Raw genomic sequence first — 52,684 nt, forward strand, 5'->3', positions numbered from 1 at the left:
CTCCTCGATGTCGTTGGCCAGCGCGCAGTTCTCCGGCAGTTTCAGCACCCGGGCCATGATCTCGATGATCCGGCCGTTGGCCTGGTGCGGAATCATCGCGTTCAGGTCGTCGGTGGACAGCCCGGCGCGGTCGACGGCGTCGCGGCACACCTTCTCCAGCGAGTGCGCGGCCCAGCGGAACACCGCGGTGCCCTCCATCGCGAGGTAAGGGCGCACCGCGTCGGTGCCCTTCTCCTCGATCTCGCGGAAGAACTCGACCCAGTCCTTGTCCTGCCGGATCGCGTGACTCTGCGTGCCGTCCGAACCCCACACCGTGGGGCCGATGCCGGGCACGTCGGCGGGGCCGACGATGACGGCGCCCGCGCCGTCGGCGAACAGGAAGGCGGTGGAGCGGTCGGTGGGGTTGATCGTGTCGGTCAGCTTCTCCACGCCGATCACCAGCACGTGTGCGGCGGTACCGCCGCGTACGAGGTCGGAGGCCAGCGCGAGGGCGTGGCAGAAGCCGGCGCAACCCGCGGAGACGTCGAAGGCGGCCGAGCCGTTCATGCCGAGTTCGGTGGCGATCCGGGGGGCGGCGGCGGGGGTGAGCAGCAGATGCGTCGACGTCGCGACGATCACACAGTCGACCTGGTCGACGTCGATGCCCGAGGATTCGAGCGCGCCGCGGGCGGCCGCGACGCTCATGCTCTGCACGGTTTCGGAGTCGTTCGCGAAGCGCCGGGTCTTGATCCCGGACCTGGTCTGGATCCACTCGTCGCTCGAGTTGATCGGGCCCGCCACCTCGTCGTTGGTCACGACTCGAACTGGGCGGTATACGCCGAGCCCGAGGATCGCCGTGTGCTCTGCCCCGGTGGTCTGGGCGATTCGAGCAGCCATGTGCGTCTCCTATGTACCTGCGGCACCGCCGCCGGGTTGTCCTCGAAGCCTCGAATTGGAACCCTCATCAGCCACGCCCTACGGAACCGTAGACATGAGGCGACCTCATATTAGCCCGAGAATCGCCGTTTTGTCGTGCGTATTCTCACAAGCCCCGGGTATACCCTCGAAGCACGCCAAAAAGCTCCAGCGGCGTGAAACCCAACTATGTGCGGGCCGTCCTGCACGAGACGGCCGGCGCGGATTGCGAGGACACCATGCTCGGTCTCGGGATTATCGGGTGGATCATCATCGGCGGTCTTGCCGGGTGGATTGCCAGCAAGATCATGAAGACCGATGCCCAACAGGGCATCCTGCTGAACATCGTGGTGGGCATCGTGGGTGGCCTACTCGGTGGGTTCCTGCTGAAGGTGCTCGGCGTGGACGTCGAAGGCGGTGGCCTCTGGTTCAGCTTCTTCACCTGCCTCGGTGGCGCGGTGATTCTGCTGTTCCTCGTGGGTTTGGTCACCGGACGCAAAGTCCGTAGCTGACAGCCGTGCCACAGGCTCCTTTCCCGTAAGGTGTGAACGCTTGCGCCGGTCCTATCGTTGAAGGCGCAATCCGACTGCATCTAGCACGAAAGAGGAGCCTGTGGCCCGCCGTCCCACGCCGCCCGGCACGCCTGAACGCACCGGAGTCGGCCACGTCGCCGACCTGGTCCGCAATGCGATTCCCCCGTTGCATCCCGCCGGGCTTCCGTTTGTCGCCGCCCCGCTCGCCGTCGCCGTCGTCGGCGGTAAGCGCAAGTGGGTGCGCCGGACGGGACTGCTGGCCGCGGCCGCGTGTGCGACGTTCTTCCGGCACCCGAACCGGGTGCCGCCGAACCGTCCCGGCGTGGTGGTCGCACCCGCCGACGGCGAGATCGCGCTCGTCGATTCCGCCGCTCCCCCCGCGGAACTGGGACTGGGTGACCAGCCGCTGCCCCGGGTGAGCATCTTCCTGTCCGTGCTCGACGTGCATGTGCAGCGCACCCCGGTGTCCGGTGTGGTGCGCACGGTTCTGCACCAGCAGGGGCAGTTCCGCTCCGCCGACCTGCCCGAGGCCAGCGCGGTGAACGAGCGCAACAGCATGGTGCTCGACACCGCTGACGGCGAGCAGGTGGTCGTGGTGCAGATCGCGGGCCTGCTCGCGCGCCGGATCGTCTGCGACGCCCAGGTGGGCGATGTGCTGACGATCGGTGACACCTACGGCCTGATCCGCTTCGGTTCCCGGGTGGACACCTACTTCCCGGCGGGCACCGAGCTGCTCGTCGAGCCGGGGCAGCGCACCATCGGCGGCGAAACCGTCCTCGCGGTGCTCGGGTCCGCTTCCACCAGCGGTTCATGATGGAGGCGGCTGCTCCGACCCAGCGACGGCGGCGCCGCTCCATCCGGTTGCTGCCGAGCGTGGTGACCATTCTCGCGCTGTGCTCGGGCTTGTCCGCGGTGAAGTTCGGCCTGGACAACCAGCTCGACATCGCGCTCGCGATGATCGGCGCCGCCGCCGTGCTGGACACTCTCGACGGGCGGCTGGCCCGCATGCTCGACGCCACCACCAAGATCGGCGCCGAGCTGGACTCGCTGTCCGACGCCATCTCGTTCGGCGTCGCGCCCGCGCTCGTGCTCTACGTCACGCTGCTGCACACCGAGACCGCGGGCTGGATCATCGCGCTGTTGTTCGCGGTGAGCATCGTGCTGCGCCTGGCCCGGTTCAACACGCTGCTCGACGACGACACCCGGCCGGAGTGGGAGCGGGAGTACTTCGTCGGCGTGCCCGCCCCGGCGGCGGCGCTCATCGCGATGGTGCCGGTCGCGCTGTCGGTGCAGTTCGGTGACGGGTGGTGGCTCGGCTTCTACGCGGTCGCCGTGTGGACCGTGCTCGCCGCGGCACTGGCCGTGAGCACCGTGCCGACGCTGGCGATGAAGTCGGTGTCGGTGGCACCGCAGGCCGCGGCGGGACTACTGGTGCTGGTGGCGCTGGCCGCGGCGCTGCTGGTGACCTATCCGACCGTGCTGCTGCTGATCCTGGTCGCGCTGTACCTGTGCCACATTCCGTTCGCCTGGCACTCGCAGCGCTGGGTCGCCGCGCGCCCGGAGACCTGGCAGCACAAGCCCGCCGAGCGCCGCGCGCAGCGCCGGGCGCAGCGGCGTCCGGTGATCCGCCGCCCGGCGATCCGGGGTTCCACGGCGCGCCTGCGGCTGCGTAGGCCCGGTGCCAAAGAGCGCGGTATCGACGACCTCACCCGCTGACCGAACCCCTGGAAGTCCGGCCTCTTAAGGGCCGGGTTTCTCAACACTGGGATTTCTTAAGGACTTGGCAAGTCCGACCGAGAAGGCTCCCGGTATGGACACTCTTGCGACCGCCGGCGGCGTGGGCTTCGGAGGGTTCGGCATCGGCGGGTTCGGCGCGGCCCGCTTCGGCCTGAAGCGTCTGCTCGGCATCGAGCCCTCGTCCGGCGCGATGCGGGGACGCCTGTCCGCGCGGGGGAGCGGTACGGTCGTACCGAACGGCCGGACGCGGAGGAAGGTGGCGATGGAGCCGGACGGGTTGCGCGAATTCGTGGAGCACCGCCCGCGCCTGTTCGCGCTGGCCTACCGGATGCTCGGCTCGGCCGCGGAGGCCGAGGACGCCGTGCAGGAGACATATCTGCGCTGGGACGCCGCCGAGCGGTCCGAGATCCGTTCCGCGGAAGCGTGGTTGACCACGGTGCTGGTGAATCAGTGCCGCACCTGGCTGGTTTCGGCGCGGGCGCGCCGGGAGACCTACGTCGGCCCCTGGATTCCCGAGCCCGTGCCGACCGCGCGCGGCGAACTCGGCCCGCTGGAAACCGTGGAAGAGCGGGAACTGGTGTCGCTGGCGCTGCTCACCGCGATGGAGCGGTTGACGCCGGTCGAGCGGGCGGTGTTCGTGCTGCGCGAGGCCTTGGGTACGCGCACCGCGAGATCGCGGACATGCTCACCATCACCGAGGCCAACTCGCAGCAGATCTTTCGCCGCGCCGGGCAGCGGGTGCGCGAGGACCGGGCGCGTTTCGACGTGCCCTCCGCGTACGCGGGCGAGCTGATCAGCCGGTTCGTGCAGGCGGCCCGCAACGGGGACGTGGCGTCGCTGGAACAGCTGCTCACCGCCGACGTGACCGCGACCGCCGATGGCGGCGGCGAGGTCACCGCGGCGCGCAGGCAGATCGTCGGCGCGAACAACGTGGCGCGCTATCTCTGCGGTTTGCTGCGCTGGGCGGTGCCGGGCATGGAGGTGCACATCGAGGAGATCAACGGTGCGCCCGCCGTGGTCGCCCGGGTCGACGGCGCGCCGCTGATGGTGGCCGGCGTGGAATTGATCGGCGGTGCGATCGCCACGCTGCGACTGATCGTCAACCCGCACAAGCTGCGGTACCTGGCGGCGCCCGCGTCCTGAGCGGGGGCGTGACGCGCTTCACGGGCGTCTTTGTCATGGATCGTGGCGCTGTTCGGTCTGGTTGGTGTCGGCCGATCGAAAGGAAGTCACACCATGACCGGACAGCATCGGATCGTCGTCCTCGGCGCCGGATACGCGGGGCTGGCCGCAGCCCGGCGGCTCGCCCGCAAGGCACGCGGAGCCGAGATCACCGTCGTCGACCCGCGCGCGCACTTCGTCGAGCGGGTACGCCTGCACCAGCAGGCCGCAGGGCAACGCATTTCGGCCTGGGACATCAGAGAGCTGCTGGCGCGCAAGGATATCGGTTTCGTCCGTGCCCGCGCCACCTCGATCGACCCCGCGGATAAGCGGGTATTGCTCGATACCGGAACCGAACTGGGCTACGACACGCTGGTGTACGCACTGGGCAGCGTCGCCGATCTCGACGGTGTGCCCGGGGTGGCCGAGCACGCTTACTCGGTGGCGACACCGGAGGACGCGGATCGTTTCGTCGCGCCGGACGGGACCGTCGTCGTGGTCGGCTGCGGTTCCACCGGCATCGAATTGGCCGCGGAACTGGGCGAGTCCCGGCCGCAGGTGCGCGTGCTGCTGCTCGGCTCGGAGGCGCCTGGCGCGTGGCTCTCGCCGCGGGCGCAGGCACACATCCGCCGGGTGCTCGAGCAGCTCGGTGTCGAGATCCGTTCGGACGCGAAGGTGATCGAGGTGACCGAGCAGGGGGTGCGGCTCGCCGACGGCACCCTGGTCGAGGCCGCCGCGACTGTGTGGACGGCCGGTTTCCGCGTGCCCGACCTCGCGCAACGGTCCGGCATCGCCGTCGACGGCATGGGCCGGGTGCACACCGATGCCACGCTGCGGTCGATCTCGCATCCGCAGATCTACGCGGCCGGGGACTGCGCCGTGATGGCCGGGCCCGGAGACCGCGCGCTGCGCATGGCCTGCGCGACCGCGCTGCCCGCCGGTCGGCAGGTCGCCGACGCGATTGCCGCACGCCTGCGCGGTGCGCAACCGCACCCGCTGCGGTTTCGCTACGTCGGCCAGGCCATGAGCCTGGGCCGGCGCAACGGCATCATCCAATCGCTGCATGCCGACGATTCACCGGCCGGCTTCATACTGACCGGCCGGACCGCGGCGTGGGTGAAGGAGCGCGTGGTGCGCGCCGCGGCGCGCCAGACCCGTCCTTGAGCGAAATGGGCCGCGGCAGCGGGGTTTCCGGCAGCGGTGCGGTACTCCAGCACCGCTGTCCGGCGACCGAGACGAAATCGTCAACTTGGGGTTGACGACAGTGGATCGTCAACTTATCGTTGACGCATGACCTCATCAACGCCTCGCCTCGACGATCTGATCGACGGCATCAAGAAAGCCCGCCCCGACAATGTGCTCGACCAACTGTCCGACGCCGTAGTCGTCGGCGACCACCTCGGCGAGGTGGCCGATCACTTGATCGGCCACTTCGTGGACCAGGCTCGCCGCGCGGGCGCCTCGTGGACCGATATCGGCGGCAGCATGGGCGTCACCAAGCAGGCCGCGCAGAAACGGTTCGTGCCCAAGGGGCCCGCCGATGCCGCGCAGATGGACCCCAACGCCGGGTTCGCGCGCTTCACGCCCCGCGCCCGGGCGATCGTGGTGGCGGCGCAGGAGTCCGCCCGCGATGCGAGCAACGACCAGATCACCGTCGCACATCTGGTGCTCGGTCTGCTGTCGGAGCCGGAAGGCCTTGCGGTGAAAGAGATTCTCACCCAGGGTGTCGATCCCGCGGAACTGAAGGCGGCGGCGACCGCCGCGCTGCCCGCACGCGCGGACAAGTTGCCCGCGCTGATCCCGTTCGACGCCGAGGCCAAGAAGGCGCTCGAGCTGACCTTCCGTGAGGCACTTCGCCTCGGGCACAACTACATCGGCACCGAACACGTCCTGCTCGCACTGCTCGAACAGGAGAACGGCACCGGCATCCTGGCCGGGGCCGGGCTCGACAAGGCCAAGGTCGAGGCACACCTGGTGGAGGTGCTGTCGGTGATAGCGGCCGGAAAACAATGACCCGCAGACGGCCGAATGGCGCTGCGGTGGCAGCGGCCGTCTTGTTCGTAGTCGGCGCCGGACTGGTCGGCGGCTCTGCGGCGCGGCGTCGGGTTCGGTACGCGCAGTGGGGTTTTCGGGTGGTGTGGTCCGGGCGGTCCCGGCGGCGCCGGGCCATCCGTACCGCCCGGGCGCGGGGCGGGCCGCACGGCGCTGCTTCGTTCGGTCTGCCGCGGGCGGCCTGAGCTACGCCCGCCCGCGTAACCCGCCGCCCCAACGCGGCCAGCGCGCTTGGGGTTTCGGCTCGGAGATGAGCGAGCCGCGGCCGGTGTCGGTGACGAACAACGGTAGATGCGGGGCGAGTTGGTCGAGCACCGCGCGCGTGTTGCCGCCCTGCGCGGCGCGGTACTCCGTCATCGTCAACCCGACTATCTGCAGGAATCGCATACTGCCGTGCGGGGTTTCGATGGTGCCCAGCTCGGGATCGGCGGTGAAGCAGACCGCGTGGATGCCGGAGTCCGGCTGGTCGGCGGCGATCGGTCCGTTCGCTTTGATGGTGTGCCCGGGCTCGAACCACTTGCCGGACTGGAAGACATAGCGCGCCAGGTTCTGCAGGAAGTTCGCGGGCCAGGCGGGCGGCTCGGTGTCGGCGGCCGTGCGCACCAGCCGGAAGGTCAGCTCGAAACCCCAGCCGGATTCGGCCGGGTTGTCCCATTCCTTCTCGTACAGCTCGGTCATGCCGTAACTGATGTAATGCCAGTGCGGTACCGGCTCGGTCCGCGAATAGGCACTGATCCCGTCGAGCGGATCCGGCCCGCCGAGTGACCAGCGGTGATCGGTGGCCCAATGGAAAGGTTCGGTAGCGCCGTACAGCGGCTGCAATGCGTCGTCGATGGCCTTCCAGCCGGGTGCTTCACTCACACCGCCACCCTAAGTCCGCCGAGCCGACCGGTGCCGGGCGGATTGTGTTGCCGGGCAGCCGGTGCCGCGCCGCCCGGCTCACGGCACGTTGCGGGCGAGTTCGTCGAGCCAGGCCGCGGCCGACGCGTCGCTGGGCGCGCGCCAATCGCCGCGCGGTGAGAGCGAGCCGCCGGAACCGACCTTCGGCGCGTTGGGCAGGGTCGAGCGTTTGAACTGGCTGGTCTGCACGAATCGGCGCAGGAACTCGGCGAGCCAGTGCTTCACGGTGGGCAGGTCGTAGGCGTTGCGCTGCTCGACGGGAACCAGATCGGGCCAGCTGCCTCGACTCGGATCCGACCACGCGTGCCTGGCCAGGTAGGCGATGCGGCTCGGCCGATAACCGAAGCGCAGCAGGTAATAGAGGTGGAAGTCCTGCAACTCGTACGGCCCGACGGTGGCCTCGGAGCTCTGGCTCGGCGCCGTGCTGTCGCCGGCGTGCGGGGCGCCGGTGTCGGGCACCAACTCCGGTGAGATCTCGGTCCGCAGAATGGATCCGAGCACCTCGCCCGCGGCGGGCCCGAACTCGCCGGTGTCCACCGACCACGCGATCAGGTATTTGATCAGCGTTTTCGGCACCGAGGCGTTCACGCTGTAGTGCGCCATGTGGTCGCCGACGCCGAAAGTGCACCAGCCGAGGGCGAGTTCGCTCAGATCACCGGTGCCGAGCACCAGTGCGCCGTGCTGGTTCGCCAGCCGGAACAGGTGTGAGGTGCGCTCGCCCGCCTGCACGTTCTCATAGGTGACGTCGTACTGCGGCACCCCGTCCGCGGCCGGGTGCCCGAGGTCGCGCAGCATCTGCGTGGCCGAGGGCCGGATGTCGATTTCGCGCGCGGTGACCCCGAGCGCGTCCATCAGGCGGTGCGCGTCGGTGCGGGTCCGGGTGCTCGTCGCGAAGCCGGGCATGGTGTAGGCCAGTACATTCGCCCGGGGCAGGCCGAGCCGGTCCATGGTCTTCGCCGCGACGATGAGCGCCAGCGTGGAGTCCAGCCCGCCGGACACGCCGATCACCACGCGCTCTGTTCCGGTGGCGCGCAGCCGGGTGCTCAGTCCCGCCACCTGGATCTGGTGTACCTCGGCGCAGCGTTCGTTGCGCACCGCTGGATCGGCGGGAACATAAGGGAAGCGCTCGATTTCACGGCGCAGCGGCACGGCCGCGCGCGGGATCGGCAGGGTCACGTCGATGCGCCGCAGCCGCGCCAGCCGCTCCCGGTGATCGTGCACATTGTCGGCAAAACTGGTGGTGCGCAACCGATCAGCGGCCAGCCGTCGCAGATCGAGATCGGCGGTGACCAGCTGCGGCCGGTCGGCGAAGCGCGCACCCTCGGCGAGCAGGTCGCCGTTCTCGCATACCAGGGCTTGCCCGTCCCAGGCCAGATCCGTCGTCGATTCGCCCTGTCCCGCAGCCGAATACAGGTAGGCGGCCAGGTAGCGCGCGGAATGCGAAGTGCAGAGCGCACGTCGGTAATCGGCCTTACCGATGACGATATTGCTCGCGGACAGATTGACCAGCACGGTCGCGCCTGCCAATGCGGCATAACCGCTGGGCGGCAACGGAACCCAGCCGTCTTCGCAGATCTCGAGATGAAAAACGAAACCCGCGAGATTGTTCGCCGTGAACAACAGATCCGCGCCGAACGGCACCCGCTGACCGGCGATGGTGAGGTGCGTGTCGAGATTTTCCCGGGCCGCGGCGAATTGCCGCTTCTCGTAGAACTCCCGGTAATTCGGCAGATAGCTCTTCGGCACCGCGCCGAGTACCGCGCCCGCGCATATCGCGATCGCGCAATTGAACAGCCGCCCCTGGCTGCGCACCGGCGCGCCGACCACGAGCACGGTGTCCAGGTGCGCGGACGCGGCCACCACCTCGCCCAGGGCCGCCTGCACCGCGTCGTCCAGCGCGTCCTGGTGGAACAGGTCGTCCGCGGTGTAGCAGGACAGCCCCAGCTCAGGAAATACGGTCAGCACCGCGCCGTCGGCCGCGGCCTGCTCGGCCAGTCGCAGGGTCTGCGCCACGTTCTGCGCCGGATCGGCGACCCGCACCGTCGGCACGGCCACCGCCACCCGGGCGAAGTCGTGCCGGTAGAGCGAATCGAAGGGCAGGTCGTGCACGGCCGTCCCCCTTAGCGGAGAATATCGAAAATGATCATGATTCCCTTCTGCAATCTACGCTGCCCCGCGGCCCGCTAAGCTATAGCAATGGCGGATGAAACGGATTCCGACCTAATCGCGGGGGAACGACGCGCGGATCTGCTGCGTGCGCTTTCTTATGTGTCCACGGAGTCGCAGCCGGACGGCAGTTATGTCGTCAACGGCGACCTTCCCCCCGACGTGGCGCCTCCTTTTATCAGGGCGATCATGCGGGTCGAAGCGGAGTTGTTGTTGCACGACGCGGAGCTGGTCACGGTGGAGGGCGGCGAGCCGCGCACGCCGGAAGAACGCCGGACCGACGCATTCGTGGCGCTGGTGCTGCGCGTCGACGATCGCGCCTGAGTCGAGCGAACCGACCTTGCACTCGGCACCCCCGAGTGCTAGAAATGGCATTGGCACTCCCTACCGGTGAGTGCCAGGTCGGGACGGTGAGACCGGGTTCCATCGACACCCTCGGTCGTCCGTCGCGGGCACCGAACCTGGCCAGCGTAATGGGGCGATCCAACCTGCGGTCGTCCTGTGTGTCAGCCATATACATGGAGGATCTCAACAACGCCATGGCCAAGACAATTGCGTACGACGAAGAGGCCCGTCGCGGTCTCGAGCGGGGCCTCAATGCCCTCGCTGACGCGGTCAAGGTGACGCTGGGGCCGAAGGGTCGCAACGTTGTCCTGGAGAAGAAGTGGGGCGCCCCCACGATCACCAACGATGGTGTGTCCATCGCCAAGGAGATCGAGCTGGAGGACCCGTACGAGAAGATCGGCGCCGAGCTGGTCAAGGAAGTCGCCAAGAAGACCGACGACGTCGCGGGCGACGGCACCACCACCGCCACCGTGCTCGCCCAGGCGCTCGTGCGTGAGGGCCTGCGCAACGTCGCGGCCGGCGCCAACCCCCTCGGCCTGAAGCGCGGCATCGAGAAGGCCGTCGAGGCCGTCACCGCCAAGCTGCTCGACACCGCCAAGGAGATCGATACCAAGGAGCAGATCGCTGCTACCGCCGGTATCTCCGCGGGCGACTCGTCCATCGGTGAGCTCATCGCCGAAGCCATGGACAAGGTCGGCAAGGAAGGCGTCATCACCGTCGAGGAGAGCAACACCTTCGGGCTCCAGCTGGAGCTCACCGAGGGTATGCGCTTCGACAAGGGCTACATCTCGGGTTACTTCGTCACCGACCCCGAGCGTCAGGAAGCGGTCCTCGAGGATCCGTACATCCTGCTGGTCGGCTCGAAGGTCTCGACCGTCAAGGACCTGCTGCCGCTGCTGGAGAAGGTCATCCAGGCCGGCAAGCCGCTGCTGATCATCGCCGAGGACGTCGAGGGCGAGGCCCTGTCCACCCTGGTGGTCAACAAGATCCGTGGCACCTTCAAGTCCGTCGCCGTCAAGGCGCCGGGCTTCGGTGACCGCCGCAAGGCGCAGCTCGCCGACATCGGCATCCTGACCGGTGGCGAGGTCATCACCGAAGAGGTCGGCCTCTCGCTGGAGACCGCCGGCATCGAGCTGCTCGGCCAGGCCCGCAAGGTCGTCATCACCAAGGACGAGACCACCATCGTCGAGGGTGCGGGCGACGCGGAGGCCATCAAGGGCCGCGTGGCGCAGATCCGTGCCGAGATCGAGAACTCGGATTCGGACTACGACCGGGAGAAGCTGCAGGAGCGTCTGGCCAAGCTGGCCGGCGGTGTTGCGGTGATCAAGGCCGGTGCCGCGACCGAGGTCGAGCTCAAGGAGCGCAAGCACCGCATCGAAGATGCCGTGCGTAACGCGAAGGCCGCCGTCGAAGAGGGCATCGTCGCCGGTGGTGGCGTTGCGCTGCTGCAGTCGGCGCCCGCGCTCGACGATCTGACCCTCACCGGTGACGAGGCGACGGGTGCGAACATCGTGCGGGTCGCGCTGTCGGCGCCGCTGAAGCAGATCGCCTTCAACGCCGGCCTCGAGCCGGGCGTTGTCGCCGAGAAGGTCTCGAACCTCCCGGCGGGCCACGGCCTGAACGCCGACTCGGGCGTCTACGAGGACCTGCTGGCCGCCGGCGTTGCCGACCCGGTCAAGGTCACCCGCTCGGCGCTGCAGAACGCGGCGTCCATCGCGGCGCTGTTCCTCACCACCGAGGCCGTCGTCGCCGACAAGCCGGAGAAGGCCGCCGCTCCCGCGGGCGACCCGACCGGTGGCATGGGCGGCATGGACTTCTGAGTCCTGCCTCCCGGCAACACCTGCAGAAAACCGAAAGCCGGTCCACCCTCGGGTGGGCCGGCTTTCGGCTTGTCGCGGCGTCCCTTCCGCTTACTCCGCGACTTACTATACAGGTAAGCCTAACCTTAATTCCAGTCGGGTGTAACTACAGGGTCGGATTCCGGCTACCGCGAGCACGGCGAACGGCTCCGGCGTGCCCGGACCCAACGGGCCGCCCTTGTCGAATTGTGAGGAGACGGCCAGGATTCGGTCGTCCACCCGCACCAATGTGGTTGGCAGGGCCAGGGATTCGTCGGTGAACCGCGCGTCCAGGGTGGCGGTGGTCCCGTCGTCGGCGAGCGTCCAGCGCGAGATCGTCGCGGCCGTGTTCTGCACCGCCCACAGGGTGTGGTCGTGCAGGTCCAGCCCGTCGCCGAGGTCAGCTCGCTGCCGCGCAGCGCGACCTTGCGGATCTGGCCGATTGCGTTGGGGGTGAGGTCGATTCGGAACAACTCGCCCACGTGCATGTCGACGGCCAGTAGATAGCGACCGGCGGGGTCGGCCACGGTGCCGTTCAGGGTGAAATCGCTCGGAGCGTGCGGCGCCATCGCCGAGTTCAGGTCGAAGTGTGTGGTCAGTTCGGCCCGTCCGCCGTGCGCGGCGGTCGCGCTGACCTGATCGGCGGTCACGCGATAGATCACGCCGCGACTGGAATCGGTCAGATAGGCCGTGCCGTCCGGCGTGACGGCGAGGTCGTTGACGAATCTCGGCGCGGTGCCGGCGACGTCGAGGCGGGCGAGCGGCGCGCGAGTCGCGGTGTCGTACACGGTGACTCCGTCGGTCGAGTCCGTCACCCACAGGCGCCCCGCCTGGTCGACTTTCAGGCCGTTGGCGGTTTTACGGCCGTCGGCTCCCTCGGGGAGGAAGACCTCGGCGGTCGCGGTGCCGGGGGTGGCCCGGTAGATCGCGCCGCGGTGATGCGGGATGCCGACGCCCGTGCGGTTCGGGTCGAGCGTGCTGTCGCCGCCGGTTTCACCGACACCGAACGCGCCGCTCTGCAAGACCTGCTGACCCGCTGTGCCGACCTGTTCGACTCGGTCCGGCCCGAAACCTGGGCCGCCCCAAAGGGTTGACCGGTCGGCGCTTGTCCGGGCCGCCGGAGAGTCGAACGCCGGGTTGGTGGGGATCGCTTGTCGCTCTTGGCGTTCGGTCAATTCGGAGCGTATTCGCAGATGGGATGAATCCGGCAAAACCAGCGGACCAGTTCGCTTTATGAATAATTCTATCAATTCCCGTCAAAATCGTCCGCGCGTGCTGTGACCGAACTGTTAGAACCGTTTCGGCAAACATTCAGTGACAAGGCAGCTGTCCGCAATCCGCAGAAGTATCGGATGGTCTGAAAAACTGTTGTCCGTGCTCGGAAGGATTCCGTTAAGAGCTGCTCGTCCCGGTTTTCATAGGACGACATTGTGCGCGCAACGAACCTGCCAACTCTGGGCAAACGCCCGGTCAGGCCATGGTTGAAACGAACAGCCCGATCCATGTCGAGCGCTTCTGGCGCTTCTGTATTGTCTGCCCCAATGTCACAGGATGCGAATACGGGTCGAATGTATGCCGGGCAACCCGTCGAGGACCGGCAACGTCAGCGGCGTGCGCGTTTTCTGGAATCAGGCCTGACGGTCTTCGCGCGCGACGGCTACGCCAATAGTTCGGTCGGCGCCATCTGTAAGGACGCCGGACTCTCCTCACGACAGTTCTACGAGGAGTTCACCGGCCGCGAGTCCTTACTACTAGAGCTCTATGAGCAGATCGACCGCGAATCGCGCGACGCGGTCGCCAAGGCGCTGGAGGCGAAGACCGACGCGAGCGTGCTCGAGATCATCGACGCGTCCGTGCGCGCCTACGTCGAATCCATCGGCGCCGATCCACGCAAGGCCCGCGTCGCCTTGGTCGAGGTGGTCGGGGCGGGCCCCAAGGTGGAGAAGTTCCGGCTGGAACTGCGCCGGGTCTGGGGCTCGCTGCTGGCCGGCGCCGCGGAGGACGCGGCCCTGCAGGGCGAGATCCCGACCGGCGACTACGAGATGCGCGTGCTGGCGGTGATCGGCGCGGTCAACTACGTGGTGGATTCGTGGAGCGGTTCGGATCCGCGCCCGCCGCTCGACGACGTGATCAGGGTGCTGAGCAGGGTGATCATGGGAGCCGTGCGGGCTTGAGCCGGTCGCGGCGCGGTAGCGTGCCGGGCATGGAAACGGTCCCGATCCAGATGCCGGACGGCAGCACGGTGCCGATCCGGCTGATTCCGGCCTCGGGGGCGCACCGGCACCCGGTCACGCCGGACGCCCCGCGTCCAGTGCTGGTGGTCGTGCCCGGCCTCGGGGTGCCCGGCGAGTACTACGACGGTTTCGCCCTCGGTCTGTCCAGGCGCGGTTTCGACGTGGCCATCGGCGAGTTGCGCGGCAACGGCGCGAGCACGCCGAAGCCGAGCGCCGCGAGCACCTACGGCTACCACGAACTGGTCTCGGTCGACTTCCCGGCGATCTTCCAGGTGGTGCGCGACCGGTTCCCGGCAAGCACGCCGTACCTGCTCGGGCACAGTATGGGTGGTCAGCTCGCCGTGCTGTACGCCGCGCGGATTCGCGGGCGGCTCGGCGGGCTGATTCTGATCGCCTCCGGTACGCCGTATCACCGCGGCTACCGGGGACTTTCGGGTCCGGGCATGCTCGTCGGCACCGCGGCGGTCTCGTTGACGGCGAACCTGGCGGGCTTCTGGCCGGGCGATCGGATCTCGATGGGGTTCGGCAGGCAGTCCAAGGTGTTGATCTCGGACTGGGCCCGGCTCGCCCGCACCGGCCGGTTCGTGCCGGTCGGGGCCGATATCGACTACGAGGAGCGGATCGCCCGGCTGAAGCTGCCGGTGCTCTCGATCACCATGACCGGCGACGAACTCACCCCGCCGGGCTCGGCCGAGCATTTGCTGGCGAAGCTGCCCAAAGCCGACGTGACGACCTGGCGCGCCCCGGAACCGTTGGGGCACAACGGCTGGATCCGCGATTACACCGGCACGGTCGATCAGATCGAGAAGTGGTTGCGCGATCGTCAGTGATGTCTGCGCGGTGTCTCGACGTACCGGGCGAACCCGTCGAGCATTGCGTCGACTCCGATATCGAAGTGGTCGGCCGGTGAAATGTCCTCGGCCGCGTCGGGTTCCGCGCGCACCGCGGCGACGGTGTAGCTGAGCAGGTGGCCGAGCACGTACTCGCGCAGGCACATGGTCAGCTGCTCGGCGACGCTCGCCGGGAACCCCGCGCCCTGCAGGTGTTCCACCAGCCAGCTGCCGGTCTCCAGTGCGGACTCGCTGCGCACCGGCCGAGTCGCGAAGACCGGCACCGCATTCGGATGCCGGCGCAGCGTGGAGCGCAACCGGTGGGTGTAGGCGCGCATGAGCTCGCGCCAAGGTTCCTGCCAGGGCAGTGAGGCCATGTCCAGCTCGTTGAACATGGTCGCGGCGACGGCGTCGAACAGGTCCTGTTGATCGGTGAAGTGCCGGTAGGCCGCCATCGGGTCGGCGCCGAGCGCGGCGCCGAGTTTGCGCATGGAGAAGCCGTCGACACCGGTCTCGTCGATGAGTCGCAGCGCGACCACGGCGATGTGGTCGCGGTTCAACGCGACCCGCCGCGTCGGCGCGGCGCGGCGTATCGGCTTTCCGGCGGCGTTCTCGCCCTGCACGACCACTCCTCCCGAGCCGGGTCTACGGCGTAGACGACTCTCCTACACCGTAGGCCCCGGCCGCCGAATCGGCCGCTATTTGCCGCGCTCGATCAGCATCTGCGTGAAGAACTCGTAGATCAGGCCCGCTTGGAAGGCGGACTGCTTGTTGTCCGCCGCGCCGCCGTGGCCGCCCTCGATGTTCTCGTGGTACCAGAATTCGTGCCCCTGCTCCTCGAGCAGCGCGGCCATCTTGCGGGCGTGGCCCGGGTGCACGCGATCGTCGCGGGTGGAGGTGGTGAGCAGGATCGGCGGGTAGGCCACGTCGGCGCGGGCGTTCTGGTATGGCGAGTACTTGCTGATGTACTCCCATTCCTCGGGCTTGTCCGGGTCGCCGTACTCGGCGATCCAGGAGGCGCCCGCGAGCAGCAGGTGGTAGCGCTTCATGTCCAGCAGCGGCACCTGGCACACGATCGCGCCGAACAGCTCCGGATAGCGGGTGAGCATCACACCCATCAGCAGGCCGCCGTTGCTGCCGCCCACCGCGCCGAGCTGGTCGGCGGTCGTGATGCCGCGGGCCACAAGGTCTTTCGCGATCGCCGCGAAATCCTCGTATACCTTGTGCCGGTTCGCCTTCTGTACCGAGGTGTGCCACTGCGGACCGTATTCGCCGCCGCCGCGGATGTTCGTCATCACCCAGGTGCCGCCGCGTTCGAGCCAGCCCATACCGGACGCGCCGCTGTAGGCGGGCGTGCGGGAGACCTCGAAGCCGCCGTAGCCGGACATCACCGTGGGGCCGGGCACACCCTTGCGGTCGCGATGCCGGATCACGAAGTACGGCACCGCGGTGCCGTCCTCGGAGGTCGCGAAGAACTGCTCGGTGTCGATGCCCTCGGCGTCGAAGAAGCCGGGCTCCTGCTTGAGCTGGATGCTCTGCCCGCCGACCGAACTGGCCAGCAGCGTGGCGGGCGTGGTGAAACCACTGGTGGTGAGCATGAATTCGTCGCCGCCCTCGAGCGGGTCGAGATTCAGCACGCTGGTCGTCGCCATCGGCGGGGTGTCGGCCAGCGACTCCCGGCGCCAGCCGTCGGCGTCCGGTGTCACCACGTACAGCTTGGTCTGCACGTCTTCCAGGGTGATCAGCAGCAGGTGGTGCTCGGTCCAGCCGTAGCCGTGCAGCGAGGTGTGCGCGTCCGGGGTGAAGATCACCTCGAAATCCCTTGCCCCGGCTAGGAACCGCTCGAAGTCGGTGGCCAGCAGCGCGCCCGCGGGGTAGGTCCGGCCGCCGACCTCCCACGGCGACTTCAACCGGACGAGCAGCCAGTCCTTGTACCAGGATTCGCTGGCGTCGGTCGGCGTGTCCAGGTGGGTCAGCGCGCCGTCGGGACCGATCAGGTACACCTCTTCGTTGAAGAAGTCGGTGGCCCGGCCGACGAAATGCCGTTCGTAGCCGGGGGTCCGGTCGTAGCCCGCCGAGACCGCGACGTCCTCGGCCGCGCCCTCGAAGACGGTCTCCGCCGCCGCCAGGTCGGTGCCACGCCGCCAGCGCTTGGCGATGCGCGGATAGCCGGAATCGGTGAGCGAGCCGGGACCGAAATCGGTGCCGATGTACACCGAATCCAGATCGATCCAGCGCATCTCGGACTTCGCCTCGGGCAGGAAGAACCCGCCGTCCTCGGGATCGATGAATGCCCTTGTCGCGAGGTCGAATTCGCGCACCACCTTGGCATCCGCACCGCCCCGGGACAGGCTGATCAGCGCCCGGGACTGTTCGGGCCGCAGCACCGCGGCGCCGCCCCAGACCCAGTTCTCCGCTTCGGCGGCGGCCAGTGCGTCCAGGTCGATCAGCACGTCCCAGTCCGGCGACTCCTTGGTGTATTCGTCGAACGTCGTGCGCCGCCACAGGCCGCGCGGATGCTCGGCGTCGCGCCAGAAGTTGTAGAGCCAGCGACCGCGCCGTCCCGGATAGGCGATCTTGGTGTCCGTATCGAGCATGTCCAGGATGCGGTGCTCGAGTTCGCTGAACCGGTCGGAGGAGGCGAATCGCTCGACGACGACGTCGTTGTGCGCTCGCGCCCAATCGAGGGCCCGCTCGTCGGTCACTTCTTCGAGCCAGAGGTAGGGATCGGTCACGTTCTGCTCAACGCCGCTCATCCCCACATTGTTGCCGAGCGCCGCGCATCGGCACGTGGGGGTTACCACAAGTGTGCTACGTCGACCACGACGCGCAGCCGCTACCCGGGGCCGTCGAGGGTGCACACCTGCATCGGCAGGCGAGCGCGCACACCCGGGCCGACGGTGGTCCGGGCCTCGAACGAGCCGGCCCACGCGACCTGGCGGAAGGTGCGGTTACCGGCCAGGTCGATGACCAGCCGGTCGAAACATTCGTGGCGGCCGGCGCGCAGACCGGCGACCGGCGCGGGTTTGCCGGTGACCGGGGCCGCCGCGGCGCCGGCAGTAGGATCGCAGCTCCGACGCCGGTCCGATCAGGAGGTTCGCGGTTGCCGCACTTTCTCTGGGAGCAGCACTGCTGTCTGCCGCTGCTGCCGTCGGCGCGGATCGCGGATCTGGCGCGCTATCCGTCCGGCTCGTATCTGTCGGTGAACGTCGGCTATTCGGCGCAGTCGACCGCCGACTCGCTGGCGCTGATCCGGCAGTACCGCGCGGACGCGCATGCCGATGGCCGATTCCGGTTGGTGCACAAGCACTCCGACATCGGCGACGCGGAAACCATCGCGCTCGCCTTCGATCTGGAGGACTCGGGTCCACTCGGCGGTGACCTGGACAACGTGGCGCGGTTCTACGAGTTGGGTGTGCGTTCGCTGCTGCCCACCTACAACCACGCCAACGCGGCCGGGTGCGGGTGTCTCGACACCGAGGACACCGGGCTCACCGCCTACGGCCGAGATCTGGTGCGCGCGCTCAACGACGTCGGCATGTTCGTCGACGGGTCGCATTGTTCCCGCCGCACCGCACTGGATCTGGCCACGCATTCGCAGGCGCCGGTGATCTACAGCCACTCGAATTTCGCGGCGCTGTGGGAGCATCCGCGCAACATCACCGACGAGCAGGCCAAGGCCTGTGCCGCCACCGGCGGGGTGATCGGTTTGAACGGCGTCGGAATCTTTCTGGGACACAACGGGGTCGATGCCGCGGGCGCGCGGATCGAGGCGCTGGCCGATCACGTCGAGCACGGTGCCGCACTCGTCGGCATTGAGCACATCGGCATCGGCTCGGACTATTCGTTCGACGCCGCGGATTTCAACGACATGCTCGCGCAGCATCCCGAGGCGTTCTCCGAGTCCTACACGAAATGGGGGCCGCTGCAATGGGTTCCGCCGGAGGACCTGCTCGGCCTGGGTGCGGTGCCCGGCCTCGACGAGGTACTCACCCGGCGCGGCTTCAGCGCCGCCGATCGAGCGGCGGTGTTCGGCGGCAACTTCTCCCGCGTCGCGGCACAGGTCTGGCGGGACTGACCGAACGTGCGGGGCCGGCCGAAAACACAGCGCTGAAACAGGTGTGGCGCGACCATACCGGTCGCGCCGCGTAACCCGTGCGGAGCTCAGCCGAGCCGCACCAGCATCTTGCCGGTGTTGGCGCCGGAGAGCACGCCGAGGAAGGCGGCCGGCGCCTGCTCGAGTCCCTCGTAGACGGTTTCGGTGGTGCGGAGGGTGCCCTCGGCCAGCCAGCCCGCGGCCTTGCCGATGTACTCGCCGAAGATCGGAAAGTAGCTGTTGACCAGCATGCCGCGCAGCGAAACCTCCCGGGTTGCCGCCTTGTACAGGTCCGGACCCGGCGCGTCGGTGGCGCCGTTGTATCCGCTGATCGCGCCGACCAGTGCGATCCGGCCCTTCGGCCGCATCGCCTCGACCGCGACGCGCAGGTGTTCGCCGCCCACGCTGTCGAGGTAGACGTCGATGCCCTCGGGCGCCGCCGCGGCCAGCTGCCCGGCCAGATCGCCGGCCCGGTAGTCGAGGGCGGCGTCGAAGCCGAATTCGTCGAGCAGCAACCGGGTCTTGGCCGGGCCGCCGGCAGAGCCGATCACCTTCCCTGCGCCGAGCGCCCGGGCGATCTGGCCCGCGACGCTGCCGACGGCTCCCGCGGCGGCCGAGATGAACACGGTGTCACCGGGATTCACCTTCGCCACCTCGGTGAGCGCGGCGTACGCGGTGAGGCCCGTGGTGCCGAGCGCGCCGAGGTAGTGGTGGTCGGCCGCGAGTGCGGGATCGATCGGGGTGGCCAGGGTCGCGTCCAGCACGGCGTACTCTCGCCAGCCCGCGAAGTGGGACACGGTGCTGGCCACCGGAATTCCCGGCGCCGTGGCGGCGACGACCTCGCCGATCGCGGATCCCTCCAAAGCCTCGCCCAGCTGGAAAGGCGCGATGTAGGACGGCCGGTCGTCCATCCGGCCCCGCATGTACGGGTCCACGGACATCCAGGTGTTGCGCACCAGGATCTGCCCCTCGCCCAGCGCCGGAATCGGCTTGTCCACCAGCACGAAATCCGCGGCGGTCGGTGCGCCGTGCGGCCGCGCCGCCAGATGGACCTCGCGCGAGGTCCGCGGCAGGCCGGTCCGGGTGGTGCCGGTGGCTTCGGTGGTCTGAACGCTCATTGCCCTGCCTCTGTTTCGGTGACTTTCGCGGACCCCGTCGATCCGGTACGGCTAACGCTATGAGCTGCGCGTCTTCGGCCCCAGGTCCATAAACGCCACGCACCGGTCCAAACGCGACAGGCTTTGGATCAGCCGATTGCGAGGCGCGAGGGCGACGTGCCGCTCCAGCGGTGCACCGCTTTGCGCAGGGCGCGATCGTCGGTGAAGCCGAGCCGGTCGGCGATCACCGCGGTGGTCAGATTCCCTTCGGCGAGTAGCGCCTTCGCCTGTTCGTAGCGGACCTGGTCGTATTCGGCTCGCCAGCTGGTGCCGTGTTCGGCGAGCTGCCGCTGCAGGGTGCGCGGGCTGACCGCGAGGCGGCGGGCGACGGTCGTCAGCGCCGCGTCACCGGCGGCGAGGCCCGCGCTCAGCGCGCCGCGGAACGCTGCCAACGGACCGGGGATGGTGCGCGCGGTGGCCAGGACCAGGTCGGCGTGGCTGCGCAGCAGTTGCGCCAGCATCGGGTCGGCGCGGGGCAGCGGTGCGGTGGCGTCGGCGGCGGTGAAGGTGATGGTGTCCGCGGACGCGTCGAACTCGATGTGATGGGTACCGAAGGCGTCCACCAGCACGCCGTGATCGGCCGGCGCGGCGCGGCTGAAGGCGACCCGCTCGGGCACCACGTGCCTGCCGGTGGCTTCGCGAGCGCGCCGCAGGTAGTAGGCGAGCACGTACTCGTTGACGGCCGCGACCACCGCCGGATCGCCCGCGGTGGTGCGGAAGCCGACGGTGAGCGCGCCGTCGTGGGTGAGGTCGAAGCCTTCGGCGGCCGCGGTCACCAACCGGTGATACGGCTGCGCGGCGAGCAGCGCGTCGGTGAGCGTCGGCCCGTTCGTGACGAGATAGTCCCAGGTGGTGAGCGTGCCGAGCGGAGCGGCCGCGACCACCGCGAGTCCGGCCCCCGGCTCCGGATGAGCCTGGGCGAGCAGCTCCCACAGCCGGATCAGCGAGGGCAGCGGAATGCGGTCGAGTTCACCCGACAGCGCCGCGTCGTCGACCCCGTGGATCGCCGCGAGCCGGTCCGCGCCGACGCCGAACCGCAGCGCGGTGTCGCGGACCAGCCGGATCAGGTGCGTCGAGGCCGTGCCGTCGATCGGCGAGGCCGGTGATAGATGGCCGCCTGGTGCAGCCGTGTGGTCGGCGGCGATCTCACCCGCCGATCGACCCGCTGCCACGGGTCAACAGTAGCGAGCCCGGACCGCTCGGTCTCGATCCGATCCGCTCCGCGACCGCCGGGCTGTGGCCCGCCGCGCATTGTTGTGGGGGACCGGTGGGCCAACTCGCGGCGACGGAGTTAGGCTCGGTGGCGTGACTTCCCATTACGACGTTGTCGTTCTCGGTGCCGGTCCTGGCGGTTACGTCGCCGCCATCCGCGCGGCACAGTTAGGCCTCCGTACCGCGATCGTCGAGCAAAAGTACTGGGGCGGTGTGTGCCTGAACGTCGGCTGCATCCCTTCCAAGGCGCTGCTGCGTAACGCCGAACTCGCACATATCTTCACCAAGGAAGCCAAGACCTTCGGGATCTCGGGCGAGGTGGACTTCGACTTCGGTGTGGCGTTCGATCGCAGCCGCAAGGTGGCGGACGGCCGGGTCAAGGGCGTCCACTTCCTGATGAAGAAGAACAAGATCGACGAGTTCGACGGCAAGGGCACCTTCACCGACGCGAACACCCTGTCGGTCGAGCTGTCGAAGGGCGGAACCGAGACCGTCACGTTCGACAACGTGATCATCGCGACCGGCACCGTCACCAAGCTGCTGCCCGGCACCCAGCTCAGCGCCAACGTGGTCACCTACGAGGAGCAGATCCTCACCCGCGACCTGCCCGGCTCGATCCTGATCGTCGGTGCGGGCGCCATCGGGATGGAGTTCGCCTACGTCCTCAAGAACTACGGCGTGGACGTACGCATCGTCGAGTTCCTCGACCGCGCGCTGCCGAACGAGGACGTCGACGTCTCCAAGGAGATCACCAAGCAGTACAAGAAGCTCGGCATCACCATCACCACCGGTGCGGCCGTGCAGTCCATCGATGACGACGGCTCGAAGGTCACCGTCTCGATCAAGGACAACAAGTCCGGCAACGTGGAGACGGTTACCGTCGACAAGGTGCTGCAGGCCGTCGGCTTCGCGCCCCGGGTCGAGGGCTACGGCCTCGAGGCGGCGGGCGTGCAGCTCACCGACCGCGGCGCCATCGCGATCGACGACTACATGCGCACCAACGTGGATCACATCTACGCCATCGGCGATGTCACCGCCAAGCTGCAGCTGGCCCACGTCGCGGAGGCGCAGGGCGTGGTCGCGGCCGAGACCATCGCGGGCGCGGACACCGTCACCCTGGGCGATTACCGGATGATGCCGCGCGCCACCTTCTGTCAGCCGCAGGTCGCCAGCTTCGGCCTGACCGAACAGCAGGCTCGCGACGAGGGCTACGACGTGAAGGTCGCGACCTTCCCGTTCACCGCCAACGGCAAGGCGCACGGCCTCGCCGATCCGACCGGCTTCGTCAAGCTCGTCGCCGACAGCAAGTACGGCGAACTGCTCGGCGGCCACCTGATCGGCCCGGACGTCTCGGAGCTGCTGCCCGAGCTGACCCTGGCGCAGAAGTGGGACCTCACGGTCAACGAGCTGACCCGCAACGTGCACACGCACCCGACGCTCAGCGAAGCCCTGCAGGAGGCCTTCCACGGCCTCGCCGGGCACATGATCAACTTCTGAGCCGAGCCCTGAAGCGGTGGCGCCCTGCGGGACGCCACCGCTTTCGCGTGCTGCCGTCCTGCGCGGCAAGACCGTGCGCGGCAAGGGAAATCGTGCGCCGCGCACTGGTGAACCTCCCGCGGGTTTGCTAGACAGCAATGATGCGGAAGTGGCTCATCGGCGGGGCGCTGGTCCTCGTCGTGCTGCTGGTGCTGGCGGTCGGCGGGTACTACCTGATGAACTCGCGCAGTTTTCAGTTGGCCGGGCGGTTGGTGAACCGGGTGGACACGGCCGACAAGGTGGTCGCGCTGACCTTGGACGACGGCCCGACCGAACGCACCCCTGAGGTGCTGAAAACGCTTGCGGACGCCGAGATTCCGGCCACGTTCTATCTGGTGGGCGGTGATCTCGCGGCCCATCCCGACTACGGCAGGGCGATCGCCGCAGCCGGCCACGAGATCGGCAACCACAGCTATCGCCACCGCCGCATGGTCTTCACCTCCGCCGGTACGGTCCGCGACGAGATCGAGCGCACCGACGCCGAGATCGCGAAAACCGGCTACCGGGGCGAGGTCACGTTCCGGCCGCCGTACGGCAAGAAGCTCTGGTCGCTGCCGAAGTACCTGTCCGATCACGACCGCACGACGGTGACCTGGGATGTGGAACCGGCCACGGGGGAATCCGGCACCAGCGACGAGATCGCCGCGCAGACGGTGCGCGAGGTGCGTCCCGGCTCGATCATCATCCTGCACGTCATGCATCGGTGGGCGGGCCCGGCGCTGGCCGCCATACCGCGCATCGTCAGCGAACTCCGCGGCGCGGGCTATCGCTTCGTCACGGTCGCGGAGCTGCTACGGCACTGATCAGAGCATGCCGTACGCGTGCGTCGGGGTGAGCAGGGCGAGCGCGCGACGATCCGCGACCATGGCCCGGCGGTAGTCGTCCCAGTCGGGGTGTTCGCCGTTGGCGGCCCGGTAGTAGTCGACCAGGGCTTCCACCGTCTCGTCGTGCGGGTCGGCGGCCACGGGCGTCACCGAGGCGATGGCCTCGACGACGGCGTAGGCGAAGAAGTCCTCGCGGGTCACGTGGATGGCGGCCCACGGCTCGCGGACCAGATTGTGGTACTTCGCGCGGTCGGCGGTGAGCGAGATCCGGATGTTGCCGTCCGCGCCGATCACGTGCAGCACGTTGGACAGCTGCGGCCGGCCGTTGCGGCGAATCGTGGTCAGCACCGACCTGCGGTGGCTGCGGGCGAAGTCGACTGCTCGGGCGAGTTCCATACCGGTTGCAACCGGCGGTGATCCAGGTCTCTTCCCCGGCTCACTGACGGTGGTAGGCCGCCTGTGCCTCGTGCACCCGCGGCATGTTCTGCTCGACCACCAGGATCAGGGCCTCGAGCCGGTCCGCGATGTCGGCGCCGAGCTCGGTGAGCGTGTATTCCACTCGCGGCGGGATGGTTTCGTGCACCTCGCGATGCACCATGCCGTCGCGCTCGAGCGCCTGCAGGGTCTGCGACAGCATGCGCTCGCTGACGCCCTCGACGCGGCGGCGCAGCGCGCTGAACCGGTACGGCCCGTCGCGGAGCGCGACCAGCGCGAGGATGCCCCAACGGCTCGCCACATTCTGCAGAACCGGCCGTGACGTGCAGTTCTTCGCGAAAACGTCGGCTTCGAGGGTCGGATCGTCCAGTTCTGGCGACGCGGTGCGCGCAGTATCGCCGGAAAATCCAGTGCTCATGAACCCAATAGTACCCAACGGGCGGATAGTGGTGTATGAATGTGTAGTACTTACTATTAGTTAGCACTAACAATTCGTACCAACCTCTGGAGGTAAGTCATGACCGTTGCCGTCACCGGTGCCAGCGGGCAGCTGGGCCGTCTCGTCGTCGAGTCCCTGCTCCGTGCGGGCGTCACGCCGATCGTCGCGATCGTGCGTGATCCGCAACGGGTGGCCGACCTGGCCGAACGGGGCGTGCAGGTGCGCGCGGCGAGCTACGACGATGCCGAGGCGCTCGACCGCGCGCTGGCCGGCGTCGATCGGGTGCTGCTCGTCTCCGGCAACGAGTTCGGCGCTCGAGTCGCCCAGCACACCAATGTCATTCGCGCCGCGGAACGGGCGGGCGTGCGACTGCTCGCCTACACCAGCATTCCGCTGGGCGCCGACAGCCCGCTCATCCTGGCGCAGGAGCATGTCGGCACCGAGGCGGTGCTCGCCGAATCGACTGTCCCGCACGCGATTCTGCGCAACAGCTGGTACTGGGAGAACTACCTGGGCGGCCTCGCGCACACCGTCGAATCGGGCGTCCTGCGCGGCGCGGCGGGCGCGGGCCGGGTATCGGGTGCGGCCCGTGCCGACTATGCCGAGGCGGCCGCGAAGGTGCTCACCACCGAGGGGCACGAGGGGCAGGTCTACGAACTCGGCGGGGATGAGCACCTCACCTATGCCGAACTGGCCCAGGTGATTTCGCAGGCTGCGGGCAAGCCCGTCCGTTATGAGAATCTCACCGAAGCGCAGTACCTCGCCGCCTTGGTGCAGGCGGGCATGCCCGAGGAACAGGCGAAGGTGATCGCGGACGCGGATTCCGGCATCGCCGCGGGCGTGCTCGATGTCACCAGCGGTCATCTGCAGAAATTGCTCGGGCGGTCCTCGACTCCCGCGCTCGAGGTCTTTCGCGCCGCGCTCGTTTGATCCGGGCGGCCGATCGGCCACTGCCGCTGCGGCTGCGGCCTCGAACGGTGAGCTCTCCGATGCGAGAGCTCACCGTTCGCGCTAGGGGCTCACACCCATTGCACGAGTTGCAGGATGATGCCGTTGGGGTCGCGCATCTGGAAGTAGCGCTCGCCCCATTCCTCGGTCTCGATCGGCGTCTCGATCGGCACGCCCTCGCCTTGCAGCCGGGCGTACTCGGCGTCGATGTCGTCCACCTCGAATACGACGAGCAGTCCCTCGCCCGCGCTGCCCGCGCTGTTCGCCGGCTTGAACGATTTCAGGCCGGTGCGCAGGTAGATGACATTCATGCCGGCATTGGGTCGCTCCAGTGAGACGAAGCCGTCGGCGGACATCTTCTCGGTGAACCCGAGGTGCTCGATGAGGAATTCCGCCGAGGCGCGCGGGTCGGCGACGTTGAGGGAGATGGCGGAAGCGGTGATGTTCAAGGGGTCCTCCTCGGGCTCGCGATTAACTCTATACTAAGTACGTTGTACTTTGTAGAAGAATTTTCACCTGGTCGCACTATGACCCGCGTCACGTCGATACGATCGGACCGACCAGGGCGAGGAGGCAGGGTGGCAGACGGTGCGACACGAGGCCGCGGCAAGCAGGACCGCAGCAGTGCGGGCGATCCCGTGCGCACACTGGAATTGCTGTGGCGGGTGCCCGGAACTCCGGTGCGCGGTCCGAAGCAGCGCAGCAGTGTCGATGCCGTGGTCGACGCGGCCATCGCGATCGCCGACACCGCGGGTATCGAGGCGCTCACCATGCGCGCGGTCGCGAACGCACTCGGCATGACGCCGATGGCGACCTACACCTATGTACCCGGCAAGGCCGAACTACTCGATCTCATGGTGGACAAGGTCTATGGTGCGATGGCCCGGCCGGATCTGACCGAAATGCCTTGGCGTGCCAGGGTCACCGCGATCGCGGACGAGAACCGCGCACTGCTCACCCGGCATCCGTGGCTGGCTTATCTGCCTACCACCCGGCCGCCGCTGGGCCCCGGCCAAGCCGCCAAATACGACCACGAACTGCGCGCCTTCGAGGGACTCGGCCTCGACGACGTCACGATGGACGCCGCACTCACCTTCGTCCTCGGCTTCGTGAACTCCGTAGCGCGCATCGCGATCGATACCGCCCGCGCGGCCGCGGACAGCGATATGTCCGACCCCCAGTGGTGGGACCGCGTAGCCCCGGTCCTCGCGCAACTCGTCGACCCGTCCCGCTACCCGGTGGGTTCCCGCGTCGGCACCACCGCGGGCCGAGTCCACGACTCCGCCTACAGCGCCGACCACGCCTACGATTTCGGCCTGGCCCGCATCCTCGACAGCCTCGCGCCGCTCATCCCCTGAGCGGGCAACACCTTTCGCCGCCGCGGCCAGCACACCATCGTGGCGGCGTCGCGCGATTTCGCATGCCACGCCCTGTGTGTCGGCTCGACAGGGCTCAGACGCCGTCGCGTTGGATGCGCAGGGCGGTGATGGTGGCGGCCAGGCCCTCGTATTGGTTTACCAGGAGGACGATTTCGATGAGGCTGCGTTCGTCGTAGTGCTCGGCGAGGGCGGACCAGTGGGTGTCGTCGAGGTCGCGGGTCTGCACCAGTTGGTCGACGGCGGCGATCAGGGCGCGGTGCTTGGCGGACCAGCCGGGTGCGTCCGGGCCGGTGCGCAGCCGGTCCAGGATCTCCGGTGTCACGCCCGCCTTTTTGCCGAGGCGGATGTGGTGATCCATTTCGTAGTCGCAGGCGCGCAGGTGCGCGACCCGGATGATCACCAGTTCCGATTCGTGCCGGGGCAGCCTGCCGCCCGGCATGAGCTTGCCCGAATAGTGCAGCCAGCCGCGGAACAGCCCCTTGGTGCGGCCGAGCGTGCTGAACAGGTGCGCGTCTTCGGTGCCCGCGGCGCGGGACAGGGCCCGCCAGACCACCCAGTTGACCGGCCCGAGTTCCCGCAGCCGTCCGGGCGAAATGCGTGGTCGCAGCGCTGAAACCATGGTCGACCGGCACCTCCGCGTGATCGGTGAGCGGCCGCGCGGTGCCCGGCCGATTCGTCAGCCTACCGGCGAGTTCGCCCCCGATCGAGGGCTGCGCGCCGCATGGCCGGCTGGGTTCGGTGCCGAATTGCCTGCGCACCCTGGGGATTACCCGGTTACGATCGGATTCGTGGGCAGCTGGGCAGCGTGTGGGGGACAGCCGCAGCGCGCCGTGCCTTCGACCGCGGGCCGTCGGCGCAGCGTATGCGGCGGCGCGCGGTAGCAGCCCGGAAGAACGCGGAGAGGCGGACGAGCTCGACATGCTGGTGAGGGTCAGGCCCGGGGCGCAGCTCTCCGGTGCCGAACAAGAGTTCGTCGAATGCCTGCGGTCCTATCCGTCGCCCGCCCTCGCGATGGTCGATCTACAGGTTGCCGAGCGGCAGATCGACGCGGTGGTCTGGACGCCCCGCGGGCTCACCGTGCTGGAGGTCAGAGGCTTCAAGCGCAGGCAGAGCGGCATTCTCAACATCCGCGCCGACGGTCCGTGGAAGATCAGCGACGCCGACGCCGACCTGGACGAGCAGCCCGGCCGCCCGTCCGACCGGCTGGAAAACGGCATGGTCGCGGTGAAGCACACGTTGGAGCGGGCGCTGCTCGACGCGGGACACGTCTGCGGCGCCGTGGTTCTGGTGCCGTTCCGGGGCGCGGTGGTCCGGCCGTCGCGCACCAACCTGCGCCCCGGCCTCGACGTGGTGGTCGGCAATGTCTCCGACGCCACCGAGCTGCGCATCTATCTCGAAGGTTTCTCCGCCGGACCGCGGCGCTGGACCGCCGACCGGGTGATCGGCGATTGCAACGCGCTCGGCCTCGGCGAGCTCACCCCGTCGCGCGCGGAGCTGATCGACGCGGGCTTCGAACAGGTGGCCCAGGAATCGCCGAGCGTCATTCCGCGTCCGCCCAAGCCGCGGGTCGAGCCGACCCCGGGCGTCGCGACCAAGCGGCAGTCCTACGCGGGCTGGGGCGTCGTCGCCCTGGCGCTGGCCGGGATGGTCGTCGTGCTCGGCGTGATCGCGAACTCACTGGTGCACGACTCGTCGCACCCGCAGACCGAGACCAGCACCACGAGCCCGACGCCGTCGCCGCCGCCGTATCGCCCGACGTCGTGCTACCCGTTCCAGACCGACTGCTGAGCTCGGCGCTCAGATCGCCATCGCCGCATGGACCGTGCCGACCGCGGCCTCGCCGCCTGCGCCGGTGGCGGTGACGCGACCCGCCTGCAATATGTAGAAGTGCTGTGCTGCTTGTAATGCGAAGCCGATGTGCTGCTCGACCAGCAGCACGCTCAGTCCGCCCCGCTGCGTCAGTTCGATGATGGTGCGCTCGATCTCGGCGACCACAGAGGGCTGAATGCCCTCGGTGGGTTCGTCGAGAATGAGCAGTGTCGGCTCGGTGATCAGGGCGCGGGCGATCGCCAATTGTTGCCGCTGCCCGCCGGAGAGCAACCCTGCTTTGCGGTCCAGCACCTCGCGCAGGGCGGGGAACAGGTCGAGCGCCTCGCCGATCAGCGCTTTGCCGCGCCGGCGTCCGTCCGCGACCACCTGCAGGTTTTCCGCCGTGGTCAGCTGCGGGAAACTCTGTTGCCCCTGTGGCACATACGCGATGCCGCGCCGCACCCGGCGCGACGGGGACAGCTTGGTGAGCGCCTCGCCGTTGAACCGGATCTGACCGGATCTGGTGGCGATCAGTCCGATCGCGGTGCGCAGCAGCGTGGTCTTGCCCGCGCCGTTGTGCCCGAGCACCGCGACGACGCTGTCGTCCGGGACCGTCACCGAGACGCCGTGGAGCACCTCGGTCCGGCCGTATCCGGAATGGATATCGATGAGCTCCAGCATCAGGCGGACTCCTTGTCCGGTGCGCAATCACGTTCTGTGGCAATCTCGTCGAGATCGGACCCGATCGCCGCGGCGGTGCCGAGGTAGACCTGCTGCACCTTCGGATCCGCCTGCACCTGTGCGACGGTGCCCTCGCTGAGCACCTGCCCACCGGCGAGCACGGTCACCGAACTGGCGAAGGCGCGCATGAATTCCATGTCGTGCTCGACCACCACGACGACCCGCTCGGCACCGATGCGGCGCAACAGGTTTCCGGTCTCCTCCCGTTCTTCGGCGCTCATGCCCGCGACCGGTTCATCGAGCAGCAGTATCGACGCATGCTGCACCAGCAGCATGCCGATTTCGAGCCACTGTTTCTGACCGTGCGCCAGTACACCCGCGGGCCGGTCACGCAGCTCGCCGAGGCCGGTGAGTTCCAGGGCCTCCTCGATACTGGGCAGCACCGACCTGCGGCGACGCAACATGGTGCGCGCCGAACGGCCCGCACCGGCCGCGATATCGAGATTTTGCAGCACGCTGAGCTGTTCGAAGACGCTGGCGGTCTGGAAGGTCCGTCCGACGCCGAGCCTGGCGATCTGATGCACCTTCTTGCCGAGCAACTCGACGCCGGTCTTCTGGGCCGAGCCGGTGGCGGGCACCAGGCCGGTGATCGCGTCGATGAGCGTGGTCTTCCCGGCGCCGTTGGGGCCGATCAAGAAGCGCAGATCGCCCTGCAACACGGTGAGGTCGACGTCGGTCACCGCCTTGAAGCCGTCGAAACTCACCGAGAGACCGCGGATTTCGAGGTATTCACTGGACATGCCCGCGTTGCCGCCGAGCTTCGGTTCCGCGATCATCGTGCGTGCGCCTTCCGTAGCTCCGGCGCCGGCTCGGCCACCGGTGTGCTCGCGGCCGAACGCCGGAATCGGTTGCCCAGCCTGTCCTTTGCCAGCAGCCACACCCCGGCCAGGCCGGCCGGGACGAAACCGATCACCACGATGAAGAGCACCCCCTGCAGATAGGTCCAGCCGGACGGGAACTGTTCGGACAGAGCTGTCTGCGCCCAGGCCACTCCGATCGCGCCGAGTACCGGGCCGAGCAGCGTGGTCCGCCCGCCGATCGCGACCCCGATGAGCAACGCGATGGACGGCACCACGCCGACGTCGGCGGGGGAGATGATGCCGACGATCGGCGTGAACAGCGCACCCGCGATACCCGCGAAGAACGCCGCGACCACGTAAGCGACGATCTTCACGTTGGCCGGATCGTAGCCGAGGAAACGGACCCGTTCTTCCTGGTCGCGCACCGCGATCAGCAATTCGCCGTAGCGGCTGCGCATCAGCTGGCGCGCCAGCGCGAGCACCACGAGCAGCGTGCCCGCCGCGATGAAGAACAGCATCTTCCGGTTCGCCGGATCCGACAGCTTGAAGCCGAAGAACGCCCGGAAGTCCGACAGCCCGGTGAAGCCGCCGATGGCCTGCTGACCGGTCAGCAGGATCGCCAGCGCGGCCGCCAGCGCCTGGCTCAGAATGGCGAAGTACGCACCCTTGACCCGGCGCTTGAAGACGCCGTAGCCGAGCATCGCCGCCACCAGCGCGGGCAGCACCGCAATAGCGAGCAGCGTCACCGGTGCGGACGCGAAAGGCCGCCAGAACGCGGGCAATTCGCGGATGCCGGCGATCTCCATGAACTCGGGCACCTCGTTGCCGAGCCGAGCGGCGTCGGCCAGTTGCAGGTGCATCGCCATGAGGTAGGCGCCGAGGCCGAAGAACACACCCTGCCCGAGCGTGAGCATTCCCCCTCGGCCCCAGGCCAATCCGATGCCGACCGCCACGATGGCGAAGCACAGGAATTTGGCCAGCAGATTCAACCGGAAGTCGCTGAGCACCGCGGGCGCGACCGCGAACAACAGGATCGCAGCGATCCCGAAACCTCCGAGAACCCGCCAGGCGGAGTAATCACGTCCCGATCGTGCCGGAGTGGTCATACGAGACTCCTTGTCCGGGTGGTGAACAGACCCTGCGGGCGGAGCTGAAGCAACACGACGATGACGACGAAGACGATGACCTTCGCGATCGACGCGGTCGTCGAGTACTCGATGAACGAGTTGAGCAGGCCGAGCGCGAACGCGGCGAGCACCGTGCCCTTGATCTGGCCGAGTCCACCGATCACCACCACGAGGAAGGCATCGATCAGATAGCTCTGTCCGATGGTCGGGCTGGTCGAACCGATCAGGGTCAGCGCGACACCTGCGATCCCGGCCAGGCCCGAGCCGATGAAGAACGTGCTGATATCGGTGAAACGGCTGGATACACCGCTGGTTTCGGCCAGGCCCCGGTTCTGCACCACGGCGCGGATGCGCCTGCCCAGTGGTGTGGACTGCAAGACCGCGGCCAGCGCGAGCACCGCGATGACGGCCAGCAGCAGGATGAACAGGCGGCTCTTCGGCACCACCGCGCCGAGTATCGTCACACCGCCACTGAGCCATTCGGGTGCGACGACATTCTTGGCGGGTGCGCCGAAGACGTCGCGGGCCAGCTGCTGCAACACCAAGCCGACGCCGAAGGTGACCAGCAGCGTGTCCAGCGGTCGGTCGTACATCCAGCGGATCAGGCCCATCTCCAGCACCGCGCCGAGCAGGCCGCCGATCAGGAAGCCGACCAGCAACGACACCACCAGCGACGCGCCGGCCGACGAGATGACCTTCTGCACAACATAAGTCGTGTAGCAGCCGGCCATGATGAACTCGCCGTGGGCCATGTTGATCACACCCATTTGCCCGAAGGTCAGCGACAAGCCCAGCGCGGCGAGCAGCAGAATCGAACCGAGGCTCAATCCGGTGAAGAGCTGGCCGACAACGACATCCATCTACTTGAGGCCTTCGGCCCACTCGTAGGACTTCAGATACGGGTCCGGCGTGACGGCCTTGCCCGAGTCCCACACGGTGTAGATGAGCCCGTCCGGTCGGATCTCACCGATCCGTGCGGTCTTGGTGATGTGATGGTTGGCGCCGTCGATGGTGACCAGTCCCTCGGGGGCTTCGAAGCTCACGCCGCCGGCCGCCGCCTGTATCTCGGCCACCTGGAACGATTTCGCCTTCTCGACGGTGTTCTTCCACAGGAAGACCGAGGTGTAGGCCGCTTCCATCGGGTCCGAGGTCGGCTTGTCGGCGCCGAACGCGGCCTTGTAGTCAGCCACGAATTTCTTGTTCACCGGGGTGTCCACGGTCTGGTAGTAGTTCCACGCGGTGAGCTGCCCGGCGATGTTCTGCGCGCCGATGCCCGCGACCTCTTCCTCCGCGATCGACACCGAAACTACCGGCATCTCAGCGGCTTTCAGGCCGGCGCTGGTGTACTCCCGGAAGAACGCCACGTTCGAATCACCGTTGAGGGTGTTGAATACGGCGCCCGCCTTGGCGGTTCGCACCTTGTTCACGATGGTGGAGAAGTCGGTCGAACCCAGTGGGGTGTAGTCCTCACCCTTGATCTCGATGCCGTTGGCCTTCGCGTACGCCTTGATCTCCCGGTTGGCGGTCTGCGGGAAGACATAGTCGGAGCCGACCAGGTACAGCGACGTGATGCCCTTCTGCTTCAGGTAGTCCAGCGCCGGGATGATCTGCTGATTGGTCGTCGCGCCGGTGTAGAAGATGTTCTTGCTGTCTTCCAGGCCCTCGTACTGGACCGGGTAGTACAGCAGCGAGTTCAGACTCTCGAACTTGGGTTTCATCGCCTTGCGGCTCGACGAGGTCCAGCCGCCGAACACCGCGGCGACGCAATCGGAGCTGATGAGCTTCTCGGCCTTCTCCGCAAAGGTCTTCGGATCCGATGCGCCGTCCTCGAGCACCAGTTCGATCTTCTTCCCGAGGACGCCGCCCGCCGCGTTGATCTGATCGACCGCCAGTTTGGTCGCATTGGCGACGGTCACCTCCGAGATCGCCATCGTGCCGGACAGCGAGTGCAGCGAACCGACCTTGATCGAATCCTTCGAGGTGTCCAGGCAGGAGGTCGCGTTCGAGCCGGACGATGTGGCGTCGTCCTTGGCGCCACAGGCGGTCAGCAACAAGCCGGCGAGCGCAATTGCGGTCGGTACCGCCATCGCCTTGGCCATACGCCGGGAACGGAGTCGGGGGATGGCACGGAAATCTGACATGGGGCGGAACCCTTCTCACTTCATCAGGCACTGTCTGCGGCATGCCGTGCGCCACAGCGAAAAACCCCTGCCTGCGCCCCGGTCGGCGCTGTCGACCGAGATGTATACAGAAGGTGTTTTCGTGGTGCGAACGTTAGACAGAAGTTGTTGCGCCGGAATATCTCTCGATGACGAGTCCGTTTCGTCTGTTTCTGTCGTGTGAACCTTTGTGGTTACCGTCTGGTGAACTGTTGTGAGCACAGCCCCCGCCTACGGTTGCGTAGCGTGACCGCGGTACGGCACGCTGCGTTTGTACAACGTCAGAACGGCCGAACCGTGGGAGGACCGTCGTGGGTCACTACAAGGCGAACGTGCGAGACATCGAGTTCAACCTGTTCGAGGTGTTCGGACTGGACAAGCTCCTCGACACCGGTGCTTACGGTGATCTGGACTCCGACACCGTGCGCGAGATCCTGGCCGAGGTGAAGCGGCTGGCCGAGGGGCCGATCGCGGAATCCTTCGCGGCCGCCGATCGCGATCCGGTGGTCTTCGACCCGGCCACCCACTCCATCTCGGTGCCGGACGCGCTGCGCAAGACCATCACGGCCGTGCACGAGGCCGACTGGAGCAGGCTCGGACTGCCCGAGGGCATGGGCGGTACGCCCGCGCCCGCCGCGGTGGTCTGGGCGGTGCAGGAGATGATCAACTGCGCCAACCCGTCGGCGAGCTTCTTCAACATGGGCCCGGTGATGGCCTCGGTGCTCTACAACGTCGGCACCGAGCAGCAGCAGCACTGGGCCACCACCGGATACGAGCGCGGGTGGCAGGGCACCATGGTGCTCACCGAGCCGGACGCCGGCTCCGATGTCGGCGCGGGCCGCACCAAGGCGATCGAGCAGCCCGACGGCACCTGGCACATCGAGGGCGTCAAGCGGTTCATCTCCGGCGGCGACGTCGGCGATACCGCCGAGAACGTCTTCCACCTGGTCCTCGCCCGGCCGGAAGGGGCGGGTCCGGGAACCAAGGGCCTGTCGCTGTTCTACGTGCCGAAGTTCCTGTTCGATCCCGAGACGCTCGAGCTCGGCGCCCGCAACGGCGTGTACGCGACCAATGTCGAGCACAAGATGGGCCTGAAGTCCTCGCCCACCTGTGAGCTCACCTTCGGCGGCGACGTGCCCGCGGTCGGCTGGCTGGTCGGCGACGTGCACAACGGCATCGCGCAGATGTTCCAGGTGATCGAGAACGCGCGCATGATGGTCGGCATCAAGTCCTCCGGCACGCTGTCCACCGGTTACCTGAACGCGCTCGACTACGCCAAGCAGCGCGTCCAGGGTGCGGATCTCACCCAGATGACGGACAAGGCCGCGCCCCGCGTGACCATCACCCACCATCCCGACGTGCGGCGCTCGCTGGCCCTGCAGAAGGCCTACGCCGAAGGCTTGCGCGCGGTCTACCTGTATACGGCCGCGCATCAGAATGCCGATGTTGCCCAGCTGGTTTCGGGCGCGGACGCCGAATTGGCGCACCGGGTCGACGATCTGCTGCTGCCGATCGTCAAGGGTGTCGGTTCCGAGCGCGCCTACCAGTACCTGACCGAATCGCTGCAGACCTTCGGTGGTTCGGGTTATCTCCAGGACTACCCGATCGAGCAGTACATCCGGGACGCGAAGATCGACTCGCTGTACGAGGGCACCACCGCCATCCAGGCGCAGGACTTCTTCTTCCGCAAGATCATTCGGGACAAGGGTGTGGCGATCGGCCACGTCACCGGTCAGATCGCGGCCTTCCTCGACACCAAGAGCGGACGCTTCGACACCGAACGTGAGCTGCTGCGTACGGCTTTGGCGGACGTACAGGCGATGGCGGCCTCGCTCACCGGCTATCTGATGGCGGGACAGCAGGATCCGGCCGAGCTGTACAAGGTCGGCCTCGGCTCGGTGCGCTTCCTGCTCTCGGTCGGCGATCTGCTCATCGGCTGGCGGCTGCTGGTGCAGGCCGAGATCGCGGCGGCCGCGCTGGCCGCCGAGGCGTCGGCGAAGGATCGGCCGTTCTATACCGGAAAGGTCGGTGCGGCAAGCTTCTTCGCCAAGAACGTGCTCCCGCAGCTCACGGCGAACAGGGCGATCATCGCCGCGATCGATGACGACATCATGAAGCTGGACGAGGCGGCCTTCTAGCCCATCGCCGACCGGACCGGCCGCATGCTCGAAAGGGCATGCGGCCGATGGCTTTCGCCAGGGTTTGTGCTCAGTCGGCGAGCAACTTCAGCACGACGGGCCGCGACAGCGTGCCCGATACCCGGCGGGCGAGTTGGTTGGCGCTCGCGCCCGTCGCGTGTGCGTCGCGGAGCGCGGCGGCCAGCTCGTCGCGCGCGGCCTCGGCCGCGGCCTGTGCGGCGCGCAGGCGTTGTGCGGCGCGGTCGACCGCGGCGTCGGGATCGAGGCCAGGGTCGGGGTCGGTGGCATCGCACTCCGCCTGAGCGGTCAACTCGTTGACCGGTTCCGCTCCTGGCTGGACGGCGGGCTCGCGCCGCTGATAGGCGCGCGGGAAGTTCTGCATCGCCGCGCGGGCGAACTCCTGCATGAACTCGCGGGTCGCGTCCCTGTCCTCGGCCGCGTCGCCGAGTAGCAGCCGGGTGGTCTGCGGCACCGCGAGACTCCAGTTGGACATGCCGCAGAGCGCGAGCAGCAGGTGTCCGGCGTAGCGGGCGTCGACGCCGAATTGGTCGATGGCCCTGTCGAATTTCTGCTCGTAGTGCTGGGCCCGCCAGCCGTCGATGTCGTGCGCGTCCACCCCGCGGTGCAGTCCCTCCCAGAGCAGCAGGCGCAGCAGTTGCGGGTTGTTGTTGTGATAGTCGAACAGCTTCGCGACGTAGCGGCCCGGATCGGTCTCGGTCAACGGCTGGACCACGTCCATGAATTCCCGCATGGTGTCGATCAGGATGACGTCGAACAGCTTGTCCTTGCTGCCGAACAGACCGTAGATGCGTTCCTTGTTCACCCCGGCCGCTTCGGCGATGCGGTCGACCCGCGCCCCGGCCAGGCCGTACTCGGCGAATTCGTCGCGGGCGGCGCGCAGCAACGCCTGCTTGGTCGCGTCGCTGCGCTTCATCGTTGCCGTCATGGGTTCGACTTTACCAGCCCATTAAACCAACTATTTGGTTGACATCTTTGCGGTAGCAGTCCTAATGTCGTCCGCATGGCAACGCAGACACTTCTCGCGGCCGGCGCCCCGGCCACCGCGCCCACCCGTAGCGCCCCATCGCGCGCTCACACGGCGCGCACCCTGCCTGTTTTCGTGCTGTCCGCCTTGCTCGCGACCGGCCAGATGTATGTCCCGATTCCGCTGTTCACCGCCATGAAAGCGGACTGGAACGTCGGCTCGGGCGTGATGACCTGGATCATCAGCGCGTTCGCCTTCGGCTACGCCGGCGGGTTCGTACTGTTCGGCCCGCTCTCGGATCGCTACGGCCACCGCAGGGTGCTGATGACCGGCATGCTCGTGGCCGCGGTGGTCACGCTGTTGACCGGCTTGGCGTTCAGCGCGCCGGTGGCGGTCGCGCTGCGCGTCGTCCAGGGTCTGGTCGTCGGCTCGATACCGCCCGCGATCATGGCCTATGTCGCCACCCGCATCACGCCCGCGCACCGCGCGGTGGTGACCATGTCCATCGCCACCTCGTTCCTGGCGGCGACCGTGATCGCGCAGATCGTCTCGCAGGCGGTGGTCGCCTCCTTCCCGTGGCGCTCCGTATTCATCGCCTCCGCAATCGTTTTCGCGGTGCTCGCGGTCGCACTGCGCAAGGTGATGCTCGAGGACGCCCCCACCGGGCGCGACCTGCCGCTGCGGCACAGCTATGCCGCGATCCCCGCGGTGTTCCGGCTGCTGCCCCTGGTGCCGATGCTGGTCGCGGGTGCGATGAGCATGGCGGTGATGGTCGGCATCTACACCGGTCTCGAACTCACCGGAGTGGTCGAGAGCTCGGGTGAACTGCTCACACTGCGGGCGGGCGCACTGCCGGTGATGCTGTTGCTGCCGTTGCTCGCGGTGCCGCTGGCGCGTCTGTCCAAGCACAACCAGATCGTGCTCGGTGTGCTGGTCGCCGCCGCCGCGATGGTCGCGGCTACCTTCGAGGGCAGCCACCTCGCCGTGCTGACCGTGCTGCTCGCCGTGATGGTCGGCGGACTCGGCGTGATCGCGCCGGCCGTGCTGCAGAGCGCGGGCGAACTAGGCGGCGAATCCCGTGCCGCCGCAATGTCGGTCGCCATGTTCAGCTTCTATGTCGGCGCCACCGTGGGGCCGCTGGTGGCCGCGGCCGCCGCGCCGCACGGGTTCGCGGCCTTGGCCTGGACGCTGGCCGCACTGCTGGTCGCAGCCCTGGGCATGACGGTGATCGGCTTGTTGCTGCAGCGCCGCGTGCAGGCAAAGGCTGCGGCCCTCGCCTGATCATCGGCGAAACCGAAAGGCCGGCATCGCGATTCAGCGGTGCCGGCCTCGGGTGCTACTTGAGCACGTAGGGCGAGACCGAGCTGCGGTGCTCGCTGATGTCGAGGACCTTGCCCAGCGGCGGGAACGCGCGCTGCGGGCAGTTGGTGCGATCGCAGACGCGACAGCCCGCGCCGATAGGGGTGGGCTGGACCTCGTCGAGATCGATGCCGTCGGCGTAGATCACCCGGCCCGCGTGGCGCAGTTCGCAGCCGAGACCGATGGCGAAGGTCTTGCTCGGCTGGCCGTAGCGGGTGGCGCGGCGCTCCACCGTGCGGGCCACCCACAGGTATTTGCGGCCGTCGGGCATCTGCGCGATCTGGGTCATGATCTTGCCGGGATAGGCGAAGGTCTCGTAGACGTTCCAGAGCGGACAGGTGCCACCGCTGGCGGAAAAGTGGAAACCGGTGGCGGACTGGCGTTTCGACATGTTGCCCGCCCGATCGACCCGCACGAAGGAGAACGGCACCCCGCGCAGTTTCGGCCGCTGCAGCGTCGAGAGCCGATGGCAGATGGTTTCGTAGCTCTGGGTGAAGAACGCGGACAGCCGCTCGATGTCGTACCGGAAGTCCTCCGCGACCTCGTGAAAATGCGTGTACGGCAACACGGTTGCCGCGGCGAAATAGTTCGCCAGCCCGAGCATCGCCAGCTTCTTGGTGTCCTCGGAGGCGAAATTGCCTTCCTCGACCAACTTTTCGAGCAGCTCACCGCATTCGAAATAGGCGAGCTCGGCGGCCAGTTTGAAGGTGCGCTGCCCGCCGGACAGATGTGGTGCGATCTCGAGTCGCTGGGTCTGCTCGTCGTAGCGGTGCAGCACGCCCTCGCCGAGGTCGATGCGTTCGACGATGCGCACGTCGTGTGCGCGCAGGATCCGGGCCACCTCACTGTGCACGTCGCCGCCGTGGAAGCGGATGCGCGCGGTGAGTTCCTCTGCGGCGGTGTCCAATTCGTGGATGTAGTTCTGCCGCTGATAGAAGTAGTCGCGCACCTCCTCGTGCGGCTTGCTGATCGTCGCGCTGCCCGAGCCGTCGGCGAACCGGTCTTCGGTCGCGGCGGCCAGCTGGGCGGAGGTGTTGCGGTAGCGGTTGTGCATGTTGACCAGGGCGCGCGCCATGCTGGGATGCGCGGACACCATGTCGGCGATCTCCTGGGTGTCGGCCTCGATGCCCAACTCCTGGTCCATCACGACCTCCTGGAGTTCGGCGATGAGCCGGGTGTCGTCCTGGGAGGAGAAGAAGGTCGCGTCGACGCCGAACACCTCGCTGATCCGCAGCAGCACCGGCACGGTGAGCGGACGCACGTCGTGTTCGATCTGATTCAGGTAGCTGGCCGAGATCTCCAGCTTCTGAGCAAGCGAGACCTGGCTCAGTCCCCGTTCGGTGCGCAGCTGGCGTAGCCGCGCCCCGACGTAAGTCTTGGCCATTCGTCCAGTTTATGGTCGATTTCGCAACCCTGCCAATGGGGAATTAACAGCAGAGCTGAGCGATTTGTCACAGCGAGGCGCTACCGTCGTCGGGTGTTGTTCTCGCATGTCGTCCAGGCTTCGGAGACGGTTCGCGCAACCAGGTCACGGAAAACGAAGATCGCCGCCTTCGCCGAGTTGCTGACCACCGCCGGACCGGACGAGCTCGCGCCCGTCGTCGCATGGGTCTCCGGCGAGCTACGCCAGGGACGCATCGGCACCGGCTGGCGCACCCTGGCCGGGCTGGACACGCCCCCGGCTCCCGTTGCGACGCTGACGGTTTCGGCCGTCGACACGGCGCTGAGCAAGGTGGCCGCGACCTCGGGTACCGGTTCCACCGCCCGCCGTAAAGAGCTGCTGGTGGCGCTGTGGACCGCGGCGACGTCGGATGAGCAAGCCTTTCTGCTGCGGCTGCTGACCGGTGAACTCCGCCAGGGTGCGCTCACCGCGATCGTCAGCGAGGCCGTCGCGGTGGCCGCGGCGGTGCCGGTGGAGCTGGTGCGGCGGGCCTACATGCTGTCGGGCCGGCTGCCGGTCACCGCACTCGCCGCATTGACCGGCGGGGTGGCGGCGCTCAGCGAGTTCCGTTTGGAGGTGGGCCGCCCGATCCAGCCGATGCTGGCCTCGCCGGGGGCCTCGCTCGACGAGGCCCTGGCCGAATTCGACGGCAAGGTGAGCGCCGAGATCAAGATGGACGGCGCGCGGATCCAGGTGCATCGCACGGGCCCGCGGGTGTGGGTGTTCACCAGGACGCTGCGCGACATCACGGCCGGCGTACCGGAATTGGTGGACCTGGTCCGCGGACTCGACTGCGACAGCGTCGTGCTGGACGGCGAGACCCTCGCGCTCGACGATTTCGGGCGGCCCCGCCCGTTCCAGGAGACGATGAGCCGCTTCGCCGAGGTGAGCTCGACCCGGGAACTGCTGCTGCATCCGTACTTCTTCGACTGCCTGCACCTGGACGGTCAGGACCTGCTCGACGCGCCGCTGTCCGAGCGGCGGGCCGCGCTCACGAGAGTGGCCGGGGAACACAGCATTCCCGCGCTGCTCGAACCGGACGCGGAGGCGGCCGCCGAGTACTTCGACGGCGCGCTCGCCGCGGGCCACGAGGGTGTGATGATCAAATCGCTGGTCGCGCCGTACGCGGCGGGCCGGCGGGGTCGCGCCTGGCAGAAGATCAAGCCGACGCACACCCTGGACCTGCTCGTGCTCGGCGCCGAATGGGGCTACGGCCGCCGCACCGGGTACTTGTCGAACCTGCATCTCGGCGCCCGCGATCCGCACACCGGCGAACCGGTGATGGTCGGCAAGACCTTCAAGGGGCTCACCGACGCGCTCTTGCAGTGGCAGACAGCGGAATTCCCGCGGCACGAGCGCACCCGTGACGAGCACACCGTCTACCTGTATCCCGAACTCGTGGTGGAGATCGCCCTGGACGGAGTCCAGGTCAGTCCGCGCTATCCCGGTGGCGTGGCGCTGCGCTTCGCCCGGGTCGTTCGCTATCGGCCAGACAAAGAGGCCCGCGATGCCGACACCATCGACACCGTGCGCGCGCTGCTGCCCTGAACGGCGGTGCGGCTTCGGCGATTCGGCGCACAGCCGCGCCGCCGCGATGCGAAGATGGCGCTGCCACTGCAAATAAGGGCTCCTCAGGGGCGTGGGGTGCGGGCCAGAATGCAGTGGGTTCGGCGGGATGCTGCTTCGGGATCGGGGATGACGGTTGGGTTCGATGGTGTGGCGGCTGCGCGCGCTGGCGCTGGCCGCGGTCGTGGCGGTGAGCGCGGTGCTCGGCACCCTCGCGCACGCCGATCCGATCGATGATCTGCTCTTTCCCTCCAAGAACATCGCCGATGTCATGCCGACGCCGCTGGGCGATCCGTTCTACGTCCCGCCGGCCGGCTTCGAATCCCGCGCTCCGGGCACGGTTCTCGCGTCCCGCCCCGGCGGCACCGGTGTCACGGGTGTGCCGCTGACCTCCACCGAGCTGCTGATCCGTTCGAACGACGCGAAGGATCAGCCGGTGCCCGTGGTCGCCACCCTGCTGATGCCGACGACGCCGTGGACCGGTCCGGGCCCGCGGCCACTGGTCACGCTGAACCCGGCGATCGATTCGCTCGGGCACCAGTGCGCCCCGTCGTACGAGCTGCGGATGGTGTCGAGCAAGTTGTGGATGGCGCAGATCCCGCTGTCCAAAGGATTCGCGGTGCTGGTGCCCGATCATCAGGGGCCCCGGCAGGCGTACGCGGCGGGTCTGATGGCCGGGCACGCGGTGCTCGACGCGATCCGGGCCGCGGTGCGCACCTCCGAACTCGGACTGGAACCCGCCGCGCCGACCGCGATCACCGGTTACTCCGGCGGCGCCATCGCCTCCGCCTGGGCCGCTCAGCTGGCGCCGCGCTACGCGCCGGAGCTGAATCTCGTCGGGGTCGCGTTCGGCGGGGTGCCCGCCGATTTCGAGATGCTGATCCACACCATGAACGGGCGCGACGCCGCCTCCGGGGTCTTCCTCGCCGCGACGCTGGGCCTGGCGCGCGAGTATCCGGAGATGCTCGACCTGATGAACGACAACGGCTGGCGCCTGGCGCGGGTCGGCCGGGACTTCTGCATGGCCGCGGAGGAGTTCGTCGGCCTGGTCGCGCCGATTCCGGTGCAGGCGCTCACCGACGTGCCCGCGCCTACCGAGGTCCCGTTCATCCGCGAGATCCTGGCGCAGAACCGGCTCGGCGCCCTGCCGCCGACCATTCCGGTGTTCATGTATCACGGCGGGAACGAATGGTGGGTGCCGCTGGCCGGTGCCGAGAACCTGTATCGGGACTGGTGCCGCGGCGGTACACAGGTGGATTTCCAGGTATATCTCGGTGAACATTTCATCGTCAGCACCAGCGGCATTCCTGGTGCATATGCCTGGATCGAGGACCGCGTCGCGGGCAAGCCGACGGCGCCGGGGTGCACCCGATTCGGCTGATGGACGCGGGAATCCGGGCCGATAGAGGACAGGAACCAACTTAACGCACGGCCGACGCGCGGTTAACCGCAACCACCTGGCAATCCTATTGACCCGTACCGCACACTAGAGGCGTGACCGTCGAATTACTGGTTCTTCTGATCGTCATCGTCACAGCACTCGCATTCGATTTCACCAACGGGTTCCACGACACCGCGAATGCCATGGCGACCTCGATCGCCACCGGCGCCCTGCGGCCACGCGTCGCGGTCGCCCTGTCGGCGGTGCTCAACCTGGTCGGGGCCTTCCTGTCCGTGGCGGTCGCCGCCACCGTGGCCAAGGGGATCGTCCGGCTCGATGCGGTGCAAGGCCACGACCTGCTGATCATCGTCTTCGCCGGCTTGGTCGGCGGCATCCTCTGGAACTTGCTCACCTGGCTGTTCGGACTGCCGTCGAGTTCCTCGCACGCCTTGTTCGGCGGGCTGATCGGCGCCACCCTGGCCGCGCTCGGCTGGAGCGGAGTGATCTGGGCGGCCGGCTCGGACGGCGTGCTGACCAAGATCATCTTGCCCGCCGTGCTCGCCCCGATCGTGGCGGCGCTGGTCTCGGCCCTGGGTACCTGGCTGGTCTACCGGATCACCAGGGGGGCCGATCCCGGCAAGGTGGAATCGGGCTTCCGCTGGGGCCAGATCGGCTCCGCCTCGCTGGTCTCGCTGGCGCACGGCACCAACGACGCGCAGAAGACGATGGGCGTGATCTTCCTCGCGCTGGTGGCGCACGGCACGCTCACCAAGAACGACGAGATGCCGCTGTGGGTGATGGCCGCGTGTGCGGTCGCCATCGCGCTGGGCACCTACCTCGGCGGCTGGCGGATCATCCGGACGCTCGGCAAGGGCCTGGTGGAGATCGAATCCCCGCAGGGTCTGGCGGCCGAAACGGCCTCGGCGGCCATCATTCTCAGTTCGGCCCACTTCGGGCTGCCGCTGTCGACCACGCAGACCGCGACCGGCTCGATCCTGGGCACCGGCCTCGGCAAGGGCGCCGAGGTGCGCTGGGGCGTGATGGGCCGCATGGTGGTCGCCTGGCTGCTCACGCTGCCGCTCGCCGGGGTCGCCGGCGCGCTGTGCTGGGCCATCGCGCATTTCATCGGCGGGCTGCCGGGCGTGCTGGTGGTGTTCGCGATCCTGCTCGGGCTGTCGGCCCTGATCTATCTGCGGTCGCGCCGGGATCCGGTGGACACCACCAACGTCAACGAATGGCCGGGCGACACGCCGGGCACGGCAGGCGATTTCGGGGGAGTTGCGAAGCCGGACGAACCGGCCGCCGCCGCGCCGCACGCATCGGGAACACCGGAAACACCGCAGGCGCCGGAGACAGAGCGTGCGTCGGGCGCGCCGCAGCCGCCCGCCCGGGAGGGGCAGCCGGCCGAGCCCGGTACGCCGAACCGGTCGGCTCAGGTCTAGGGAGGACGCGACGTGCATACGCTCATCACGAATCTGAACTCGCTGTGGAAGGTCATGCTGGCCGGGCTGGTGCTCGGCGCGGGCCTGCCCCTGGTGTTCGCGATCGGGGTACGGTTCTGGTCGGCGGCCGAGACCGTGACGGCCGATGGTCGTGTGACCCAACGCAATTACCCCGCGCTCGCGGTTGCGTTAGTGTGTTTCGGGCTGATCATCGCGGCGATCGTCACCGGGATCCTCTATACGGCAAAGGCTTTCATCGCCGCCAGGTTCGGTATTCACCTGTTCGGACAGTCCTGAAGGGCGGAACGTGACCGATCAAGCCAAACCCGCGGAACTCCGGCCGAATCTGCTCGGCCGGGTGATCGGCTGGCTGCGCGCCGGCTACCCGCAGGGGATTCCGCATTCCGACTATGTCGCGCTGTTCGCCGTATTGCATCGGCATCTCACCGATTTCGAGGTGGTCGCGATCGCCGAGGAGCTGGCCGCCTCGAACCCGGACAGCGAGATCACGCGTGCGGAGATCGAGGACGCCATCGCGCGCGTCGCCAAGGAACAGCCGGCCGACGTCGACGTGGCGCGCGTCGCCTCGCACCTCGCGGCCGGTGGCTGGCCGCTCGCCGACCCGCCCTCCGACTCGGACTGAGCGAGCAGCGTTCATGCCACCCTTCCTGAACGCCATCATCGACTGGCTGCGGGCCGGATATCCGGACGGTGTCCCGGAATCCGACTACATCCCGCTGCTCGCCCTGCTGCGCCGCCGCCTCTCCGAGGACGAGGTGCGCCAGATCGCCGCCGAACTGGCCGGATCCGGGGACCTGCCCGCGGACAAGACCGATATCCAGGTGATGATCACCAAGGTCACCAACGAGATGCCCTCGGAGGCCGACGTCGCGCGGGTGCAGACGCGGCTGGCCGCGCACGCTTGGCCGCAGGACGGCCCCGCGTCGTTCGACGAGCGCTGATTCACCCTGGTGCACAATGCCTTTCGGGGTCTACTCAACGGCGCGCCGGGTAGGCGCTGTGTCCCCGGTGGGGCGACGCGGCCGGGCAGGACACACAGCCCACTCCCAGCTGTGCCTGGGCGACCCTCGAGGTGCGTCGGTCACGCTGAACAGGCCGGAACCGCGCCCTCCGGCACACCCCCGGTGGGCCTACTGCCCTGGCCCGCCGGCCCGCAGGTCGGCGGCGCTCGCCCCCTCGCCCGCGCCGCCGGCCGTCCACGTCATCGGCTGGTTCGTGCGCGTTCGCGGGCCTCGGCCCGGATCTGCTGGGGCGTGGTGCCGTACCAGCGGCGCACGACACGGGTCAGCGCGGATTGTTCGCGCAGCCCGACGATCGCGGTGATGCGGCCCATGGGCAGATCGGTTTCGCAGAGCAGGCGGTAGGTCGCGTCACGGCGGGCGGTGTCGAGTACCGCGGTGAATGTCGTTCCCTCTGCGGCCAATGCGCGCTGCAGGCTGCGTTCGCCGATGGTCAGCATGTCCGCGACGGTGCTGATATCGGCGCCGCCCTCGAGCAGGGCGCGGTCGATGGCCAGCCGGACTCGGGCGGTCATGGTCTGGTCCAGCCCCGAGTAGTTGCGGTCGAGGTAGTCCATCGCGAGCTTGTGCAGCATCGGATCGGCGTCGATCAAGGGTCGCGCGAGCAGATCCGCCGGGAAGCGGAACAGCGTGGTCGGCATGTCGAAACGCACCTCGGCGTTGAAGAATTCGAGGTAGCGGGCGAGCGGCGCCCGCTGCGCGTGCGGTAGGTGCAGCGTGCGCAGTCCGTAGTCGCCGCCGACGGCCCGGCACACGAACCGGTGCACCAACCCGGCACCGTGATCGATGCCCTGGCTGAAGGATGTCGCCTCGGCTATGTCGCGGTAGTGCAGGGCGATCACGCCGCGCTGCTGGGCCGGATCAGGACACAGCTGGACCGAGATCCCGGCGTGCTGGACGAACAGATAGCGTTGCAGGCAGGCCAGGGCCGCACCCATGGTGGCCGCGTTGAGTAGTGCGACCGCGAGCGCCCCGAGCGAGTTCAGGTCCTGTCGTTCGGCCAGGCGCAGGCCGAAGTCGGGGCAGGCCAACTCCGCTGCCGCGGTTTCCAGCGCCCAACCCATCGATTCGGCGGTCAGGATCGCCTCGTCGGAGTCCGGCGCCTCCGGGGCGATGCCGAGGCGCTGCAGCAGCGCACTACCGTCGCCGCCCAGCTCGTCGACCAGTTCGCGGTATCCGCGCAGGGTCGCCGCCCGCCCCATGACCGCCATCGCACTCCCCTCCACCTGCCCGCCGTGAATTGTTACCGGCGGGTTCGCAGAATAGCCAGCTACGCGTTCGCGGACAAGGCGTGCGGCAATTGTCTGGGCCGCTCATGTGCGCGTCACCGGGGGAAATGTCCAGTGCTGCCCTTGTCGGACCGGCACCCTGTCGCGCTGGGGTAAAACGATGTCGCCCAGGGACGAGTCGTAGTTACCGGCCGGTAGCAACAATCTGGCCCATGGATCGAATGAGAGTCAGGACACACGGGATGGTGGCTCGTAAGCGAACGAAGCGGTTCGTGACGCAGGGCATAGTGGCCGTCTCGGCGGCTTTGGTGGGGGCATCGTTCGTGACGCCGATCGCCTCGGGTGAGCCGGTCGGGGGCTTCACCGGGATCGACGGTGGCGACCACGCCGCGCAATGGACTGCGGCGGTGGACGGACCGCAGCCCTACCACGGAATCGCCCCCGATCTCGCGGTGCCGATCACTATGAGCGACGGCAAGGTGCTCAAGGCCGACATCATTCACCCGGCCCGGGACGGCCGCGTCGCCGATGGCAGGCGGCCGGTGATCCTGCAGATGCAGGGCTACGGAAAGCTGCCGGTTCTCATCGGACAGGCGGTGCTGGCCGCCTCGGACGGGTTGGGTATCAAGAAGCCGCTGGAGGATTGGATCGCCTCGATCAATCTGCCCGGTGTCGGCATCGACGGACTGTTCGATATGACCCGCCAGCTCGATGGCGGCGCAGTGGAGGCCGCCGCGCAGGACTGGGCGTTGACCGAAGCCGGATACACCCTGGTGCAGGTCGACATGCGCGGCACCGGCACCTCCGAGGGCTCCTGGCAGGTCTTCGGCGACCGGGAGAAGCAGGACACCGCCGAGGTGATCGACTGGATCACCCGGCAGCCCTGGAGCGACGGCAACGTGGGCACCATGGGGATCTCGTTCACCGCGATCTCTGCGATCGAGGCCACCGACCGGCGTCCGCCGGGCCTGAAGGCCGTCTTCGCCTATGAGGGCAGCGCCGATATCTTCAACGACATCGCGGGTCCAGGCGGTGCGGTGGGCGTCGGCTTCCTGGTGCCCTGGTTGATCGGTGTCAACGCGCTCAAGATGATTCCCGACGTCACCGCGCTCGCGGTCGGAAAATTCGATCCCGCACAGCAATTGCAATGGCTGAAGGACCGGATCGCCGATCCGCTGACCCTGGTCGACATGGTGGCCAACGGCTACACCGCATTGACGCCGGACCAGCTCACCCCGCGCACCCGCCAACTCGTGGACCCGGATTCGCCGTTCCGGCAGGGGCTGAAGGCCAAGGTCGAGAACATTCAGGTGCCGACCTTCATGGTGGGGGCGTGGTTCGACATCTTCGGCACCTCGCCGACCGATACGTTCAACGCTATTCCGCTGCCCGCCGAGCAGAAGAAGCTGATCATGGGCGACGGGTACCACATCGGTTCCGGGATAGCGGGTTTCGGGCACCAGGGGATGCCGCCGCGGTTGGATGTGTTGCAGCGGGCCTGGTTCGACCACTGGTTGCGTGGCGTCGACAACGGTATCGAGGAATACGCGCCGATCGTGGTCAAGCAGCAGGGGGGCGGCTGGACCGACCTTTCCGAGTTCCCGCGCACCGAGGCGACCTATCGGCGCGTGTATCTCAACGATGTGCCCTCGGGTACCGCGACGTCCTCGGTGTTCGACGGCGGACTCGCGGAGAGCCCGCGGCAGGCCGCACCCCGTGACCTGACGGTCGCACCGGGCCTGCTGAGCCTGTGCGGTCGTGACGTCGCGCGCATCACGGCGGGCGCCACCGCGCTGCTGGATGTGTGCGGCAACGACTCACGCGTGTGGGAGCACGACGGACTGAGCTTCACCAGCAGCCCGGTCATCGAGGCCACCACCATCTCGGGGCCGATCAACGTGCACCTCAACGTGGTGCACGACGCGGCGGACGGCTACTGGGTGACCACCGTCAACGACGTCGCGCCCGACGGCACCTCGCGCGAGATCGCCACCGGCCAATTGGTTTCCTCGCTGCGTCAGGTCGACGACGCGGCCAGCAAGACCTCCGCAAACGGCGACTACACCGAACCGCGCTACCTCCTGGATCTGGACAAACGGCAGCCGACCGTGCCCGGTGTGCCGGTCACCTTGGACATCGCCGCAACCCCGATCGATGCGGTCTTGCAGCCGGGGCACCGGTTGCGGGTGGACGTGTACGCCAGCAACTTTCCGAAGGGATTGCCGCCCGCCCCGTTCCTGATCGACTCCGGTCTGCGCCCGGAGCACCTGCGCCTGGACCCGAACGAACCCAGCTGGGTCAATATCGCACTGAGCGCCGCGATCCCCGACTAGAGGCGGGTCGTATGGGTTCCTAACGGAATCTCAGGTGCGTCAGGGGAAGTGTTCAGGTGGGGAGGGCAGGGTGGATCGAGTTGGTGGATCGGCTGCCCCGATGCACCCCTCCCCGAGCGGTCGGCGGCGGTATTCCAGCTGCCGCCGGCCGCCCTCTCCCGGGGGACCGAGCTTCGGTGGACCGCATGGGAACGGTTCACCCTTCCCAGCGGTCGGCGGCGTGGAAGTCAGCGTCGCCGACTGCGCTCTTTCCTGGTCAGGCCAGGAGCTGAAGGAAGCGCGTGACTTCGTTTTGCACCGCTGCGCGGCCGGGGCCCAGGTATTTGCGCGGATCGGACAGTGCGGGATCGGCCGCCAAGGCGGTGCGGACCGCCTCGGTCATCAGGACATTCAGCCGAGTCGCGATGTTGACCTTGGTGATGCCGTGCTCGACCGCGGCGCGCAGCCCGTCGTCGGAGACGCCGGAGGAACCGTGCAGCACCAGTGGGACCGGAACCTTGGCCGCGAGCCGGGCGATCAATTCGTTGTCCAGGGTCGCGGTGCGCGTGTGCATGGCATGCGACGATCCCACCGCGACGGCCAGCGCGTCGACGCCGGTGGCGGCGACGAACTCGACGGCCTCGTCCGGATCGGTGCGGACACCGGGGGCGTGCGCACCGTCCTTCCCGCCGACCTCGCCGAGTTCGGCCTCGACGTGCACGCCGCGCTCATGGCACCAGCGGGTGATCTCGGCGGTGCTCGCCACGTTGGCGGCGTAGTCCAGGGTGGAGCCGTCGTACATGACCGAGCCGACGCCGAGTTCGACCGCGGCCCGCACCAATGCCGGATCGGTCGCGTGGTCGAGGTGCACCGCGATGGCGGCGCTGCTGTCGGCCGCGACCCGTAAACAGGCGAGGGCCAGCGGTGCGAGGCCGCCGTGATAGCTCGCTGTGTTCTCCGAAAGCTGGAGCACCACAGGTCGTTTCGCCGCTTCCGCGGCGGCCGCGATGGCCTCCGCGTGCTCCAGCACGATCACGTTGAACGCCCCGAGCCCGCCGGGCGCGGCGGTGGTGACCAACTCGGAAACAGGCGTCAGCGGCATCGGTATCTCTCTCTGGGGGACTCAGCCCGCCGCGGCGCTCACGCCGTCGGATCCTGGGCGGTGGGTAGGTCGAGCCGGGTGACTCGGACAGTCGGGGCGATGCGGGTGCGCAGGCAGCGATCGATCTCGCCGGCCACCGGGATGACCACGGCGGCGGCGGAGGTGGCCACCGCGTCGGTGAGAATGGTCGGCCAGTCGGGGACCTCGTCGGCGGTGAGCGCGGCGATCACCGCGGCGGTGGCGGAATCGCCCGCGCCCGTGGGATTTCCGGCCAGCGGTTCCGGCAGCGCGGCGAACCAGGCGCCCTCGGCGGTGACCGCGACCATGCCGTCGGCGCCGCGGGTGGCGATCACCGCGCGCACCCCGCTCTCGATCAGCGGGTACGCGGCCGTGACGACCTCCTCGGCGGTGGCCGGCTTGACGCCGGTGAGCCGGTGCAGTTCGTCGCCGTTGGGCATCAGGACGACGCCGGGGACCTGGGCGGCCAGGCGCAAGGCCTCGCCGTCCACATCGCAGATGGTCGGCACGTCGGCGGCGATGGCGCCGCGGGCGATCTCGGCGGGCAGCGTCGGCGCGATACCGCCGGGCAGCGAGCCGGAGATGACCAGGCCGTCGATATCGGGCAGCATGCCGGTGACCCGGACCGCGAGCTGTTCGGCGGCGTGCGGGTTGGAGACCCGGGCGCCGGGCTCCCACAGGGCGGTGGCGGTGCCGTCCTCGGATTCGCTGATCACCACGGTGCGCCGGACCCAGGGCAGCGCGTGCACGAAATCGACCGGCATCTCCAACTCGGCGGCGGCCGCGAACGCGTGATCGGCGAAACCGGTTGCCCGCGCGTACTTCCCGAGCTGGTTGAGCACCCGGGTGACGTTGATGCCCTTGCCGCCGATGCGTTGCTCGACGGAACGGACCCGGTGCGCTTGGCCGCGTTCGAAGTGCTCGACCCGGTAGGTCATGTCGTAGGCGGGGTTCATGGTCACGGTAAGGATCACGACAACCACTGTCCTCGCCTGAGCACCCGATGCATATGGAGATTGTCACCGACGATCAACAGGTCGGCGAAATATCCCGCGCGCAGGTCACCGACGTCGGCGAGGCCGAGCGCCGCCGCGGGCGTCGCGGTGGCGGCGCGGACCGCCGCCTCGAGCGGCACCCCGGATTCGCGGACCGCACGCGCGACACAGTCCAGCAGGGTGCTGACGCCGCCCGCCAGCGACCCGTTCGCGATGCGGGCCACGCCCTGGCGCACGGTGACCGACTGCGGGCCGAGCTGATACTCGCCGTCCGAGAGGCCCGCCGCCTGCATCGCGTCGGTGATCAGTGCGACCCGGGTGGGCGCGGCCGCGAAGGCGAGTGCGGCGAACCCGGGATCGACGTGCACGCCGTCGCCGATCAGCTCGACGATCGCGTGCCCGGCCGCGGCGGCGACGAGGCCGGCGCCGACCGGTCCCGGTTCGCGATGGTGCAGCGGCGGCATGCCGTTCGCCAGGTGGGTCACCACGCTGCCGAGGCCGCTGGGCCGCAAGGCCTTCAGGAACGAGGAGAAGTCGGCGTTGCTGTGGCCGAGCGCGACCACCACGCCGTGTTCGGTGAGCCGCTGCGCGACCGCGTCGTACCCGGAACGTTCCGGTGCGAGCGTCATCATCCGCAGCGCGCCGCCGCCGGCCCGCAGCAGCTGCTCGGTCAGCTCGAGATCCGGGTCGCGCAGGAACCGCGGATCCTGCGCCCCGCAGCGGGCCTCGGACAGGAACGGCCCCTCGGCGTGGATGCCGCCGAGCACGCCGTCCTCGGCCAGTCCGCGCAGCATCGCGGTCTGCGCCACCATGTCCGCGGCGGCCGCGGTGACGATGCTCGCGACCACGGTCGTGGACCCGCTCGCATGGTGGAAGGCCGCGGCGGCCCGCGCCTCGGCGGGATCGACGGAGTCGAACCGATGCCCGAGCCCGCCGTGATTATGGATGTCGATCAGTCCGGGCAGCAGCGTGCCCGTGAACTCCGGCTCCGGTGACCCCGGATGTGCCGCAACCCATTCCGAATAGGGCGCGACCGCACTGATCCGATCGCCGACGATCGAGACGACACCGTCGTCCCACTGAGCGGACGCGCACACCACGCGCCCGCGAATGGCCAATTCGGTACCCGGACTCATAGGAACACCCTATTGGCGCGCCCGGTGCCCGCCGCTCGCACACGACAGCCTGCGCCAGGCACCGCTCGTGCCACCTGCCGGTCGCGGCGCACTACGGCGACCAGCGGTCCATCCCATGGTCGGTCGGCCGCGCGGTACCCGTCAATCTGGGGCGGGTACCCAGTTGGGCGCGAGATGGCAGCCTCCGCCTCGACGCCCGGGGCGGGGAAGGCGGGCGGGCGGGGACTCGGGGCCGGGCGGACCGTTGTGCGGGCCACCGGGCTCATGCCAGGGCTCCTTGCCGGGCGAACAGGGCGGCGCCCATCAAACCGGCGCGGGCGCCGTATTCGCCGAGCACGACGTGGGGGGCGGGGACCAGGCGGAGCCGGTCGGCGATGGCCTGGTGCAGCGGGTCGGTGAGGGCCGCGCCCGCGCCGGCGAGTCCGCCGCCGAGGATGATCAACTCGGGGCAGGCCGCGTGCACGATGCCGATCAGTCCGTCGGCCAGCGCGTCCACCGCGTCCACGAGTACGGCTTTGGCGTCGGCATCGGTCTCGACCAGCGCGAAAACCTCTGCCGCGCCCTTGATTTCGCGGCCGGTGCGGCGGGTGTAGGCGCGCGCGATCGACGCGCCGGAGGCCACGGTCTCCACGCATCCGGTGTTGCCGCACGGGCAGGGCAGCCCGTCCGGGCGCACCGGGATGTGCCCGTATTCGCCGACCTGGCCATAGCTGCTGCGCACCAGGTGTCCGCCGACGGACAGCGTGCCGGAGATGCCGGTGCCCAGGATGACCACGCAGACGTTGTCGTGCCCGCGACCCGCGCCGAAGCGCCATTCGGCCCAACCCGCCACGGCGACATCGTGTTCGATGAGTACGGGGATGCCCCAGCGGTCGCGGAACCGGTCGCCGATGTGCACGTCCCGCCAGCCGACATTGCTGCTGAACACCGCGATCGAGCGGACGGAATCGACGATCCCGGGCAGGACCACGGCCGCGCGGCGCACCCGATCCCGTTGGGCCGCGGGCAGTTCGGCCAGCAGTTGATCGCCCAGCGCGCCCATCGCCTCGAACGCCGCCTCGCCCTGCGGCGTGGCCACGGTCGCGACGGCGAGCACTTCGCCTGCGCGGTCGGTGATTTCGCCTTTGATCGTGGTGCCGCCGACGTCCAGTCCGAGGACCAGTGCGTCGTCGGGCAACGGGGCAGGCC

The 52,684-nt window shown here is 68.4% G+C and carries 51 protein-coding genes and 1 pseudogene; 26 read left to right on the top strand and 26 right to left on the bottom strand.

Annotated features, from left to right (window positions below; translation table 11 throughout):
* Positions 1-876 (bottom strand): beta-ketoacyl-ACP synthase 3 (locus tag NBRGI_RS11375; protein ID WP_036558541.1); only part of this gene is annotated, 876 nt, incomplete at its 3' end.
* A gap of 257 nt (positions 877-1,133) precedes the next feature.
* Between NBRGI_RS11375 and NBRGI_RS11380 the strand changes: the two genes are divergently transcribed.
* From NBRGI_RS11380 to NBRGI_RS11405, 7 genes are all read left to right on the top strand, one after another.
* On the top strand, positions 1,134-1,406 hold the full coding sequence (locus NBRGI_RS11380; RefSeq protein WP_014988714.1) for a GlsB/YeaQ/YmgE family stress response membrane protein: 273 nt from the start codon (positions 1,134-1,136) through the stop codon (positions 1,404-1,406).
* 100 nt (positions 1,407-1,506) lie between these two features.
* Complete coding sequence (locus NBRGI_RS11385) at positions 1,507-2,241, top strand: phosphatidylserine decarboxylase (protein ID WP_029895301.1); 735 nt, start codon at positions 1,507-1,509, stop codon at positions 2,239-2,241.
* The gene (locus NBRGI_RS11390; RefSeq protein WP_029895303.1) at positions 2,241-3,143 is read left to right on the top strand and encodes a CDP-alcohol phosphatidyltransferase family protein; all 903 of its coding nucleotides are present in this window, start codon (positions 2,241-2,243) and stop codon (positions 3,141-3,143) included. The genes NBRGI_RS11385 and NBRGI_RS11390 overlap by 1 nt, the downstream gene beginning before the upstream one ends.
* A 94-nt stretch (positions 3,144-3,237) precedes the next feature.
* Complete coding sequence (locus tag NBRGI_RS50080; protein ID WP_235210919.1) at positions 3,238-3,957, top strand: sigma-70 family RNA polymerase sigma factor; 720 nt, start codon at positions 3,238-3,240, stop codon at positions 3,955-3,957.
* Complete coding sequence (locus NBRGI_RS50085) at positions 3,930-4,307, top strand: hypothetical protein (protein WP_235210920.1); 378 nt, start codon at positions 3,930-3,932, stop codon at positions 4,305-4,307. Before NBRGI_RS50080 ends, NBRGI_RS50085 begins: the two co-directional genes overlap by 28 nt.
* Positions 4,308-4,400: 93 nt before the next feature.
* Positions 4,401-5,489 carry an NAD(P)/FAD-dependent oxidoreductase gene (locus tag NBRGI_RS11400; protein WP_029895305.1) on the top strand — a complete coding sequence of 363 codons (1,089 nt, stop codon included), beginning with the start codon at positions 4,401-4,403 and terminating at the stop codon, positions 5,487-5,489.
* A gap of 126 nt (positions 5,490-5,615) precedes the next feature.
* A complete protein-coding gene (locus NBRGI_RS11405; protein WP_029895306.1) occupies positions 5,616-6,338 on the top strand; it encodes a Clp protease N-terminal domain-containing protein in 723 nt (240 codons plus the stop codon).
* A 225-nt stretch (positions 6,339-6,563) separates the two neighbouring features.
* Here the strand turns inward: NBRGI_RS11405 and NBRGI_RS11410 are convergent, their stop codons facing one another.
* The gene (locus tag NBRGI_RS11410) at positions 6,564-7,238 is read right to left on the bottom strand and encodes a suppressor of fused domain protein (RefSeq protein WP_029895308.1); all 675 of its coding nucleotides are present in this window, start codon (positions 7,236-7,238) and stop codon (positions 6,564-6,566) included.
* Between the two features lie 78 nt (positions 7,239-7,316).
* A complete protein-coding gene (locus tag NBRGI_RS11415) occupies positions 7,317-9,386 on the bottom strand; it encodes an NAD(+) synthase (RefSeq protein WP_036558532.1) in 2,070 nt (689 codons plus the stop codon).
* Between the two features lie 87 nt (positions 9,387-9,473).
* Between NBRGI_RS11415 and NBRGI_RS11420 the strand changes: the two genes are divergently transcribed.
* On the top strand, positions 9,474-9,767 hold the full coding sequence (locus NBRGI_RS11420) for a hypothetical protein (RefSeq protein WP_014988705.1): 294 nt from the start codon (positions 9,474-9,476) through the stop codon (positions 9,765-9,767).
* Positions 9,768-9,982: 215 nt separating this feature from the next.
* Entirely contained in the window at positions 9,983-11,608 is a 1,626-nt protein-coding gene (gene groL, locus NBRGI_RS11425; RefSeq protein ID WP_029895312.1) for a chaperonin GroEL, read from the top strand.
* A gap of 164 nt (positions 11,609-11,772) precedes the next feature.
* Here the strand turns inward: groL and NBRGI_RS48680 are convergent, their stop codons facing one another.
* On the bottom strand, positions 11,773-12,801 hold the full coding sequence (locus tag NBRGI_RS48680; RefSeq protein ID WP_200882153.1) for an SMP-30/gluconolactonase/LRE family protein: 1,029 nt from the start codon (positions 12,799-12,801) through the stop codon (positions 11,773-11,775).
* A gap of 366 nt (positions 12,802-13,167) precedes the next feature.
* Here NBRGI_RS48680 and NBRGI_RS11435 point away from each other — a divergent pair, with 366 nt between their 5' ends.
* Entirely contained in the window at positions 13,168-13,800 is a 633-nt protein-coding gene (locus NBRGI_RS11435; RefSeq protein WP_226887144.1) for a TetR/AcrR family transcriptional regulator, read from the top strand.
* A 29-nt stretch (positions 13,801-13,829) separates the two neighbouring features.
* A complete protein-coding gene (locus NBRGI_RS11440) occupies positions 13,830-14,690 on the top strand; it encodes an alpha/beta hydrolase family protein (protein ID WP_029895314.1) in 861 nt (286 codons plus the stop codon).
* Here the strand turns inward: NBRGI_RS11440 and NBRGI_RS11445 are convergent.
* The 4 genes and pseudogenes from NBRGI_RS11445 to NBRGI_RS50095 form a co-directional block, all read right to left on the bottom strand.
* On the bottom strand, positions 14,684-15,313 hold the full coding sequence (locus NBRGI_RS11445; RefSeq protein WP_158439856.1) for a TetR/AcrR family transcriptional regulator C-terminal domain-containing protein: 630 nt from the start codon (positions 15,311-15,313) through the stop codon (positions 14,684-14,686). The two genes, NBRGI_RS11440 and NBRGI_RS11445, sit on opposite strands and share 7 nt — an antisense overlap.
* Positions 15,314-15,388: 75 nt before the next feature.
* On the bottom strand, positions 15,389-17,446 hold the full coding sequence (locus NBRGI_RS11450) for a prolyl oligopeptidase family serine peptidase (RefSeq protein WP_029895317.1): 2,058 nt from the start codon (positions 17,444-17,446) through the stop codon (positions 15,389-15,391).
* An 80-nt stretch (positions 17,447-17,526) separates the two neighbouring features.
* On the bottom strand, positions 17,527-17,664 hold the full coding sequence (locus NBRGI_RS50090; RefSeq protein WP_441919802.1) for an AMIN-like domain-containing (lipo)protein: 138 nt from the start codon (positions 17,662-17,664) through the stop codon (positions 17,527-17,529).
* Positions 17,647-17,700, bottom strand: a pseudogene (locus NBRGI_RS50095) (hypothetical protein); the annotation flags it as partial. The pseudogene NBRGI_RS50095 and the gene NBRGI_RS50090, both read right to left, overlap by 18 nt.
* Before the next feature lie 93 nt (positions 17,701-17,793).
* Here NBRGI_RS50095 and NBRGI_RS11455 point away from each other — a divergent pair.
* Positions 17,794-18,768 (top strand): dipeptidase, encoded by a 975-nt coding sequence (locus tag NBRGI_RS11455; RefSeq protein ID WP_029895319.1) that lies wholly within the window; start codon positions 17,794-17,796, stop codon positions 18,766-18,768.
* Between the two features lie 86 nt (positions 18,769-18,854).
* Here NBRGI_RS11455 and NBRGI_RS11460 read toward each other — a convergent pair whose 3' ends face one another.
* Together NBRGI_RS11460 and NBRGI_RS11465 are read right to left on the bottom strand one after the other, a co-directional pair.
* Positions 18,855-19,904, bottom strand: a complete 1,050-nt coding sequence (locus NBRGI_RS11460; RefSeq protein ID WP_029895322.1) for an NADP-dependent oxidoreductase — start codon at positions 19,902-19,904, stop codon at positions 18,855-18,857.
* A gap of 128 nt (positions 19,905-20,032) precedes the next feature.
* Positions 20,033-21,115: an AraC family transcriptional regulator gene (locus NBRGI_RS11465; protein ID WP_081878008.1), complete on the bottom strand. Its 1,083-nt coding sequence runs from the start codon at positions 21,113-21,115 to the stop codon at positions 20,033-20,035.
* 133 nt (positions 21,116-21,248) lie between these two features.
* Here NBRGI_RS11465 and lpdA point away from each other — a divergent pair, with 133 nt between their 5' ends.
* Together lpdA and NBRGI_RS11475 are read left to right on the top strand one after the other, a co-directional pair.
* A complete protein-coding gene (gene lpdA, locus NBRGI_RS11470; RefSeq protein ID WP_029895326.1) occupies positions 21,249-22,652 on the top strand; it encodes a dihydrolipoyl dehydrogenase in 1,404 nt (467 codons plus the stop codon).
* Positions 22,653-22,789: 137 nt separating this feature from the next.
* Positions 22,790-23,494 carry a polysaccharide deacetylase family protein gene (locus tag NBRGI_RS11475; RefSeq protein ID WP_029895328.1) on the top strand — a complete coding sequence of 235 codons (705 nt, stop codon included), beginning with the start codon at positions 22,790-22,792 and terminating at the stop codon, positions 23,492-23,494.
* Here the strand turns inward: NBRGI_RS11475 and NBRGI_RS11480 are convergent, their stop codons facing one another.
* Together NBRGI_RS11480 and NBRGI_RS11485 are read right to left on the bottom strand one after the other, a co-directional pair.
* Positions 23,495-23,911, bottom strand: coding sequence for a PPOX class F420-dependent oxidoreductase (locus tag NBRGI_RS11480; RefSeq protein ID WP_029895330.1), 417 nt, complete (start codon positions 23,909-23,911; stop codon positions 23,495-23,497).
* Positions 23,912-23,951: 40 nt separating this feature from the next.
* Positions 23,952-24,368 carry a winged helix-turn-helix transcriptional regulator gene (locus NBRGI_RS11485; protein ID WP_051727668.1) on the bottom strand — a complete coding sequence of 139 codons (417 nt, stop codon included), beginning with the start codon at positions 24,366-24,368 and terminating at the stop codon, positions 23,952-23,954.
* Positions 24,369-24,467: 99 nt separating this feature from the next.
* Between NBRGI_RS11485 and NBRGI_RS11490 the strand changes: the two genes are divergently transcribed.
* Positions 24,468-25,319, top strand: coding sequence for an SDR family oxidoreductase (locus NBRGI_RS11490; RefSeq protein WP_029895333.1), 852 nt, complete (start codon positions 24,468-24,470; stop codon positions 25,317-25,319).
* A gap of 89 nt (positions 25,320-25,408) precedes the next feature.
* Here the strand turns inward: NBRGI_RS11490 and NBRGI_RS11495 are convergent, their stop codons facing one another.
* Positions 25,409-25,786, bottom strand: coding sequence for a VOC family protein (locus NBRGI_RS11495; protein ID WP_029895335.1), 378 nt, complete (start codon positions 25,784-25,786; stop codon positions 25,409-25,411).
* A 129-nt stretch (positions 25,787-25,915) separates the two neighbouring features.
* Here NBRGI_RS11495 and NBRGI_RS11500 point away from each other — a divergent pair, with 129 nt between their 5' ends.
* Positions 25,916-26,695, top strand: coding sequence for a TetR/AcrR family transcriptional regulator (locus NBRGI_RS11500; protein WP_029895338.1), 780 nt, complete (start codon positions 25,916-25,918; stop codon positions 26,693-26,695).
* A gap of 94 nt (positions 26,696-26,789) precedes the next feature.
* On the opposite strand, the gene NBRGI_RS11505 is transcribed toward NBRGI_RS11500, so the two are convergent.
* Complete coding sequence (locus NBRGI_RS11505; RefSeq protein ID WP_081878009.1) at positions 26,790-27,323, bottom strand: carboxymuconolactone decarboxylase family protein; 534 nt, start codon at positions 27,321-27,323, stop codon at positions 26,790-26,792.
* A gap of 311 nt (positions 27,324-27,634) precedes the next feature.
* On the opposite strand from NBRGI_RS11505, the gene NBRGI_RS11510 reads away from it, so the two are divergent.
* Positions 27,635-28,504 (top strand): hypothetical protein, encoded by an 870-nt coding sequence (locus NBRGI_RS11510; protein WP_029895342.1) that lies wholly within the window; start codon positions 27,635-27,637, stop codon positions 28,502-28,504.
* Between the two features lie 9 nt (positions 28,505-28,513).
* Here NBRGI_RS11510 and urtE read toward each other — a convergent pair whose 3' ends face one another.
* The 5 genes from urtE to urtA are packed head-to-tail and all read right to left on the bottom strand — an operon-like array spanning position 28,514 to position 33,292.
* A complete protein-coding gene (gene urtE, locus NBRGI_RS11515; protein ID WP_029895345.1) occupies positions 28,514-29,206 on the bottom strand; it encodes an urea ABC transporter ATP-binding subunit UrtE in 693 nt (230 codons plus the stop codon).
* On the bottom strand, positions 29,206-30,042 hold the full coding sequence (gene urtD / locus NBRGI_RS11520) for an urea ABC transporter ATP-binding protein UrtD (RefSeq protein WP_029895347.1): 837 nt from the start codon (positions 30,040-30,042) through the stop codon (positions 29,206-29,208). Before urtD ends, urtE begins: the two co-directional genes overlap by 1 nt.
* Positions 30,039-31,172 (bottom strand): urea ABC transporter permease subunit UrtC, encoded by a 1,134-nt coding sequence (gene urtC, locus NBRGI_RS11525; RefSeq protein WP_029895349.1) that lies wholly within the window; start codon positions 31,170-31,172, stop codon positions 30,039-30,041. Before urtC ends, urtD begins: the two co-directional genes overlap by 4 nt.
* Positions 31,169-32,053, bottom strand: a complete 885-nt coding sequence (gene urtB, locus NBRGI_RS11530) for an urea ABC transporter permease subunit UrtB (protein WP_029895351.1) — start codon at positions 32,051-32,053, stop codon at positions 31,169-31,171. The genes urtC and urtB overlap by 4 nt, the downstream gene beginning before the upstream one ends.
* Entirely contained in the window at positions 32,054-33,292 is a 1,239-nt protein-coding gene (gene urtA, locus NBRGI_RS11535) for an urea ABC transporter substrate-binding protein (RefSeq protein ID WP_029895353.1), read from the bottom strand. It lies immediately after the preceding gene.
* Between the two features lie 371 nt (positions 33,293-33,663).
* On the opposite strand from urtA, the gene NBRGI_RS11540 reads away from it, so the two are divergent.
* A complete protein-coding gene (locus NBRGI_RS11540; RefSeq protein ID WP_029895355.1) occupies positions 33,664-35,490 on the top strand; it encodes an acyl-CoA dehydrogenase in 1,827 nt (608 codons plus the stop codon).
* A 70-nt stretch (positions 35,491-35,560) separates the two neighbouring features.
* Here the strand turns inward: NBRGI_RS11540 and NBRGI_RS11545 are convergent, their stop codons facing one another.
* A complete protein-coding gene (locus tag NBRGI_RS11545; RefSeq protein WP_235210921.1) occupies positions 35,561-36,436 on the bottom strand; it encodes a TetR/AcrR family transcriptional regulator in 876 nt (291 codons plus the stop codon).
* Positions 36,437-36,511: 75 nt separating this feature from the next.
* On the opposite strand from NBRGI_RS11545, the gene NBRGI_RS11550 reads away from it, so the two are divergent.
* A complete protein-coding gene (locus NBRGI_RS11550; protein ID WP_029895359.1) occupies positions 36,512-37,756 on the top strand; it encodes an MFS transporter in 1,245 nt (414 codons plus the stop codon).
* A 55-nt stretch (positions 37,757-37,811) separates the two neighbouring features.
* Here NBRGI_RS11550 and ramB read toward each other — a convergent pair whose 3' ends face one another.
* Positions 37,812-39,218, bottom strand: coding sequence for an acetate metabolism transcriptional regulator RamB (ramB, locus tag NBRGI_RS11555; RefSeq protein WP_029895362.1), 1,407 nt, complete (start codon positions 39,216-39,218; stop codon positions 37,812-37,814).
* 93 nt (positions 39,219-39,311) lie between these two features.
* On the opposite strand from ramB, the gene NBRGI_RS11560 reads away from it, so the two are divergent.
* The 6 genes from NBRGI_RS11560 (at position 39,312) to NBRGI_RS11585 (ending at position 44,626) form a co-directional block, all read left to right on the top strand.
* Positions 39,312-40,823 carry an ATP-dependent DNA ligase gene (locus tag NBRGI_RS11560; RefSeq protein ID WP_029895364.1) on the top strand — a complete coding sequence of 504 codons (1,512 nt, stop codon included), beginning with the start codon at positions 39,312-39,314 and terminating at the stop codon, positions 40,821-40,823.
* A gap of 163 nt (positions 40,824-40,986) precedes the next feature.
* Complete coding sequence (locus NBRGI_RS11565; RefSeq protein ID WP_029895366.1) at positions 40,987-42,222, top strand: lipase family protein; 1,236 nt, start codon at positions 40,987-40,989, stop codon at positions 42,220-42,222.
* Positions 42,223-42,335: 113 nt separating this feature from the next.
* Positions 42,336-43,664, top strand: coding sequence for an inorganic phosphate transporter (locus NBRGI_RS11570; RefSeq protein WP_029895367.1), 1,329 nt, complete (start codon positions 42,336-42,338; stop codon positions 43,662-43,664).
* A gap of 54 nt (positions 43,665-43,718) precedes the next feature.
* Positions 43,719-43,961: a hypothetical protein gene (locus NBRGI_RS11575; protein ID WP_228836497.1), complete on the top strand. Its 243-nt coding sequence runs from the start codon at positions 43,719-43,721 to the stop codon at positions 43,959-43,961.
* Between the two features lie 10 nt (positions 43,962-43,971).
* Positions 43,972-44,307 (top strand): DUF3349 domain-containing protein, encoded by a 336-nt coding sequence (locus NBRGI_RS11580; RefSeq protein ID WP_014988675.1) that lies wholly within the window; start codon positions 43,972-43,974, stop codon positions 44,305-44,307.
* A gap of 13 nt (positions 44,308-44,320) precedes the next feature.
* A complete protein-coding gene (locus NBRGI_RS11585; RefSeq protein WP_029895370.1) occupies positions 44,321-44,626 on the top strand; it encodes a DUF3349 domain-containing protein in 306 nt (101 codons plus the stop codon).
* Positions 44,627-44,886: 260 nt separating this feature from the next.
* On the opposite strand, the gene NBRGI_RS11590 is transcribed toward NBRGI_RS11585, so the two are convergent.
* Entirely contained in the window at positions 44,887-45,915 is a 1,029-nt protein-coding gene (locus tag NBRGI_RS11590; RefSeq protein ID WP_029895372.1) for an AraC family transcriptional regulator, read from the bottom strand.
* A 290-nt stretch (positions 45,916-46,205) separates the two neighbouring features.
* Here NBRGI_RS11590 and NBRGI_RS11595 point away from each other — a divergent pair, with 290 nt between their 5' ends.
* Positions 46,206-48,266: a CocE/NonD family hydrolase gene (locus NBRGI_RS11595; protein WP_235210922.1), complete on the top strand. Its 2,061-nt coding sequence runs from the start codon at positions 46,206-46,208 to the stop codon at positions 48,264-48,266.
* 256 nt (positions 48,267-48,522) lie between these two features.
* On the opposite strand, the gene NBRGI_RS11600 is transcribed toward NBRGI_RS11595, so the two are convergent.
* From NBRGI_RS11600 to NBRGI_RS11615, 4 genes are all read right to left on the bottom strand, one after another.
* Positions 48,523-49,347: a class II fructose-bisphosphate aldolase gene (locus tag NBRGI_RS11600; protein WP_029895376.1), complete on the bottom strand. Its 825-nt coding sequence runs from the start codon at positions 49,345-49,347 to the stop codon at positions 48,523-48,525.
* 38 nt (positions 49,348-49,385) lie between these two features.
* Positions 49,386-50,339, bottom strand: coding sequence for a hexose kinase (locus NBRGI_RS11605; protein WP_029895378.1), 954 nt, complete (start codon positions 50,337-50,339; stop codon positions 49,386-49,388).
* Positions 50,336-51,496, bottom strand: coding sequence for an N-acetylglucosamine-6-phosphate deacetylase (locus NBRGI_RS11610; protein ID WP_029895381.1), 1,161 nt, complete (start codon positions 51,494-51,496; stop codon positions 50,336-50,338). Before NBRGI_RS11610 ends, NBRGI_RS11605 begins: the two co-directional genes overlap by 4 nt.
* Positions 51,497-51,758: 262 nt before the next feature.
* Positions 51,759-52,684: ROK family protein (locus tag NBRGI_RS11615; RefSeq protein ID WP_036558555.1), on the bottom strand; the 926-nt coding region annotated here is incomplete at its 5' end.

The organism is Nocardia brasiliensis IFM 10847 (assembly GCF_000710915.1).
Lineage (GTDB): Bacteria > Actinomycetota > Actinomycetes > Mycobacteriales > Mycobacteriaceae > Nocardia > Nocardia brasiliensis_A.

What these genes read in the sequence shown, in the direction of transcription:
- NBRGI_RS11460 (WP_029895322.1), bottom strand. Translation starts at nt 19,904, where the DNA reads ATGAGCGTTCAGACCACCGAAGCCACCGGCACCACCCGGACCGGCCTG.
- NBRGI_RS11590 (WP_029895372.1), bottom strand. Translation starts at nt 45,915, where the DNA reads ATGGCGGTCATGGGGCGGGCGGCGACCCTGCGCGGATACCGCGAACTG.
- urtB (WP_029895351.1), bottom strand. Translation starts at nt 32,053, where the DNA reads ATGGATGTCGTTGTCGGCCAGCTCTTCACCGGATTGAGCCTCGGTTCG.
- NBRGI_RS11405 (WP_029895306.1), top strand. Translation starts at nt 5,616, where the DNA reads ATGACCTCATCAACGCCTCGCCTCGACGATCTGATCGACGGCATCAAG.
- NBRGI_RS11435 (WP_226887144.1), top strand. Translation starts at nt 13,168, where the DNA reads ATGTCACAGGATGCGAATACGGGTCGAATGTATGCCGGGCAACCCGTC.
- NBRGI_RS11545 (WP_235210921.1), bottom strand. Translation starts at nt 36,436, where the DNA reads ATGACGGCAACGATGAAGCGCAGCGACGCGACCAAGCAGGCGTTGCTG.
- NBRGI_RS11610 (WP_029895381.1), bottom strand. Translation starts at nt 51,496, where the DNA reads ATGAGTCCGGGTACCGAATTGGCCATTCGCGGGCGCGTGGTGTGCGCG.
- groL (WP_029895312.1), top strand. Translation starts at nt 9,983, where the DNA reads ATGGCCAAGACAATTGCGTACGACGAAGAGGCCCGTCGCGGTCTCGAG.
- NBRGI_RS11480 (WP_029895330.1), bottom strand. Translation starts at nt 23,911, where the DNA reads ATGGAACTCGCCCGAGCAGTCGACTTCGCCCGCAGCCACCGCAGGTCG.
- NBRGI_RS11510 (WP_029895342.1), top strand. Translation starts at nt 27,635, where the DNA reads ATGCTGGTGAGGGTCAGGCCCGGGGCGCAGCTCTCCGGTGCCGAACAA.
- NBRGI_RS11575 (WP_228836497.1), top strand. Translation starts at nt 43,719, where the DNA reads ATGCTGGCCGGGCTGGTGCTCGGCGCGGGCCTGCCCCTGGTGTTCGCG.
- NBRGI_RS11380 (WP_014988714.1), top strand. Translation starts at nt 1,134, where the DNA reads ATGCTCGGTCTCGGGATTATCGGGTGGATCATCATCGGCGGTCTTGCC.
- NBRGI_RS11390 (WP_029895303.1), top strand. Translation starts at nt 2,241, where the DNA reads ATGGAGGCGGCTGCTCCGACCCAGCGACGGCGGCGCCGCTCCATCCGG.
- urtC (WP_029895349.1), bottom strand. Translation starts at nt 31,172, where the DNA reads ATGACCACTCCGGCACGATCGGGACGTGATTACTCCGCCTGGCGGGTT.
- urtD (WP_029895347.1), bottom strand. Translation starts at nt 30,042, where the DNA reads ATGATCGCGGAACCGAAGCTCGGCGGCAACGCGGGCATGTCCAGTGAA.
- NBRGI_RS11475 (WP_029895328.1), top strand. Translation starts at nt 22,790, where the DNA reads ATGATGCGGAAGTGGCTCATCGGCGGGGCGCTGGTCCTCGTCGTGCTG.
- NBRGI_RS11490 (WP_029895333.1), top strand. Translation starts at nt 24,468, where the DNA reads ATGACCGTTGCCGTCACCGGTGCCAGCGGGCAGCTGGGCCGTCTCGTC.
- NBRGI_RS11565 (WP_029895366.1), top strand. Translation starts at nt 40,987, where the DNA reads ATGGTGTGGCGGCTGCGCGCGCTGGCGCTGGCCGCGGTCGTGGCGGTG.
- NBRGI_RS50080 (WP_235210919.1), top strand. Translation starts at nt 3,238, where the DNA reads ATGGACACTCTTGCGACCGCCGGCGGCGTGGGCTTCGGAGGGTTCGGC.
- NBRGI_RS11600 (WP_029895376.1), bottom strand. Translation starts at nt 49,347, where the DNA reads ATGCCGCTGACGCCTGTTTCCGAGTTGGTCACCACCGCCGCGCCCGGC.
- NBRGI_RS11400 (WP_029895305.1), top strand. Translation starts at nt 4,401, where the DNA reads ATGACCGGACAGCATCGGATCGTCGTCCTCGGCGCCGGATACGCGGGG.
- NBRGI_RS11550 (WP_029895359.1), top strand. Translation starts at nt 36,512, where the DNA reads ATGGCAACGCAGACACTTCTCGCGGCCGGCGCCCCGGCCACCGCGCCC.
- urtA (WP_029895353.1), bottom strand. Translation starts at nt 33,292, where the DNA reads ATGGCCAAGGCGATGGCGGTACCGACCGCAATTGCGCTCGCCGGCTTG.
- NBRGI_RS11585 (WP_029895370.1), top strand. Translation starts at nt 44,321, where the DNA reads ATGCCACCCTTCCTGAACGCCATCATCGACTGGCTGCGGGCCGGATAT.
- NBRGI_RS11450 (WP_029895317.1), bottom strand. Translation starts at nt 17,446, where the DNA reads ATGAGCGGCGTTGAGCAGAACGTGACCGATCCCTACCTCTGGCTCGAA.
- ramB (WP_029895362.1), bottom strand. Translation starts at nt 39,218, where the DNA reads ATGGCCAAGACTTACGTCGGGGCGCGGCTACGCCAGCTGCGCACCGAA.
- NBRGI_RS11420 (WP_014988705.1), top strand. Translation starts at nt 9,474, where the DNA reads ATGGCGGATGAAACGGATTCCGACCTAATCGCGGGGGAACGACGCGCG.
- NBRGI_RS11440 (WP_029895314.1), top strand. Translation starts at nt 13,830, where the DNA reads ATGGAAACGGTCCCGATCCAGATGCCGGACGGCAGCACGGTGCCGATC.
- urtE (WP_029895345.1), bottom strand. Translation starts at nt 29,206, where the DNA reads ATGCTGGAGCTCATCGATATCCATTCCGGATACGGCCGGACCGAGGTG.
- NBRGI_RS11485 (WP_051727668.1), bottom strand. Translation starts at nt 24,368, where the DNA reads ATGAGCACTGGATTTTCCGGCGATACTGCGCGCACCGCGTCGCCAGAA.